Origin of the sequence: Wenzhouxiangella sp. AB-CW3, from assembly GCF_014725735.1 — a bacterium.
GTDB lineage: Bacteria > Pseudomonadota > Gammaproteobacteria > Xanthomonadales > Wenzhouxiangellaceae > Wenzhouxiangella.
Genome location: NZ_CP061368.1, coordinates 2,734,450 through 2,792,120, shown reverse-complemented (window position 1 = coordinate 2,792,120; position 57,671 = coordinate 2,734,450). Strand labels below are relative to the sequence as shown.

Annotated in this window: 44 protein-coding genes and 1 tRNA gene (2 of these 45 only partly in view); 28 read left to right on the top strand and 17 right to left on the bottom strand. The window is 61.6% G+C overall.

Annotated features, from left to right (window positions below):
• A protein-coding gene (locus IC757_RS12165; protein ID WP_190974575.1) for a CDP-6-deoxy-delta-3,4-glucoseen reductase crosses the window boundary here: on the bottom strand, positions 1 to 884 show its 5' portion. The gene continues 157 nt to the left of window position 1, outside the view; the window shows 884 of its 1,041 coding nt (coding positions 1-884); its start codon is at positions 882 to 884; the stop codon falls past the left edge of the window.
• Positions 885 to 1,033: 149 nt separating this feature from the next.
• Between IC757_RS12165 and IC757_RS12160 the strand changes: the two genes are divergently transcribed.
• The 13 genes from IC757_RS12160 to IC757_RS12100 all read left to right on the top strand — a co-directional run bounded on the left by IC757_RS12160 (position 1,034) and on the right by IC757_RS12100 (position 12,412).
• Entirely contained in the window at positions 1,034 to 1,360 is a 327-nt protein-coding gene (locus IC757_RS12160) for a DUF2007 domain-containing protein (protein WP_190974574.1), read from the top strand.
• Positions 1,353 to 2,132: a lysophospholipid acyltransferase family protein gene (locus tag IC757_RS12155; protein ID WP_190974573.1), complete on the top strand. Its 780-nt coding sequence runs from the start codon at positions 1,353 to 1,355 to the stop codon at positions 2,130 to 2,132. Before IC757_RS12160 ends, IC757_RS12155 begins: the two co-directional genes overlap by 8 nt.
• Positions 2,125 to 3,123, top strand: coding sequence for a YheT family hydrolase (locus tag IC757_RS12150; RefSeq protein ID WP_190974572.1), 999 nt, complete (start codon positions 2,125 to 2,127; stop codon positions 3,121 to 3,123). The genes IC757_RS12155 and IC757_RS12150 overlap by 8 nt, the downstream gene beginning before the upstream one ends.
• Positions 3,124 to 3,184: 61 nt before the next feature.
• Complete coding sequence (locus IC757_RS12145; protein WP_190974571.1) at positions 3,185 to 3,892, top strand: YdiY family protein; 708 nt, start codon at positions 3,185 to 3,187, stop codon at positions 3,890 to 3,892.
• Between the two features lie 14 nt (positions 3,893 to 3,906).
• The gene (locus tag IC757_RS12140) at positions 3,907 to 4,251 is read left to right on the top strand and encodes a (2Fe-2S) ferredoxin domain-containing protein (protein ID WP_190974570.1); all 345 of its coding nucleotides are present in this window, start codon (positions 3,907 to 3,909) and stop codon (positions 4,249 to 4,251) included.
• A gap of 94 nt (positions 4,252 to 4,345) precedes the next feature.
• A complete protein-coding gene (gene rplM / locus IC757_RS12135; RefSeq protein ID WP_190974569.1) occupies positions 4,346 to 4,774 on the top strand; it encodes a 50S ribosomal protein L13 in 429 nt (142 codons plus the stop codon).
• A gap of 23 nt (positions 4,775 to 4,797) precedes the next feature.
• Entirely contained in the window at positions 4,798 to 5,190 is a 393-nt protein-coding gene (gene rpsI / locus IC757_RS12130; protein WP_190974568.1) for a 30S ribosomal protein S9, read from the top strand.
• A 123-nt stretch (positions 5,191 to 5,313) separates the two neighbouring features.
• Positions 5,314 to 5,387, top strand: a tRNA-Gln gene (locus IC757_RS12125).
• Between the two features lie 695 nt (positions 5,388 to 6,082).
• The gene (locus IC757_RS12120; RefSeq protein ID WP_190974567.1) at positions 6,083 to 6,994 is read left to right on the top strand and encodes a hypothetical protein; all 912 of its coding nucleotides are present in this window, start codon (positions 6,083 to 6,085) and stop codon (positions 6,992 to 6,994) included.
• 31 nt (positions 6,995 to 7,025) lie between these two features.
• The gene (locus IC757_RS12115) at positions 7,026 to 8,678 is read left to right on the top strand and encodes an IPTL-CTERM sorting domain-containing protein (protein WP_190974566.1); all 1,653 of its coding nucleotides are present in this window, start codon (positions 7,026 to 7,028) and stop codon (positions 8,676 to 8,678) included.
• 130 nt (positions 8,679 to 8,808) lie between these two features.
• Complete coding sequence (locus tag IC757_RS12110; RefSeq protein ID WP_190974565.1) at positions 8,809 to 10,002, top strand: sensor histidine kinase; 1,194 nt, start codon at positions 8,809 to 8,811, stop codon at positions 10,000 to 10,002.
• Positions 9,999 to 10,640, top strand: coding sequence for a response regulator (locus tag IC757_RS12105; protein WP_190974564.1), 642 nt, complete (start codon positions 9,999 to 10,001; stop codon positions 10,638 to 10,640). Before IC757_RS12110 ends, IC757_RS12105 begins: the two co-directional genes overlap by 4 nt.
• Positions 10,641 to 10,702: 62 nt before the next feature.
• Positions 10,703 to 12,412, top strand: coding sequence for a M28 family metallopeptidase (locus tag IC757_RS12100; protein WP_190974563.1), 1,710 nt, complete (start codon positions 10,703 to 10,705; stop codon positions 12,410 to 12,412).
• A 79-nt stretch (positions 12,413 to 12,491) separates the two neighbouring features.
• Here IC757_RS12100 and IC757_RS12095 read toward each other — a convergent pair whose 3' ends face one another.
• From IC757_RS12095 to IC757_RS12040, 12 genes are all read right to left on the bottom strand, one after another.
• On the bottom strand, positions 12,492 to 12,788 hold the full coding sequence (locus IC757_RS12095) for a hypothetical protein (RefSeq protein ID WP_190974562.1): 297 nt from the start codon (positions 12,786 to 12,788) through the stop codon (positions 12,492 to 12,494).
• Entirely contained in the window at positions 12,778 to 13,719 is a 942-nt protein-coding gene (locus IC757_RS12090; protein ID WP_190974561.1) for a patatin-like phospholipase family protein, read from the bottom strand. Before IC757_RS12090 ends, IC757_RS12095 begins: the two co-directional genes overlap by 11 nt.
• Before the next feature lie 2,790 nt (positions 13,720 to 16,509).
• Positions 16,510 to 17,694, bottom strand: coding sequence for a nicotinate phosphoribosyltransferase (gene pncB, locus IC757_RS12085; RefSeq protein ID WP_190974560.1), 1,185 nt, complete (start codon positions 17,692 to 17,694; stop codon positions 16,510 to 16,512).
• Positions 17,691 to 18,338, bottom strand: coding sequence for a nicotinamidase (locus IC757_RS12080; RefSeq protein ID WP_190974559.1), 648 nt, complete (start codon positions 18,336 to 18,338; stop codon positions 17,691 to 17,693). Before IC757_RS12080 ends, pncB begins: the two co-directional genes overlap by 4 nt.
• A gap of 85 nt (positions 18,339 to 18,423) precedes the next feature.
• Positions 18,424 to 19,077, bottom strand: coding sequence for a bifunctional 4-hydroxy-2-oxoglutarate aldolase/2-dehydro-3-deoxy-phosphogluconate aldolase (gene eda / locus IC757_RS12075; RefSeq protein ID WP_190974558.1), 654 nt, complete (start codon positions 19,075 to 19,077; stop codon positions 18,424 to 18,426).
• Entirely contained in the window at positions 19,070 to 20,884 is a 1,815-nt protein-coding gene (edd, locus tag IC757_RS12070) for a phosphogluconate dehydratase (RefSeq protein ID WP_190974557.1), read from the bottom strand. Before edd ends, eda begins: the two co-directional genes overlap by 8 nt.
• Positions 20,885 to 20,895: 11 nt before the next feature.
• Positions 20,896 to 21,591, bottom strand: a complete 696-nt coding sequence (gene pgl, locus IC757_RS12065; protein WP_190974556.1) for a 6-phosphogluconolactonase — start codon at positions 21,589 to 21,591, stop codon at positions 20,896 to 20,898.
• Between the two features lie 8 nt (positions 21,592 to 21,599).
• Entirely contained in the window at positions 21,600 to 23,069 is a 1,470-nt protein-coding gene (zwf, locus tag IC757_RS12060) for a glucose-6-phosphate dehydrogenase (RefSeq protein WP_190974555.1), read from the bottom strand.
• Between the two features lie 40 nt (positions 23,070 to 23,109).
• Positions 23,110 to 23,937: a glucosamine-6-phosphate deaminase gene (gene nagB / locus IC757_RS12055; RefSeq protein WP_190974554.1), complete on the bottom strand. Its 828-nt coding sequence runs from the start codon at positions 23,935 to 23,937 to the stop codon at positions 23,110 to 23,112.
• Between the two features lie 203 nt (positions 23,938 to 24,140).
• A complete protein-coding gene (locus IC757_RS12050) occupies positions 24,141 to 25,943 on the bottom strand; it encodes a sodium:solute symporter family protein (RefSeq protein ID WP_223846111.1) in 1,803 nt (600 codons plus the stop codon).
• Positions 25,944 to 26,039: 96 nt separating this feature from the next.
• A complete protein-coding gene (locus IC757_RS12045) occupies positions 26,040 to 27,071 on the bottom strand; it encodes a LacI family DNA-binding transcriptional regulator (RefSeq protein ID WP_190974553.1) in 1,032 nt (343 codons plus the stop codon).
• Between the two features lie 230 nt (positions 27,072 to 27,301).
• Positions 27,302 to 29,875: a family 20 glycosylhydrolase gene (locus IC757_RS12040; RefSeq protein WP_190974552.1), complete on the bottom strand. Its 2,574-nt coding sequence runs from the start codon at positions 29,873 to 29,875 to the stop codon at positions 27,302 to 27,304.
• Between the two features lie 319 nt (positions 29,876 to 30,194).
• Here IC757_RS12040 and nagK point away from each other — a divergent pair, with 319 nt between their 5' ends.
• The 4 genes from nagK to IC757_RS12020 all read left to right on the top strand — a co-directional run bounded on the left by nagK (position 30,195) and on the right by IC757_RS12020 (position 36,488).
• Complete coding sequence (gene nagK, locus IC757_RS12035; RefSeq protein ID WP_190974551.1) at positions 30,195 to 31,121, top strand: N-acetylglucosamine kinase; 927 nt, start codon at positions 30,195 to 30,197, stop codon at positions 31,119 to 31,121.
• Positions 31,111 to 32,238 carry an N-acetylglucosamine-6-phosphate deacetylase gene (gene nagA, locus IC757_RS12030; protein WP_190974550.1) on the top strand — a complete coding sequence of 376 codons (1,128 nt, stop codon included), beginning with the start codon at positions 31,111 to 31,113 and terminating at the stop codon, positions 32,236 to 32,238. Before nagK ends, nagA begins: the two co-directional genes overlap by 11 nt.
• Before the next feature lie 111 nt (positions 32,239 to 32,349).
• Positions 32,350 to 33,450, top strand: coding sequence for an acyltransferase family protein (locus tag IC757_RS12025; protein ID WP_190974549.1), 1,101 nt, complete (start codon positions 32,350 to 32,352; stop codon positions 33,448 to 33,450).
• A 341-nt stretch (positions 33,451 to 33,791) separates the two neighbouring features.
• Positions 33,792 to 36,488 (top strand): TonB-dependent receptor, encoded by a 2,697-nt coding sequence (locus tag IC757_RS12020; RefSeq protein WP_223846110.1) that lies wholly within the window; start codon positions 33,792 to 33,794, stop codon positions 36,486 to 36,488.
• Between the two features lie 308 nt (positions 36,489 to 36,796).
• Here IC757_RS12020 and IC757_RS12015 read toward each other — a convergent pair whose 3' ends face one another.
• Together IC757_RS12015 and IC757_RS12010 are read right to left on the bottom strand one after the other, a co-directional pair.
• The gene (locus tag IC757_RS12015; RefSeq protein ID WP_223846109.1) at positions 36,797 to 39,955 is read right to left on the bottom strand and encodes an efflux RND transporter permease subunit; all 3,159 of its coding nucleotides are present in this window, start codon (positions 39,953 to 39,955) and stop codon (positions 36,797 to 36,799) included.
• Positions 39,952 to 41,178 (bottom strand): efflux RND transporter periplasmic adaptor subunit, encoded by a 1,227-nt coding sequence (locus IC757_RS12010; RefSeq protein ID WP_190974548.1) that lies wholly within the window; start codon positions 41,176 to 41,178, stop codon positions 39,952 to 39,954. The genes IC757_RS12015 and IC757_RS12010 overlap by 4 nt, the downstream gene beginning before the upstream one ends.
• Before the next feature lie 182 nt (positions 41,179 to 41,360).
• Here IC757_RS12010 and map point away from each other — a divergent pair, with 182 nt between their 5' ends.
• The 9 genes from map to IC757_RS11965 all read left to right on the top strand — a co-directional run bounded on the left by map (position 41,361) and on the right by IC757_RS11965 (position 51,693).
• On the top strand, positions 41,361 to 42,134 hold the full coding sequence (map, locus tag IC757_RS12005; RefSeq protein WP_190974547.1) for a type I methionyl aminopeptidase: 774 nt from the start codon (positions 41,361 to 41,363) through the stop codon (positions 42,132 to 42,134).
• The gene (gene glnD, locus IC757_RS12000; RefSeq protein ID WP_190974546.1) at positions 42,131 to 44,773 is read left to right on the top strand and encodes a [protein-PII] uridylyltransferase; all 2,643 of its coding nucleotides are present in this window, start codon (positions 42,131 to 42,133) and stop codon (positions 44,771 to 44,773) included. Before map ends, glnD begins: the two co-directional genes overlap by 4 nt.
• 220 nt (positions 44,774 to 44,993) lie before the next feature.
• Positions 44,994 to 45,812 (top strand): 2,3,4,5-tetrahydropyridine-2,6-dicarboxylate N-succinyltransferase, encoded by an 819-nt coding sequence (gene dapD, locus IC757_RS11995; protein ID WP_190974545.1) that lies wholly within the window; start codon positions 44,994 to 44,996, stop codon positions 45,810 to 45,812.
• A gap of 182 nt (positions 45,813 to 45,994) precedes the next feature.
• Complete coding sequence (locus IC757_RS11990) at positions 45,995 to 46,345, top strand: arsenate reductase (protein ID WP_190974544.1); 351 nt, start codon at positions 45,995 to 45,997, stop codon at positions 46,343 to 46,345.
• Between the two features lie 8 nt (positions 46,346 to 46,353).
• Positions 46,354 to 47,370 (top strand): HD domain-containing protein, encoded by a 1,017-nt coding sequence (locus IC757_RS11985; RefSeq protein WP_223846108.1) that lies wholly within the window; start codon positions 46,354 to 46,356, stop codon positions 47,368 to 47,370.
• On the top strand, positions 47,370 to 47,915 hold the full coding sequence (locus IC757_RS11980; RefSeq protein WP_190974543.1) for a gamma-glutamylcyclotransferase family protein: 546 nt from the start codon (positions 47,370 to 47,372) through the stop codon (positions 47,913 to 47,915). Before IC757_RS11985 ends, IC757_RS11980 begins: the two co-directional genes overlap by 1 nt.
• 203 nt (positions 47,916 to 48,118) lie before the next feature.
• Positions 48,119 to 49,420, top strand: a complete 1,302-nt coding sequence (locus tag IC757_RS11975; RefSeq protein WP_190974542.1) for a hypothetical protein — start codon at positions 48,119 to 48,121, stop codon at positions 49,418 to 49,420.
• A 99-nt stretch (positions 49,421 to 49,519) separates the two neighbouring features.
• Positions 49,520 to 51,157 carry a BCCT family transporter gene (locus IC757_RS11970; protein ID WP_190974541.1) on the top strand — a complete coding sequence of 546 codons (1,638 nt, stop codon included), beginning with the start codon at positions 49,520 to 49,522 and terminating at the stop codon, positions 51,155 to 51,157.
• Between the two features lie 104 nt (positions 51,158 to 51,261).
• Complete coding sequence (locus IC757_RS11965) at positions 51,262 to 51,693, top strand: universal stress protein (RefSeq protein ID WP_190974540.1); 432 nt, start codon at positions 51,262 to 51,264, stop codon at positions 51,691 to 51,693.
• A 144-nt stretch (positions 51,694 to 51,837) separates the two neighbouring features.
• Here the strand turns inward: IC757_RS11965 and IC757_RS11960 are convergent, their stop codons facing one another.
• Both IC757_RS11960 and IC757_RS11955 read right to left on the bottom strand, forming a co-directional pair.
• Positions 51,838 to 52,752, bottom strand: a complete 915-nt coding sequence (locus IC757_RS11960; RefSeq protein ID WP_190974539.1) for a histone deacetylase family protein — start codon at positions 52,750 to 52,752, stop codon at positions 51,838 to 51,840.
• Positions 52,749 to 53,300: a cob(I)yrinic acid a,c-diamide adenosyltransferase gene (locus tag IC757_RS11955; RefSeq protein WP_190974538.1), complete on the bottom strand. Its 552-nt coding sequence runs from the start codon at positions 53,298 to 53,300 to the stop codon at positions 52,749 to 52,751. The genes IC757_RS11960 and IC757_RS11955 overlap by 4 nt, the downstream gene beginning before the upstream one ends.
• 175 nt (positions 53,301 to 53,475) lie before the next feature.
• Here IC757_RS11955 and IC757_RS11950 point away from each other — a divergent pair, with 175 nt between their 5' ends.
• Together IC757_RS11950 and clpB are read left to right on the top strand one after the other, a co-directional pair.
• Positions 53,476 to 54,906, top strand: a complete 1,431-nt coding sequence (locus tag IC757_RS11950) for an aldehyde dehydrogenase family protein (protein ID WP_190974537.1) — start codon at positions 53,476 to 53,478, stop codon at positions 54,904 to 54,906.
• A gap of 309 nt (positions 54,907 to 55,215) precedes the next feature.
• Positions 55,216 to 57,671, top strand: partial view of an ATP-dependent chaperone ClpB gene (clpB, locus tag IC757_RS11945; RefSeq protein WP_411913458.1) — the 5' portion only. Its footprint extends 130 nt past the window's final position; the window shows 2,456 of its 2,586 coding nt (coding positions 1-2,456); the start codon lies at positions 55,216 to 55,218; its stop codon lies off the right edge, out of view.

Here is a 57,671-nt window from a genome sequence, read left to right as displayed (position 1 = left end):
TGCCGGACCACGGCTTCGTGCACGAAACCCCGTTCGCCGGTCCAGCCTTCATCCGGCTTGACAAGGACGGGCACGAAACGGAAGTTGGGCAGTTGCCTGTCCCAGCCTTCAATCAGTTCGCTGGCATAGAGATCGGATGCCCGGCTCACACCCCAGTACAGCGACAGTGGCCGATCATCGCCCGATTCGATCAGTTCCTCGATCATGGATTTGAGCGGCGCAAACCCGGTACCCCCGCCGACCATGATGATGGGCCGATCCGACGAACGCCGTATGAAAAAAGTGCCCAGCGGACCCTCGATACGCAGAATCTCCTTGAGTTGCATATCGTTGAAAACGTGACCGGTGAAGCCGCCGCCATCGACATGCTTGACGTGCAGTTCGATGAAGTCGGGCTCCGAGGGTGCCGAGGCAATGGAAAAAGCACGTCGCTTGCCGCCAGGTTGCAGGATATCGATGTACTGCCCGGCCAGGAACTGCAGCCTTGCCGCTTGCGGCAGCTTGAGCCGAAGGCACATGACTTCCGGCGTGAACTGTTCCATCAGTTCGACACGGGCCGGCAGCAGCCGCACGGGAATGTCGGCGACCTGCTCGATCTCGCGCGCCTCGACCACCAGGTCGCTGTGGGCCACCGCCTGACAGGTCAGGGCCTGGCCGCTGCAGAAATCATCATCTTCCAGGGCGGCCGGCGGATTGTAGGGGTATCCGATTCGCCCCTCGACCAGCCGGCACTTGCAGCTGGCACAGGTGCCGTTCTGGCAACTGTAAGGTAGAACGATGCCCTGGCGGAGCGCTGCGGCAAGAACGGTTTCGCCCGGCCGAGCGCTGAATTCCTTGCCGCTTGCAGCAATGCGGATCCTGTGGTTTCTTCTGGATGGATTCACGGGGTACGGACAATAGAGTGTGGGTCATGGGGCAGGGTCGTTTACCATACGCGATGGTACGCTGCCGGCGATCAATGCCGGGTAATGGTAATGTGTCGCATTTTCTTCTGCCAGCAAAAGGCGCAAATCCCCGATTGTGAAAGACGATCGTGAAGGACTGGACGCGAGTGTTCACCGCCGACAACCCGGTCGAAGTCGGCTTTGTGCGCGGCCTGCTCGAGGCCGAGGGCATCGAGACCCGGGTGCGCAGCATGGAACTGTGGACGGCAGCGGTGGAAATCTACTTTGCCGAAGGAGCGAGACCTTCGGTATGGGTGCGAAAGCATGAGCGCGAAAGAGCCGAAACCATCATCCGCGAGCGCGATCGCAGTCGCGAAGCGGGACAGTCCTGGCGTTGCCGGGGCTGTGGCGAACGACTGGAAGGCCAGTTCACGGCCTGCTGGCGCTGCGGCGCGCCGAGAGGCCGGGATGAGTGAACCCCCGCGCCGCTTTCGGCAACCCTGGCGCCTGATCTGGCGCCTGCCGCTATTTTTCCTGCATGTGCTGATCGGCATTCCGGTGACGCTGTTCTGCTTTTTGCCAGCCGTGGGCCGGGTTCCGGCCGGACCCATGACCATCCGGCAGCGCGCCCACCAGACCTGGCAATCGCTGCTGTTGCGCATTTTTGGTATTCGGTTGCGCATCAGCGGACGACTGCCCGACGGGCCCTGCCTGGTGGTGGCCAACCACATCACCTGGCTGGATATTGTCATACTGCATGCGCTGTGGCCGATGTGGCTGGTGGCCAAGGCTGAAATCGCCCGTTGGCCGCTGATTGGCGCGTTGGCGCGATTGGCCGGCACCCTGTTCATCACTCGCGGCAGCACGGAATCTCGCCGACGTGTGGCGCGGCGAATGAGTGCGCTGCTCAAGCGCGGAGAGCGAGTGGGGATTTTCCCGGAAGGCGGTATTCGGCGCGAGGCCGGCGTGAAGCTGTTTCATGCGCCGCTGTTCGGGCCGGCCATTCGAGTCGGTGTGCCCGTGGTGCCCGTGGCCATTCGTTTCGAGCGCGAAGGGCAAGGCAACCTGCACGACACCGTAGTGTTCGCGCCAGGCGAGAATTTCCTGCGCAACCTGTTGCGAGTCATGGCCGAGCCGCCCATGGTCGGTCGCCTGATGATCGGCCCGCCGCTGATCGATCAGGGCGATGGACGACGCCGGCTTGCCGCGCGCGCCAGAGAGATCGTCAAGAGGTATTACGATGACTGATCCGTCCATCCCCGCGTTCCGGCCGCGAGGCCTGCTGGCCCATCGGCACGTTCAGTCGGTGCTGACCTCCGGGCCATGGCGCCGGCGTAGCATCCGCCGTGCCGCCCGGGACTACCTGCGGCGCAGCCAGCCACGGGTCATCGAAGCCGCCGATGGCACCCGGTTGCTGGGGTTTGCCAATCGTGCCCTGGACAATCGCCGCGATGCCCTGGTCATCCTGCTGCATGGCTGGGAAGGCAGTGTCGATTCAAACTACCTCCTGGGTACAGCGAGGGTGCTGGATGCCGCCGGTTTCGACACTTTTCGGCTCAATTTCCGCGATCATGGCGACTCGCATCACCTGAATGTCGATCTGTTTCACTCCTGCCGCCTCGATGAGGTGCTGGATGCCGTCGCTCAAGTGCAGGCCGGGTACCAGGCAGGCCCGGTATTCCTGGCCGGGTTTTCTCTGGGCGGCAACTTCGCCCTGCGCATCGCCCGGCATGCTCCGGCCCGGGGTGTGGAACTGCACCGGGTCATGGCCGTCTGCCCGGTCATCCGCCCCCGGCACGTGCTGGATTCGCTGGAATCGGGCATGCCACTCTACCAGGGTTACTTTGTTCGCAAGTGGCGCCGCTCGTTGCGAATCAAGCAGGCGCTCTACCCTGAACGCTATGATCTGGCCGAGTGGTTTCGGCTGCGTGACCTGCGCAGCCAGACCGACTGGCTGGTCGAGCACCTGACCGAGTTCTCGAACCTGGACGCCTACCTTGAGGGGTACTCGGTGGCCGGCGACTATCTTCTGGGGCTGGATACGGAGACGCTGGTGGTGACCGCCGAAGACGACCCCATCATTCCCATCTCGGATTTTCATGCGCTGCCCGAAATCGATGCGATGGACCTGGAGGTGCTGCCGCATGGTGGCCATTGCGGCTTTCTGGCCAACTGGCGGCTGGAGAGCTGGATCGAGCTGCGGGTGGTTGAGGAGTTTCGTCGCTACATGGTCCGTTGATCGAGTGCTCCTGGCCAGCAGGTATAATCGCGCGCTGATATCAACCGACTCAGGAGGAGCAATGCTCCGCACAACCCTTTCCGCGCTGCTGATTCTGGGCGTGTCGGCGCCGGCCATGGCCGACTGGACCGGCCTGGGAGAGCTGGGCGTGGTGGCCGCGCGCGGCAACACCGAGACCGATACCGTCAATGGCCGCATCGAACTCGATTACACGCGCGAACGCTGGGCCAACGAGTCGGTGATCAGTGGTGTGTACTCACGCGATGCCGACCGAACCCGCGCCAGCCGCCTGGTGCTGGGCAACAAGACCGACTACAATCTGAGTGAGCGCAGCTACCTGCTGGGTGCGCTGCGTTACGATCGCGATCGCTTTACCGATTTCAGCTACCAGACCACCGCCTCCCTGGGTTACGGCCATCGCTTCTTTGATACCGACCGGCACAAGCTTCGTGGCGAGATCGGCCCGGGTGTGCGCTATGCCGAGTTCCGCGATAGTGGGGAGAACGACACCGATTTCATCGTCCGCGGGTTTCTCAACTACTCCTGGCAAATCTCCGAGACCGCCGAGCTGAAGAACCGCCTGCTGGTCGAGAGTTCCACCGACAACACGTTTACCGAAAATGAGCTGTCGGTGCAGGTGGCCATCAATGATCGTCTCGCCCTGAAAGCCGGCCTGGCGGTTCGCCACAATTCCGATGTCGAGCCGGGAACCCGCAACACCGACACCCTTACGACAGCCAACCTGGTCTACAACTTCCGGCGCAACTGAGGCATAGTCAGGCCATGGACTATTACCGGCATCATCTGTTCTTCTGCACCAACAAGCGTGCCGATGGCGCCGAACGCCCTTCCTGCGGCCATTGCGACTCGGCTCGACTGCGCGGCTACACCAAGGCGCGACTGAAAGAACTGGGGCTGGCCGGGCCGGGCGGTGCCCGGGCCAACACCACGAGCTGCCTGGACCGCTGCGAAGAGGGGCCGTGCCTGGTGGTCTACCCGGAAGGAGTGTGGTACACCTACATCGACGAGTCCGATCTTGACGAAATCATCGAGTCGCACCTTGTCGGTGGCCGGCCGGTGGCGCGCCTGCGCTTGGCCGAACCGGAAGAGGGTGCCGAGGGGCGTTGAATCGCCGCATCCGGTGCTGTTGCGGGCCGGACATTCTTCCTGTAGAATTCCCGCTCTTTGCTACAGCGACTTTATCTGCGAGCGGATTGAACCCATGAAAACCTACAGCGCCAGGGCGCAGGACGTGCGTCGTCAATGGCATCTCATCGATGCCGAGGGCAAGACGCTGGGCCGGCTGGCCACCGAAGTGGCCCGTCGCCTGCGCGGCAAGCACAAGCCCGAGTTCACGCCCCATGTGGATACCGGTGATTACGTCGTCATCATCAATGCCGAGAAGATTCACGTCACCGGCAAGAAGATGAGCGACAAGATCTATCACCATCACACCGGCTACATCGGCAATCTCAAGTCCATCAGCCTGGAAAAGCAGCTGGACAAGCGCCCCGAGAAGGTCATTCAGCTGGCCGTCAAGGGCATGATGCCGCGCGGACCGCTGGGTCGTGCCATGCTTTCCAAGCTCAAGGTCTATGCCGGCCCCGAGCATCCGCATGTCGCGCAGCAGCCGCAGCCGCTGGAACTGTGAATTTTTGAGGAAATTGTAAGAAGATGGCAACCGAACAGTATTACGGCACCGGCCGACGCAAGACCTCCAGCGCACGAGTTTTCCTGCGCCGGGGTAACGGCCAGATCACCGTCAACCGCAAGCCGCTTGACGAGTTCTTCGGCCGCAAGACCGCGCAGATGATCGTGCGCCAGCCGCTGGAACTGGTCGAAATGATCGACAACTTCGACGTCAACGTCTCCGTCTCCGGCGGCGGCACCACCGGCCAGGCCGGCGCTATTCGCTTGGGTCTGGCCCGAGCGCTGATGGAGTACGACGAAGAACTGCGCGGCCCGCTGCGCAAGGCCGGCTTCGTGACGCGTGACTCGCGTGCGGTTGAGCGGAAGAAGATTGGTCTGCATAAGGCCCGTAAAGCCACCCAGTACTCCAAGCGATAATCGGAAGCCAGCACACACTGTAGGCCGGGGCTGCGTCCCCGGCACGCGGAGCCTGCCGAGCTCTCGTCCGTCGGGGATGCAACCCCGACCTACGTGTCTTGAGACTGTCCGCAAACGATCTCTTGGGGGATCGTCTAGTGGTAGGACTACGGACTCTGACTCCGTCAGCGGGGGTTCGAATCCCTCTCCCCCAGCCAGATACGAAAAAGCCCGCCTTGCGCGGGTTTTTTCGTATCTGGCTGGGGGAGAGGGATCGATGCGCAGGCCGCGTAGCGGCCGGAGCTACCCGGAGCGAAGCGGAGGTAGTGGAGGTTTCGCGGTTTGCGCGCAGCGCAAGAAGCGAATCCGGAATGCCGTCGCGCGTGGAGGGCAAGCGGCCGCAGGCCGCGCAGTCAACCGAGCCATGCGCAGCATGGCGAGCTCGCTGAAGCGCGAAGCGCTTCAGTCCGAAGGACAAGCCCGCCGCAGGCGGGCGCAGCAATCCCGTCCGGCGCAGCGTTTCTGCACGGCATGCAACGAAGCCACCGGCGAGCCCCAATTGAGATCCTCGTACTTGGCTGGAGCAACGCGTCAATACCCCTCCCGACCCGAAAACTTCGAAATCCGATGACCCGTTTTCCCGACGAATTGCGTATAGAGGTAGTGAGAGGCAACAACGGGCCGGAAGAATCGGCGTGCGGTATCGCCGAAATGCCCACGGGTATTGAATTTTCCGTGATGGCCGTTGTCTTTACGTGCTTGCGACCAGGCCGTGCCTGATATACACTCGCAATGTCATGCCTCGATGGGAGTCGTGGTCGGAGGGTCATGCCAGCTTTTTGGCAACCAGCCGGTCACCAGAATGAAATTCCATGGAGTGCTCAATCAAATGAGGTCAGGAATGAAAATGAACATGAATCGCACCCGGCGGCTGGCCCGCTGCTTGCTGATCGGCAGCGCCGCAGCTGCCTTCCTTGGTTTGTCCCTGCAGGCCCATGCATTGCCAACCTGCACGGTTGAAAGGTGGACCAACAGCCTTACTGAGGGTCTGGATGACAGCAACACGGGTTACCAGGGCAGCGGCAATCGTCGTTACGGCGGGCCGTGTGGACTCCGTGTGCCGGTAGATGGGTCAGAACGATATGTGGGCACCGACTCGCCGAATAATGAGACGACTTATAAGGCCCGCTTCTATGTCTTTCTTGACTATGCTGGAGACGAGGATGTCCTGATCTTCGCGGCTCAAGATCAGAACGACGAGGATGTTATTCAGGTCTGGTTCCAGCCCGGTAATGATCATGGAGACCTGGTGTTGCAGGTCTACGATGATGGCGGTAGCGCCGTTTCCCTTTCGGCTGATGGGATTGGCGGTGGCTGGCATTCAGTCCAGCTTGTCTGGGCATCCGATGACAACGCCGAGATTCGTTTTGCTGTCAATCATGACGATGAAACGCAGGACCTCGTCACAACCCATGACACCAGCGGCGTGCCCCTGGTTCGAACCTTCCTGGGCAACATCAATGGTGCGGATGGCGGTACCAATGCCCACATCGACTTTGACGACTTCGACTCACGTCGCGACACACGTCCCGGCCGTCTGTGTCGTGGATTGACAGATCCTGATCGTGCGCCGGCCAGCGATGGCTGGCAAGAAGTGAACTCCGATGACCGTCAAGCCATTTTCGTGGAAATGGCCACTGGAGGGGGTACTCCCGCGGGAGGGCAACCCGACTTCAACGAGGATGGAGTGGTCAACTCCGACGACAGATTCGCCATCTTCGCTGCAATGGCTACGGGTCAAAATTCCTGCGAAGTCTTGCGCTGAGTTGGGCCAAATAAACTAGAATTCACAAATCATGTTAGGCGAGGTAAGAGTGATGTTAGAACGTCTTTTTGTTTCAACGGTCTTTGCGGCGAGTTGCCTCCTTATGACAAGCCAGGCCATCGGTGCGACGGTCACGGTTTCGGAGGCAAATATTGCCGAAGGTACAGCCGAAGCGACCGTTGAATGGTCCTTCGAGAACTCGGCGGAAGATGTTACGGAAATCTTCTTTGATATAACTTTTTCAACCGATCACATTGATCCTCAGGTCACCGAGGAAGAGGTGTTCCCGGGTGTCTTTGAGGATGTCCCCGATGGTTGTTTGGACAACGTGAGTGGCATTAGCAACGCAGCTTGTATTGTCATTGACGATGGCAATCCGTCGGTCATTCGAGTGAGCTTGGATAATTCCCCAAATAATCTGCCGGATTTCGTTCCTGGTGGCACGATTACTTTCGATGTTGATGGTTCGGCCGAGGTTGGTGATGACACACCGCTTGAACTGTCGATCAGTTCAGTTTTCCCGGGTGATGCTGACGTAACATTGAACGACGGTGCAGTGAATGTCGTAGATATTAGCGCTGTCCTGAACGTACAACCAACCAGCCTGGACTTCCAGACCCAGGAAGTGGGTGAGGGCCCCGCTGGTGCGCAACCCTTCACCATCAGCAATGAAGGCACTGACGATATCGATCTTGAAGTGAGTGACATCATCATCGGCGGCACTCATGCAGGAGACTTCTCTCTGGTCTCTGGTGGGAATTGCCCAACGACCTTCCCGTTCTCGCTTGCCGATGGTGAAGATTGCCAGCAGTACGTTGATTTCGAGCCAGGTGATCTCGGTAACCGTGAAGGCACTATCACCGTTCAGAGCGATGCCGGTCAGACCACGAATGATTCGGTTGCTCTCAGCGGCGAAGGTACCCCCGGCCCCGCAGGCGACATCACGATTTCCGCCGATCATGACTTTGGCGAGTTGCTGACCAACGAGGACTCCGAGCAGCACACCTTCACGGTGTCCAACAATGAAAGCGGCGGATCGGCCGTGGCCATTGATACTGTCTCGCTGTCAGGTGATGGACAGTTCAGCATCGATACCGAAGACTGCGATGGCACGTCGCTTGCGCCGGGAGACACCTGCTCGGTTACGGTCGAGTTCACGCCGACCAGCGATGGTGCGGTTTCGGCCACGCTGACGGTCAGCGGTGAAGATGGCAATGGCGATACCCGTTCCGATACCGCGGAGGCCACGGGCGAAGGCGTCACCGAAGCCCGCTTCTCGACCAACCCGGGCCCGAATGTCAATCTGGGCATGAGCCAGCCTGGTGCCGTCCTTAGCCAGAATGTCACTGTCAGCAACAATGGCAATGCCGATCTGGACCTGAGCTGTGGCTCCCTGGATGACCCGGATGGCGTGTTTGACCTATCTCCGGCCAGTATTGACGAATCGATTGGCGGCGGCGAAGACTTCGGGTTCCAGATTGCTTGTGAACTTCCGGACGTTGCGAGCTATTCGGCCACGCTGTCGTGCACCACGAATGACCCCAACAACGAGACCGTGGAATACAGCTTCTCCTGCTCCGGTCAGCCTCTGGTGGTTCCGACCATGCAGAAGTGGGGTCTGATCCTGTTCGCGCTGATGATGCTGATTGCCGGTGGTATCGGTATCCGCTTCTTCCGCGCCTGATACAGGGCCGATTACAGGGAACTGAGTTTCCCGAAATGATCCGAAACCGCCGGGCTCTGCCCGGCGGTTTTCGTTTGGGCCATGACCACTGGCTCATCCTGTATGGCGAGGGCCGGGTTAAAATAGCATCATGTGGATCAACTGGGTCAACGGCTTTTTCGGTCGCCTGCAGCAACTCGGTGAGCTCAAGCCCATCGAATGGCTGCGGTACGTGGGCACGCTGCTGTGGGTGCTGACGGCACTGCCCTTGCTGATTCTTCCCCTGCTCATGCCGGAAGGGGCCCAGACGGTGCGAATTGCCGGCTGGTGGGCGGGCGCACTGCTGTTTCTGGTCGCGCTTTGGCACCCGGTCATTCCGCGCCAGCGCCAGGGCGCTTTCTGGAAGCGGGTGTTCGTGCTGGTGTTGCTATCGCTGGGGGCCTGCGCGGTTAGCTATTTCACCCGGTCCGGCTTGGGCAGCCTGCTGGCCATGCTGGTAGCCGCCCTGTTACCCTGGTTGCTTCCACTGGTCATTGGCGTGGCCTGGGCGGCGGTGCTGGCGGTCGTGATCAGCGTCTGGGTGCTGGTGGTGCCTGACGGCAACTGGCAGGTGGTGTTGGTGTACCTGCTGATGAACCTGGCCATGACCTCGGTGCCGTTCGTGGCCTCATTGCTGGCCCTCAGGCAGGTCAAGGCCCGCGCCGAGCTGCGTCGGGTCAACTCTGAACTGCTCGCCACCCAGTCCCTGCTGACCGAAAACACACGTATTGCCGAGCGGGTGAGAATCTCGCGCGACCTGCATGATCTCGTGGGACATCACTTGACCGCGTTGACCTTGAATCTGGAGGTTGCCAGTCACCTGTCGGAAGGCAAGGCGCGCGACCACGTGGACAAGGCCGGCTCGATTGCCCGCCTGCTGTTGTCGGACGTTCGAGAGGTGGTCAGCGACATGCGCCGGGATGACCAGGTTGATTTGCGTGAGGCCCTGACAACCCTGGCCGAGGGTGTGCCGGATCTCGAAATTACGCTGGACATACCCGATGGCGTGGCGGCAACCGACCCTCGTCGGGCGCAAATCCTGTTGCGGTGCGCTCAGGAGGTGATTACCAACACGGTGCGCCACGCCCAGGCCACGCGGTTGTGGATCAGCTTGATCATGGGCGAGGATGGTCTGGTGTTGCGGGCACGTGACAATGGCCGGGGGGCGCCTGATATTCTTCCCGGCAATGGCATCAATGGTATGCGGGAACGACTCAGGGAGATCGGTGGCCGGCTGGATATTGCCACCCGGCCGGGCGCCGGGTTTCAGGTTAAGGCCTGGCTTCCACAGGAGAATGCATCATGATCAGGGTAATGGTGGTCGACGACCAGACGCTGGTACGGCAGGGCGTGCGTTCGCTACTGGAATTGGCCGACGATATAGAGGTGGTCGGCGAGGCAATTGATGGGGAGAGTGCGATCGAGCGTGTGCCCGAGCTGGCGCCCGATGTGCTGCTGCTCGATATCCGGATGCCGGGGAAAAACGGAATCGACGTGCTGACGGAGCTCGGCGAAAGCGATCAGTTGCCGCCGACCATTATTCTGACGACTTTTGATGATGAAGAGCTGGTGCTGGCCGGGATTCGCGCCGGTGCTCGTGGCTACCTGCTCAAGGATGTGGCTCTGGAGGAGCTACTGACGGCCGTACGAACCGTGGCCAGCGGGGGAACGCTTGTCAAGCCCGCTGTGACCGAGCGCCTGATGAAGGGCCTGGGCCAGATGCGAACCGAGTTTTCCAGCCTGCCCACGCCGGATCCACTGACCGGGCGCGAAACCGAGATTCTGCGCCTGATGGCCGGCGGCTACTCGAACAAGGAGATCGCGAATGCGCTCAATGTGGCCGAAGGCACGATCAAGAACCACGTTTCAAGCATCCTGTCGAAGTTCGGAGTGCGGGATCGTACCCGGGCGGTCCTCAAGGCCCTGGAGTCCGGCCTGATCTAACTCGCACTGGGCCGCGCTCGGGGCTACAATGCGATCTGGTCAATAGTCTTGCTGGATTTCCGATGAACCGAATCTTTTTCTGCCTGTGCGCCAGCCTGGCACTGATCGCCTGCCAGCCTGCCGAGGAGCCGGCCGAACCCGCCGAGCCGGCACCTGAGGTCACCGAAGCCGAGCAGCCCGAAGTCATGGACCCGTCCATGCCGGAGGTGCCCGCCGGTGCGATGCTGATGGATCGTTACGACGAGAACCTCCAGATCCTGGCTTCCGACGAGTTCGAGGGCCGCGCACCCGGTACCCGGGGAGAGCGTCTGACCGTCGACTTTCTCGTGCGCGAGTTCGCGGAGCTGGGCCTGAAGCCCGGCTACGGGGACAGCTACCTGCAGCCCGTGCCCAACCTGGAGCTGACCAATCGGCATCGATCCTCCCTCGATATTGCATTCGATGATGAGCTTGTTGAGCTGGTCTACCCGGGTGACATGATCATCAACACGCGCCTGCTTGGCGAGGAGGAGCACGGCGTGTCAGACAGCGACGTCGTCTTTGTCGGCTACGGCATCGTGGCCCCGGAATACGACTGGAACGACTATGCCGGTCTGGACGTGGAAGGCAAGACGGTGGTCATTCTGGTCAACGACCCCGGTTATGACGCTGGCGACGAGGACGTGTTCAGTGGTCGGGCCATGACCTATTACGGTCGCTGGACCTACAAGTACGAGGAAGCCGCCCGACAGGGAGCGGCTGCCGCCATCATCGTCCACGAGACCGAGCCGGCTTCCTATCCCTGGGAAGTCGTCACGGGTTCCTGGTCAACGCCTCAGTTCGTGCTCGCCGAAGAAGGTGACGAGCCCAGATCGGTGATCGAGGGATGGATCACCGTGGATGCCGCACAGGAACTGTTTGCCAATGCCGGGCTGGATTTCTACGAGGAACGGGAGCGGGCCGGTGCCGGCGGTTTCACGCCAGTCAACCTGGGTGCCACGGCGACTGCCAGTGTGCGCAACGACATACGCGAGGGCTTGTCCTACAACGTGCTGGGACTGCTGCCGGGCACGGAGCGGCCCGATGAGGCCATCGTCTACATGGCGCATTGGGATCATCTCGGACGCGACGAGGACATTCCGGGTTCGGAAGGAATCTACAACGGGGCCATCGACAATGCCTCGGGCACGGCGGGACTGATCGAAATCGCCAGTGCCTTCCAGGAAGCCGGCACGCCGGAGCGTTCGGTCCTGTTCATGGCCGTGACCCTGGAAGAGTCCGGTTTGCTCGGTTCTGCCCACTACGTGCACGATCCGGTCTTTTCGCACGAAAACACCGTGGCCGCGATCAACATGGATGCCATGACCCTGGCCGGTCCCATGCGTGACGTGGTGGTCGTTGGCTATGGTTCCTCCGAACTGGAGGACATCCTGGCCGTGGCGGCCGAGGCGCAGGACCGCTACATCGAGCCCGAGCCCAGTCCCGAGGCCGGGTTCTACTACCGCTCCGATCACTTCAACTTTGCCCGGGCCGGCATTCCGGCGCTCTACGCCAAGGGTGGAGAGGATCACCGTGAGCACGGCCGCGAGTACGGCGAGGCCTGGGCGCGGGACTACCGCGACAACCGCTATCACAAGCCCGCGGATGAATATGATCCCGACTGGGACCTGCGTGGCGTCATGGAAGACTTCGAGCTGCTCTACAAGGTAGGCCGCCATCTCGCCGACAGCGAAGAATGGCCGGAGTGGTACGAAGGCAACGAGTTCAAGGCCATCCGCGACGCACAGCGGTAAGGGGCAGGTTCGAGGTTCGAGGAGACTAGGTTCGAGGAGCTAGGTTCGAGGTTCTAGGTCTTTGCCTCGAACCTGCCCTTCAAGCTCGTCCGACGTCGTTGTCCAGGGGGGAGTGCAGGTATTCGCTGTCTTCGGCGGACTGCATGATGAGGTCGACCAGTTCCTGTACCCGCTCTCGGGCCGTGAGCAGGTCATCGTCGGACGGCACGGGCCGCTCGGGCTGATGGGCGTAAAGCCAGAAATGGACAGCGCCGGCAATCAGTCCGTCGGCCAGCGCCCAGGGATCGGCCCCGGGGTTGCTTTCTGCGATCCGGTTGCCCAGATCAACCACTGAGTCGGCCGCTTCGTCGAACAGCATCTGGTCGTCATTCACCATCGGTCTCATTCTCCGCCTTGTCGTAGGGTGCGGGCTGAACAGTATACCGATCCCTGGACCTGAAACTCTGTTCAGCCAGGTCCCGACCCAGATCGATCATTGCGCGTGCCTGGTAGAACTCATGCACCATGCAGGCATTCTTGGGAATCAGCACGGCCAGGTCGGGCTGGAATACGGCCAGATGTTGGCGCGCGATTACAGACTGCATGGTGTCGAGCGACCGCATCAGCACGGCCAGCAGGCCCGGCCGGGTTTCCTCCGGCTGCCGATCGGAGCGGAATCCGTCGACGAACTCCCGCAGGCGGTTCATGACGCCTTCGGATTCGTTGTCGGATGGGGGGCCTTCTTCCAGCGGAGCCGGATCGGATTCAGGCCCGTTAACGTCGACCACGATGGTCAGGTCGGTCATGTTTCTCAACGTGGGTGCTACCGGCACGGGATTGAGAATGCCGCCGTCGACGAACGTGCGGCCCCGGTAGCGGTGGGGCGTGAAAATACCCGGAATGGCGATCGAAGCCCGTATGGCGTCGAACAGCGAGCCACGGCTCAGCCACACTTCGCGGCCATGGTCGATATCGACCGCCACGGCGGTAAAATCGATCTCCAGCTCCTCGATGTTGGTTTTTCCGACCAGCTCCTCAAGCTTGTTGATGATCTTGCGGCCCTGCATCAGTCCGCCGCCAGCAAACGACCAGTCGACAAACGAGAGTACGTCGGAGCGCTCCAGCCCGCAGACCCAGTCCTCGTAGGCCTGCAGCTTGCCGGTGGCGTAAATGCCGCCCACCAGCGCGCCCATGGAACTGCCGGACACCGCCTCGATCCTGGCCCCGGCAGCCTCGAGCGCCCGAATCACACCGATATGTGCCAACCCTCGCGCCCCACCGGACCCGAGGACCAGCGACACCGTCTTGCCCGAAAGCCAGTCACTCATCGCTACAAGATTCTACGCCGATTCCAGCCATCCGCCTACACCCAACGCCGTGCAGCTCCGCCACGCCCGGGGTCCCGGATATCGCCTGCGGCGATTCCGGGACGACCGGTGGAGTTGGGCGCCACGTTTCCCTCACAACCTCGTCGCCCCGGACAGCGCAAAGCGATGATCCGGGGCCTCGCACCCATGAGCGGGCACAGGGTTGAACCCGGTCGTCGAGCCGTGCCGATTTCCAATGTGCGGGGTCCCGGATATCGCCTGCGGCGATTCCGGGACGACCGGTGGAGTTGGGCGCCACGTTTCCCTCACAACCTCGTCGCCCCGGACAGCGCAAAGCGATGATCCGGGGCCTCGCACACATGAGCGGGCCCAGGGTTGAACCCGGCGTCGAGCCGTGCCGATTTCCAATGTGCGGGGTCCCGGATATCGCCTGCGGCGATTCCGGGACGACCGATGGGGTTGGGCGCCACGTTTCCCTCACAACCTCGTCGCCCCGGACAGCGCAAAGCGATGATCCGGGGCCTCGCACACATGAGCGGGCACAGGGTTGAACCCGGCGTCGAGCCGTGCCGATTTCCAATGTGCGGGGTCCCGGATATCGCCTGCGGCGATTCCGGGACGACCGATGGGGTTGGGCGCCACGTTTCCCTCACAACCTCGTCGCCCCGGACAGCGCGCAGCGATGATCCGGGGCCTCGCACCCATGAGCGGGCACAGGGTTGAACCCGGTCGTCGAGCCGTGCCGATTTCCAATGTGCGGGGTCCCGGATATCGCCTGCGGCGATTCCGGGACGACCGGTGGAGTTGGGCGCCACGTTTCCCTCACAACCTCGTCGCCCCGGACAGCGCAAAGCGATGATCCGGGGCCTCGCACACATGAGCGGGCCCAGGGTTGAACCCGGCGTCGAGCCGTGCCGATTTCCAATGTGCGGGGTCCCGGATATCGCCTGCGGCGATTCCGGGACGACCGATGGGGTTGGGCGCCACGTTTCCCTCACAACCTCGTCGCCCCGGACAGCGCAAAGCGATGATCCGGGGCCTCGCACCCATGAGCGGGCACAGGGTTGAACCCGGTCGTCGAGCCGTGCCGATTTCCAATGTGCGGGGTCCCGGATATCGCCTGCGGCGATTCCGGGACGACCGATGGGGTTGGGCGCCACGTTTCCCTCACAACCTCGTCGCCCCGGACAGCGCAAAGCGATGATCCGGGGCCTCGCACACATGAGCGGGCCCAGGGTTGAACCCGGCGTCGAGCCGTGCCGATTTCCAATGTGCGGGGTCCCGGATATCGCCTGCGGCGATTCCGGGACGACCGATGGGGTTGGGCGCCACGTTTCCCTCACAACCTCGTCGCCCCGGACAGCGCAAAGCGATGATCCGGGGCCTCGCACCCATGAGCGGGCACAGGGTTGAACCCGGTCGTCGAGCCGTGCCGATTTCCAATGTGCGGGGTCCCGGATATCGCCTGCGGCGATTCCGGGACGACCGATGGGGTTGGGCGCCACGTTTCCCTCACAACCTCGTCGCCCCGGACAGCGCGCAGCGATGATCCGGGGCCTCGCACCCATGAGCGGGCTCAGGGTTGAACCCGGCGTCGAGCCGTGCCGATTTCCAATGTGCGGGGTCCCGGATATCGCCTGCGGCGATTCCGGGACGACCGATGGGGTTGGGCGCCACGTTTCCCTCACAACCTCGTCGCCCCGGACAGCGCGCAGCGATGATCCGGGGCCTCGCACACATGAGCGGGCACAGGGTTGAACCCGGTCGTCGAGCCGTGCCGATTTCCAATGTGCGGGGTCCCGGATATCGCCTGCGGCGATTCCGGGACGACCGATGGGGTTCGGCGCCACGTTTCCCTCACAACCTCGTCGCCCCGGACAGCGCGCAGCGATGATCCGGGGCCTCGCACACATGAGCGGGCCCAGGGTTGAACCCGGCGTCGAGCCGTGCCGATTTCCAATGTGCGGGGTCCCGGATATCGCCTGCGGCGATTCCGGGACGACCGGTGGAGTTGGGCGCCACGTTTCCCTCACAACCTCGTCGCCCCGGACAGCGCAAAGCGATGATCCGGGGCCTCGCACACATGAGCGGGCACAGGGTTGAACCCGGCGTCGAGCCGTGCCGATTTCCAATGTGCGGGGTCCCGGATATCGCCTGCGGCGATTCCGGGACGACCGATGGGGTTGGGCGCCACGTTTCCCTCACAACCTCGTCGCCCCGGACAGCGCGCAGCGATGATCCGGGGCCTCGCACACATGAGCGGGCACAGGGTTGAACCCGGTCGTCGAGCCGTGCCGATTTCCAATGTGCGGGGTCCCGGATATCGCCTGCGGCGATTCCGGGACGACCGGTGGAGTTGGGCGCCACGTTTCCCTCACAACCTCGTCGCCCCGGACAGCGCAAAGCGATGATCCGGGGCCTCGCACACATGAGCGGGCACAGGGTTGAACCCGGCGTCGAGCCGTGCCGATTTCCAATGTGCGGGGTCCCGGATATCGCCTGCGGCGATTCCGGGACGACCGATGGGGTTGGGCGCCACGTTTCCCTCACAACCTCGTCGCCCCGGACAGCGCAAAGCGATGATCCGGGGCCTCGCACACATGAGCGGGCACAGGGTTGAACCCGGCGTCGAGCCGTGCCGATTTCCAATGTGCGGGGTCCCGGATATCGCCTGCGGCGATTCCGGGACGACGGTTCCTGGCCGCCTCCCCAATGCTTCCCACCATCTCCCATCTCCCATCTCCCGTCTCCCGTCTCCCCCTCTTCCCACCTTTCACCTTTCACCCCCCGTCACCCATCCCCTTCCGACGCCTCTCCCACATCAAAAGCCTGCCGAACCCAGGCCAGGTAGTGGCGGTCAGTGGAGATCACCTTGCCGGGCGAGTCGGAGAGTTTGACCACGGGCTGGCTGTTGCACTCAGTCATCTTGATGACGATATTGATCGGGTCGACGCCGGTGTCGTTGGTGAGGTTGGTGCCAATGCCGAACGACACATTGGTCTCATCTCGAAACCGGCGCCAGATATCCGCGGCCTTGGGGATGTCCAGCGAGTCCGAGAAGATCAGGTTGCGGGTCTTGGGGTCCACCCGGTTCTTGCGGTAGTGCTCGATCATGGCTTCGGCCCAGTGGAACGGGTCGCCCGAGTCCTGGCGGGCGCCGTCGAACAGTTTGCAGAAGTACATGTCGAAGTCGCGCAGAAAGGCCGGCAGGCTGTATGTGTCCGACAGTGCGATACCCAGATCGCCGCGATACTCCCGTGCCCAGGCTTCGAAGGCAAAGCGCTGGGTCTCGGCCAGCCGGGGTCCCAGCGCCTGGCAGGCCTGGATGAATTCGTGGGCCATGGTGCCGATGGGGACGAGCCCGTGTTCGCGGGCCAGTCTGACGTTGGAGGTGCCCCGCAGGCTGCCGGGAATCTCGCGGGCCAGCTCACCGACAACTTCGTCGTGCCACTCTCTGGAGAACCGGCGTCGTGTGCCGAAATCGGCAAAGATGAATTCATCGGGGCGATCCAGCGCCTTGACCTGGCCGATCTTTTCATGCAACCGCCGGCGACCTTCGCCGAAGTCGTGCTCCGGATAAGTCTGGCGGCAATAAAGTTCGCTGATGATGGCCAGCAGCGGTACTTCGAACAGGATAGTGTGCAGCCACGGCCCGCGAATGGTGAGGGTGAGTTGTTCATCCTCCTCGTCCAGCTCGACAAAGCGCGACTGCAGGTGAAACAGCCGCAGGAACTCGATGAAGTCGTCTGTCAGGTAGCGCAGGCTCTTGAGATAGTTCAGCTCCTCGGGGTCCAGGCGTAGCGAACACAGGTGTTCGATCTCTCGCTCGATGTCTTTCGCCAGCGGTCTGAGATCAACGCCTTTGGTTCGGCACTTGAAACGGTACTCGACTTCCGCACCGGGAAACTGGTGCAGTACGGCCTGCATCATCGAGTACTTGTAGATGTCGGTATCGAGCAGCGACTGGATGATCATGCGGCCGGTTCCAGTTGGTCCAGGCTGTCAATCACGACGATGCCGGACTCGCGCATCTCGGCCAGTGCCTTGGTCACGCTGTCACTGGCAATTCCGCGACAGGCAGCCAGGTTGAGAATGGTGGAAAACCCGGCACGCCTGAGCTGCAGGGCCGTGGCCTTGACGCAGAAGTCGGTGGCCAGCCCGCCGACCAGTACATGGCTGACTTCGCGCTCCTTCAGCCATTCGATCACGCCGGTACTCATGCGCTCGGCGATGTCGTGGTAGCAGGCGCCATAGGGATGCATGTCCAGCTCCACACCCTTCCATACGAAAAAGTCGTAGTCGGCGGGGCGGGGCAGTTCGGGTAGCAGTTCGAACCCCTCGGTGCCGGGTACGGCGTGAACCGGCCAGTGTTCCTCGACGTTGTCGCCTTCAACACCCGGTTGGCCGATACGGTCGGGGTTATTGGTGACCCACACGGCTTGTGGGCTGTGCGCATCCTTTGATCCGAGCCGCCAGCCGGCCAGCTCGGACTGGCGATTGAGCTCGGGCCCAATGCACTCGCCCCCGGCAACGGGCAGTTCGTCGGGGCATAGCGGCGTGAAAGTGCGTTGCGCATCCACATCGAAGCTGGCGATACGACCCTTGTCGGGCAACTGCATGTCGGTTACTCCCACGTTCTGGTGTGCTCACAACTATACCTGTGGGCGAAACACCGGCGTGAGAAGGGGGGATTTGCCGGCCGTTTCAGGAAACAGACGCCGCCATCTGTCGGGCGCTGGTGGCTTGCTCGCTGATGGCCAGCCAGTCACGATTGGCCAGCGCTTGTTTGGGTACCATCCATGAGCCACCGATGGCCAGTACGTTGTCCAGGGCCAGGTAATCGGCGGCATTGCCGGCGTCGATGCCCCCGGTGGGGCAGAAGCGTGCCTTTGCCAAGGGCCCCTGCCATGCTTTGAGCATGGCCGCGCCGCCGGCGGCCCGGGCCGGGAAGAACTTGAATCGGGTGAAGCCATGCTCGATACCCAGCATGACTTCGCTGGCACTGGCCACGCCGGGCAGCAGCGGCAGTCGGCTGCCGGCAGCCATCCGGTAGAGGTCCGGAGTGCAACCCGGGGAAACGGCGAATGCGGCGCCGGCCTGTGCGGCGAGCTTCAGGTCTGCCCGGTTCAGAATGGTGCCGGCGCCGACGGTGACCCCTGCGATGGCCGACATCACGCCAATGGCTTCCAGCGCCACTGGCGTGCGCAGCGTGACCTCCAGCACCGTCAGCCCGCCATCCAGCAATGCTTCGGCCAGGGGTGCGGCGGTATCCAGCTGTTCGATGGTCAGCACCGGCACAATGCCTGCTCCGCCGAGGATGGCATCGATGCGAGCCGAGTGTGTGCATGGATCAGGCATTTTCGCTCCAGGGGCTGGCACCGGATTCCGCATCGCCGACGCCGGCTCGCATGGGAGCGAAAAGCTCGCGGCCGCAGCCACGATGTTCGCTGGCCAGCTCCGGCGGATTCAGGGGGCGTCGGCGCAGGGTATCGCTGTCCACGGCACAGCCCAGGCGACCTGCATCGGCATCGATGATCAGCGTATCGCCGTCGACCAGTCGGGCGATCATGCCTTCCGCGGCGGCTTCGGGGACCAGGTGGATGGCGGCCAGTACACTGCCGGATGCACCGGACATGCGGCCGTCGGTAAGCAGCGCCACGCGCTGGCCACGATCCTGTAACACCTGTAGCGTGGGCGTGAGCTTGTGCAGCTCGGGCATGCCGTTTGCGCGCGGGCCCTGCCCACGCAGCACGGCGACGAAGTCGCCTTCCAGTTCATTGTCGCGGAAGGCTTGCAGCAGGGCCTCCTGCTTGTCGAAGATGCGCGCTGGCGCTTCGATGCGGCGGTGTTCCGGCCGAACGGCCGATATCTTGACGATGGCACGGCCGAGATTTCCGCTAACCAGACGGATGCCGCCTTCGGGTGCAAAAGGCCGGCTGCAACCACGGACGATGCTCTCGTCGGCCGATTGCCTGCGCGGTGATCGCCAGGTCAGCCGGTCGTTATCGAGTACGGGTTCTCGCGCCTGGGCGCGCAGGTCGCCGCCATGCACGGTACGGATATCCGGATGCAGCAGGCCGGCGCTCAGCAGCTCCCTGATGACCAGTCCCATCCCGCCGGCGGCATGGAAGTGATTGACGTCGGCGCTGCCGTTGGGATAGAGACGGGTCAACAAGGGTGTGGCGCGCGACACCTCGTCGAGGTCATTCCAGTCGATGATCAGTCCGGCGGCACGGGCGATGGCGACCAGGTGTATGGCATGATTGGTCGAACCGCCGGTGGCGGCCAGTCCGACCAGGGCATTGACGATGGCTTTCTCGTCGATGGTTTCGCCCAGCGGGGTGTATTCGCGACCCTGGGCGGTGATCTGGCAGGCGCGCGCGCCCGCGGCCAGGGTCAGCTGTTCGCGCAGCGGCGTGTTGGGGTTGACAAAGGCACTGCCGGGCAGATGCAGCCCCATGACCTCCATCAGCATCTGATTGGAGTTCGCCGTGCCGTAGAACGTGCAGGTGCCGGGCGCGTGGTAGGACTGCGCTTCGGCCTCCAGCAGCGCTTCACGGCTGGCCTTGCCCTCGGCATGGGCACGACGGACCCGCGCCTTTTCTTCGTTGGGCAGTCCGGAGGGCATGGGGCCGGCCGGTACCATGATGACCGGCAGATGGCCGAACGACAGGGCTCCGATCAGCAAGCCAGGGACAATCTTGTCGCAAACGCCCAGCAGCAGTGCGGCGTCGAACACATTGTGGGACAGGGCGATGGCGGTGGCCTGGGCAATCACGTCACGCGAGAACAGCGACAACTGCATTCCGGGCTGGCCCTGCGTGACACCGTCGCACATGGCCGGGACACCGCCGGCCACCTGGGCGGTGCAGCCTTGCGAGCGGGCGGCAAGTTTGATCAGCGCCGGGAACTTCTCCAGTGGCTGATGGGCCGACAGCATGTCGTTGTAAGCGGTGACAATGCCGAGGTTGGGACGGCGCAGCGCCTTGAGCGCCGGCTTGTCCTCGCCGGCTGCGGCAAAGGCGTGAGCGAGATTGCCGCAGCTGATACGGCCCCGGGTCGGATTCCTGTCGGCAACGCGACGAATGCGACCCAGATAGTCCTGACGTGTCTCCCGGCTTCGCCTGGCGATGCGTTCGGTCACCTTGGTAATGGTCGGATGCATGATGAGGGTTCCTATGGGCTCCAGTGGATGTCCAGCCGTGCACCGGCGTGCTGCAACAGGGCGGCGACCGGGTAGCGGCTTGCCTCGTCGTGTTCGGCGGCCTGTTCGAGCACTTCACGCTTGTCGTTGCCACGCAGGGCCAGAATCAGCATCCGGCACTCCAGGATGGCACTGAGCGTGAGGGAGATTCGGGCAAAAGGCGCTTCCAGGGGCAGGGTGCCGGGGTGAATGACCGCCACGGCTTCTTTCCCGGCCGGATCCAGTGCCTGCTGCAGCCCCGGTGCACCGGGGAACAATGAGGCGAAATGGCCGTCACTGCCCATGCCCAGCAGGCACACGTCGGGGCGGCCCCTGATCGACCTGAGCGAGTGTTGCGCCGTGGTCAGGTCGGGCTCCTGTTGGGGGGCAACGGGTGTCAGCGGCAGATATCGGGCCGGTTGGTCGATGGCGTTGCGCAGCGAACTCAGATTGCAGGCTGGGTGGCTGTGGGGGACCCAGCGCTCGTCGCCGGGCAGGATGTTCATCCGCGACCAATCCAGGTCGTGCTGTGCCAGCCGCCTGTAGGCCGGTACCGGTGTGGTGCCGCCGGCGAGTACCAGAGTCGCTTCTCCCCGGCGTCGGATGGCGCTGCCGGCCAGGCCTGCCAGGTGTTCGGTCAACACTTGTGCCAGCGTATCGGGGTTGCGATGTTGGTGTAGTTCAAGCATGTTCGTGTTCAGTCCCGCCAGCTGTGTCCGTGACGTTCGGTCAGTGCGATGGCCGCCGCCGGCCCCCAGGTGCCTGCCGGATAGGTTCTGGGCCTCAATGCCAGGCGCTGGCGCCCGTCGATGATGGCGTCGACCCATTGCCAGGCCGCTTCCACCTCGTCCCGGCCCACGAACAGGGTGCCGTTGCCGTTGATGGCGTCAAAGTACAGCCGCTCGTAGGCGATGCGTCGACGAGTCTGCTCAAAGGCCGAGTGACGGTCGAGGTCCAGGGTGACCGGTGAAAGCCTTGCCCCTTGATGGTCCAGCCCGGGCTCCTTGTTCATCAGGCTCAGCGAAATGTGTTCTTCGGGCTGAAGCTGGATGATCAGGGCATTGGGTCTGACCGGAGTGGCGCCAAAGATGGAATGCGGGACCGGGCGAAAGCGAATGAAGATTTCCGTGAGCCGGCGCGGCAGGCGCTTGCCGGTTCGTAGGTAGAACGGCACCCCGGACCAGCGCCAATTGTCGATGTGGGCGCGCAGGGCCACAAAGGTCTCTGAATGGCTTTCCCGGCCGAGTTCATCCTGGTAGCCCGGCACCACGCTGCCGTTGATCGCGCCTGAGGTGTACTGGCCGGTGACGCTGCAAGACTCCAGGTATTCGCTGTCAATGGGTCGCAACGAGTTGAGCACCTTGAGTTTCTCGTTGCGAACCGCGGTGGGGTCGAAGCATGCCGGCGGCTCCATGGCCGTGAGGCAGACCAGTTGCAGCAGGTGGTTCTGGACCATGTCGCGCAAGGCGCCATACTGGTCATAGTAGCCGGCCCGATCCTCCAGGCCCACGGTCTCGGCCACGGTGATCTGCACCTGCTCAATATGACGCGAGTTCCACAGGGGCTCGAACATCGCGTTGCCGAAACGCAGGGCCAGCAGATTCTGAACTCCTTCCTTGCCCAGGTAGTGATCAACGCGGAAGATCTGCCACTCGCGAAATGCCTGGCCGATACGACGGTTGATCTGCCTGGAACTGTCCAGGCTGTCGCCGATGGGCTTTTCGAGCATGATGCGGCAGCGGCTGTCATTGAGGCCGGCGTCGGCCAGTGCCTCGCAGGCCGTGGTGTACCAGTCCGGCGCCGTGGACAGGTGGAAGAGTACGTTGCCGTCCCCGCGCCGTTCGGCAATCGTGGCGGTGAACTCGTTCAGGGATTGCTCCGAGGAAAGATCCACCGGGTGATAGTCCAGACGTTGCAGCAAGCTGTGCAGGGCTTTCGACCATTGCCCGCTGTCGGGTAGTCCTTCCAGCTCGGCTTCCACGGACTGGCTGATGCTGTCGCGAAAGGACTCCGACGACATCTCGCTGCGTGCCCCACCCAGTATTCGTAGCCTCTCGGGCAGCAGGCCATCGCGCTCAAGGCCGACCAGCGCGGGCAGCAGCATGCGCCGCGACAAATCGCCCGTGGCACCAAAAATCACCAGCAGGGAGGCTGGTTGCATCGTCATGATCTCGTCCTTGCGAAGATGTGAAAGGGTTGCGCTGCTTTCATTGCTTCGTGGTGGGCAATGACAGCGGGGCTGAGTGGCGGCCGGTTCTCCCAAGCAACTGCTGATGCTCTTTCTCGACATGCTGGTAGAAATCGCCATGGACCAGGTTCGAGGCCGCGGCCTGATCGATGGCGACGATGGTGTCGGGATGCAGTTGCAGGGCGGAAGCGGGGCAGAAGGCGCCGAGTGGTCCCTCGATCATGCGTGATACGGCTTTGGCCTTGGCCGGGCCGGTGGCCAGCAACAGGATGCGCCGGGCCTCCAGAATGGTACCGATCCCCATAGTGATTGCCATGTGCGGCTGGCATTCGTCGTCCTTGTAGAAGCGCGCGTTGTCGTCGATTGTGGCCTGAGTCAGCGTCTTGATTCGGGTGCGTGATCCCAGGCTGGAGGTCGGTTCGTTGAAGCCGATGTGACCATTGCGTCCGATGCCCAGAAGTTGCAGGTCGATGCCGCCACTGGCGCGAATCCTGCGCTCGTAGTCCTCGCAGGCGGCAAACGCATCCTCGGTATCTCCGGCCGGCAGGGCCGTGTGTTCCGGCGGGATGTCGATATGGGCAAACAGGTGGTGGCGCATGTACTGGTGGTAGCTTTGCGGGTGGCAGCGCTCCAGGCCCAGGTACTCGTCCAGGTTGAACGTGCGGGCTCGAGAAAAACTGACCCTGCCGGTGCGGCAGGCCTGCACCAGCCGTTTGTACAGGGCTACGGGTGTCGATCCCGTTGCCAGGCCCAGAACACTGTCGGGCCGGGTATGCAGTTGCTCGACGACCAGGTCGGCACCAAACCGGGCGACGGCTTCGGCATTGGGCAGGATGACCACTCGCATAAGCGCTGTTCCATTGATTTCCGGGACTTGGACGGGACTGACTTTAGCAGAACCGACAGGAAATGACAACGATGTCATTTCCTGTCGGGGCAGGGGGTCTTACCATCCGGCTCCAGCCCTATTCCCGGTTGCGTCAGCAGAGCCGGTGCCGGTGTGAGACCTGATCGAGTACAGTCAGGCTGAGCGGGGCAGCGCCGCAAGCGCTACTCGAAGACCTTGACCTGAGAGGAGAAATGGCGCATGCACAGAAATGCGAGAATGCAGACGGCGCCATACACCAGAGCTTCACCCCAGTGCCTGAATAGAACGCTGCCGGATGTGAACAGGATGGTATAGGCCATGATGACCGCGCTGATCCAGGCCGCCGCGAGCTTCCACAGCTTCCGGACACTGCTGCTTTCACGAAACGGTCCCCAGGCGCCGGCCGGTTGTACGCGCTTGTAGAACGCCTCGAGTGTCTTGCGGTCGGTGGGCTTGGTCAGAAACGTGACTGTCAGCCAGGTCACCATCGTGAACGAGATAGTGAATAGGAATCCCCTGGGGTCGCTGATGATGGGTTCGCCCCAGACGGGATCGACATGCCGTGCCAGAACGAACTGGACAAACCCGTAGCCGATGAACGGCGCCACGGTTGCCGAAATCTCGCTCCAGGCACTGACACGCCACCAATACCAGCGCAGGATCAGAACCAGCCCAAGACCCGCGCCGGCCTGGATCAGGAAATTCCATACCGCGGCAATGGTGGTCAGTTGCGAGGTGACGATGAACGCCACGATGATCATGCAGAATACCGCAATGCGGGAAGCGAGCACCAGCTGTTGCTCGCTGGCATCGGGCTTGATGAACGCCCTGAAGAAATCGTTGATGAGATAACTCGTACCCCAGTTGAGCTGGGAGGCCACGGTGCTCATGTAGGCGGCAAAAAATGCAGCCAGCAGCATCCCCTTGAGCCCGGTCGGCAGATACTCCTTCATCGCCAGAACATAGCCCATGCGGGCTTCTTCGCCGGAAAGCTCGGGATACAGGACAATGGCTGAAAGTGCCACCAGGATCCAGGGCCAGGGCCTGACCGTGTAGTGCAGGATCTGAAAGAGGAGGTTGGCATAGACCGCATTCTTCTCATCCTTCGCGCTCATCATGCGTTGCGCGACGTAGCCGCCGCCACCGGGTTCAGCACCGGGATACCAGCTGTTCCACCACGGCAGACAGACCAGTGCCAGAAAGCTGCCCAGGCCCAGGCTGAGCACGCTGACCGTGGATACAGCGTTGCCGGTGGATTCGGCCTCTTCACCCACCCTGGGGAAAAAGCTGAACGCAGAGTCGGGAAGGCTGGCCTTGAGGCCTTCAATACCGCCAATGTCGCTGCTGTTAACCACCAGTACTGCGAGAATGATCGAACCGGACATGGCGGCAATAAACTGGACGAAGTCCGTGTATACGACACCCAGCAGTCCGGAAAGCCCGGAGTAGATGTAGACCACGACCATGGCTGCCAGTGTCCACCACAGTGCTTCTGTCGCGGAAAGGCCGAAGAACACCTGCAACAGCGTAATCAGAGCCAGGTTGACCCAACCGATGATGGCGGCGTTCAGGAACACACCCATGTAGACGGCCTTGAAGCCACGAAGAAACCGGGCCTCCTTTCCGGAGTAGCGAAGCTGCACGAGCTCCACGTCAGTGAGAATGCCGGCACGGCGCCAATAGCGGGCGAAGAAGAATGTGGTCAGCATGCCACCGGCGAGCATGTTCCACCACAGCCAATTGCCGGCGATGCCGCCTTCCCGCACCAGCTCGGTAACGGCCAGGGGCGTGTCGGCCGCGAAAGTGGTGGCCACCATGGAGGTGCCGGCCAGGTACCAGGGCAGGCTGCGCCCGCCAAGGAAGAAGTTGCTGGTGCTCTTGCCGCCGCGCTTGCTGAACAACAGCCCGATGGACACGATCAGCAGGATGAAGCTGACAATGATGGCGTAGTCGAGCGGTTTCAGTGCGATGGTTACTTCAGTCATGGTCGGTTAGCCTTGGTCGTCATTTGTCTTGTCACCGAAGCGTCCGTATGCTTCGATATGGCAAGGTTCTCCCCGGCACCCGTCCATGCGCACTTCTCAAGGTCGCGGTGGCGGACACGTCGAGTCACGCACGACCAGGTGGGGCAGAAAGCCCTCGCTGGGTGCGGGTCCTTCCAGTCTGTCCTTGCGCTTTATGGTGTCGATCAGCAGGGCTGCTGCCCTGGAGGCGATCGTGCTCGTTGGTTGTCGGGCGGTGGTCAGGTTGGGCCAGGACTGCCGGGAAAACGGACTGTCTTCGAATCCGACGATAGACAGGTCGCGTGGCACATCGACGCCCTGGATGCGCGCAGCGAAAAGGGCCCCGGCGGCAATTTCGTCGTTACAGGCAAAGATCGCGGTCGGAGGCTTGTTGCCTGGGCGCAGGAGTCGACGTGTTCTTTCGACGCCGGATTCGAAAGAGTACTGTCCTGGCAGTATGCGCTCCGGCTCGACCGAAAGCCCGTATTCCTGCATGGCCAATTGAAAGCCCTTGAGACGTTCACCACTCGAAGCGTGCTCTTCATCACCACCCAGGAATGCGATATCGCTATGTCCCAGGTCAATCAGGTGTCGGGTCTCCTCGAAGGCCGCCTGTCGGTCATCGATGAAAATGCACGATGATCGATCGTCAGGCGGCTGAGAGCCCGATACAATTCGCACGAACCGGATGCCGTGTTCGACAAAAGCATCGACCACTTCATCGTTTTCGGAGATCGGAGGAGTGAGTACCAGGCCGCCAACCTGGCTGCGTTCGATCATCTCCAGCGCCTCCTCGACCAGATCCTTTCGTGATGAATCACATGGATGAATCACCAGTTCATAGCCCTGTTTGCGGCATTCACCGAGAATGCCGTGCTGCATGGCGATGACGTAGTTGCTGTTCGGGTTGTCGTAGATGAAGGCGATGGAAGAGGTGGTGCCTCGCAGCCCGCGAGCCGCACGATTCGGGCTGTAGTTCAGCTCCCGTATGGCTGCCCAGACCTTGTCCCTGGTCTTCTTGCCGACCGCGCTTTCCTCGTTGATGACGCGCGATACGGTCTTGAAGGAGACATTGGCCAGTTTTGCAACATCCTTGATTGTAGGTTTCATAATCTGCTGTCCATGAAGAAGCATCTTTTCAGGGAGCTTCTGAACAACTCCGTACCGGTGTACGCGAGGGGCCCACTCCAGATCATCCGGGCTGGTAAACAGGCTGGCCCCGTGCATTTGCCGGCGCTGCTGAACCCGAACTGAGTTGTGCAGAGGCTCCCGATGGGGCCAGCAGCGGATTCTACCTTCTATGAACCCGGCAGGCATCCAGGCCACAGTCATCGCTGCCATCACGGATGGCGCTGCACCGTGGTCGTGCGGCTGGTCACCCCGCTCGCCGTTCGTGTCCGCAACAGCGCGTTGACAGGTGGGTCGGGCACGGGCTCGGTGTACGGACTCCAGGTTTCACCCGCATCCAGGCTGAACTCGACCTGTAATCCCGGCCAGGCAGCACTGGCATGAAGGGCGTCGTTCTTGTGCAGCCCGCCGGGTACCGGGAGATAGGGGGCGATACCGGCCCCTACCAGTCTGGGTATTTCCACCTGTGCAAGGCGTTGGGCGAAACCGAGCCAGTCCCGGTGCGCCGAACTGCTTTGCCGGTCGGGTTCCCAGGAAGCCCGATGCCAGGCACGTTCGGCCAGGGCCAGCAGACGTGGATAGACCATCTGTTCAAGCTGGTCGGCGGTGCGAATCGTTTCGCTCCAGACCTGTCCCTGTATTCCAAGGATATTGTCGGGTTCCTTCAGTGGCGTCATGGCGCGACCCAGCATCGCCTCAAGATCGACGATTGAACGACCATCCCGGGTTCGTTCGGCGTTGCTGAAGTAATGGTCTGGGCGATAGAAGAATACATCTCCCGTGTCGGTGTAGCGAGTGGCCCAGTAGTACCCACGCTCGGCCGGGTGAGCTTCCTGTGGGTGGTCAAAGTACAGATGAGTCGCTGCCGACTGAACCACTTCGTAGCCGTCGTTGGCAAACTGATGGGCTCGGTCTCCGTGCCCGAACTCCCAGATGTTGTTCCATGGATTGACGATCACCCGGTCGTGATCAAAGCGTTGTCGCGGATAGGCATGATGCTCGTCGTACATCAGGCCGTCTTCCCAGATGGCCAGTGCAAGACCGCGCTGGTTGGTGATGGAGGCGACACGGTCGATGAAGTACGGCATGAGATCGTCGATGCCGGATAGACCGTTGACCGGATCGGCGATCAGCTGCTGGCAGGCGGGTGCCTTTTCCCATGAGCCAGATGCGACCTCGTCGCCGCCCATGTGAAACACGTCAAGCTGTAGTCCAGCCTCCCGATACATGGCCTGGAGTTCGTACAGCACCTTGTCGACAAAGGCGTAAGTTGAATCCAGGCACACGTTGATTGAATTGTCATCGTAGTGCTGTATTGAACGGTACACCGAGTCATCACCGGGCTCGGACAACAGGAAGCGGCGCGCTTCGCCAGTCTTGCCTTGCGCTTCCAGCCGATGCTGGCGCGCTTCCATGGCCTTGATTGCGGCACGTGCATGCCCGGGCATGTCAATTTCCGGAATCACCTCGATATGGTGAGCTGCGGCATGACGCAGTATGCGTATGAAGTCGTCACGGGAATAGTAGCCATTTCCCGTGCCGGAGGGATGCGGCCCGGTTCCCAGCTGGGTCAAGAGGCATTCCCGTTCCTGCAGGTCGTGACAACGCCGGGCTCCAACATCGGTGAGTTCAGGCAGGCCTGGAATCTCGAGTCGCCAGCCTTCATCATCTGTCAGGTGCAGGTGCAGGCGGTTGAGTTTGTAACGTCCCATCTGCTCAATCAGTCGCAACGTGACATCCAGCCCATGAAAATTGCGCGCCATGTCGTAGTGCATGCCGCGCCATTGAAAACGTGGCTTGTCGATGACTTCGAGCGTGGGAATTTCGACTACATTCTGTGGTGCTGCGGGCAGCAGTGCCAACAGGGTCTGTATGCCGTAGTAAGTGCCGGCTTCATCGTGGCCGGTGATCACGATTCGGTCGGTTTCGACAACCAGCCGATAGCCTTCAGGACCCGGTCCGTCCAGGTGCGGGTCCATTTCGACAACGATACTGTTGGCGCTGTCGCTGCCGGTGAGCGGATGGCCAAGCAGATCTTCCAATTGTGCCGCCAGGTAGTCGCCCTCCCGGGAAACAGCGCCCTGGACGTCCATCCTCCAGTCTGGTCCTAGCACGGCCTGATCCTGACCCAGGATTGTCTCAGCCGGCGAGGGGATGATGCGCTGACTGACCTCGGTGTCGGTCAGGAGGGGCGCTTCGCCAGTATGGGCTTCGAAGCGGCGCGCCGCAGTCGCGATGGGTTCATGGTCGCCGCCCTCGAAGTTGCGCAGTTGCTGCTCCGGGCTTTTCAGCGGATGGACAAAGTCCTCGAAGCGTTCGCTGTCCGTGTTGGCGAAGATCGCAGGCTCCGAGCCGCCCTGAACCATGTAGGCCCTGGGCATCCAGTCGGAGTAGCTGACGATCCACGGGGCGGCCTCGAAGTCGATGCGCAATTGATCACCCGGTGCAAGTCCGGGAAAGTCCGACGTCGGGGTGATGCGGTGCAGGTCACCCTGGACATGCTCCAGGGTGATTCCATGGTCTTGAACTGTGTCGATGCGCCGGATCGAATGGAAGTACCATGCCCAATCCCCTTTTCCCGAAGGCAAGTCGTGAGCTGAATGATTGTCGACCTCGATATAGGCGCGAAAACGCTCCGGGACGTCCAGGCGGTTGGACTGCACGCCGAAATGCCAACTGGCTTCCCGGGTGAAGCGTGTTGGATCGTCATTGCGATCCGGCTGTGCAGTCGGACTGCATGCCCACAGCGCACAGGCTAGAATCGGTATCAGAATACGCTCAGGCATGGAACGCCCTCCGCCCACTAGTGCGCTGTCCCGGAATTCGCGTGGCAGTTGCCGTGGTGGCTTGTGCAGTCATCTTGTCTGGTCGCCTTGGAGGTCTGCAAAACATTGAATGTAAAAGAAAGCTTCAGGTCGTCCGGCATTCTTGCAGCAGGCAGCGTTCCAGGGTTTCGGCCAGCTTCGGCTTGCTGCGGGTATTGCCATTTGCATTGAATCATATATGCTATGAGCCAGAATGACAACGCTGTCAATCAGGGTTGCCCCGGAACCAGGTGCTTCTTGCAGACCGTGTCATCAATGAATTGAATCCAGAGGTTGGTGAATGAGTAAAACGTCAGAGGAAACCGGGGAGGCGTCCTATATCCTGGGAATAGATGGTGGTGGCAGCAAGTGCCGCGCCATTCTGGTTTCCGCGGATGGAAAGGAGCTGCTTGGTCAGGGCATTGCCGGGCCGGGTAACCCGGTGCGTGGCATGGATGCCGCGATCAGTTCGATCCTGGATGCCACGCGTCAGGCCTTGCAGAGCGCGGGTCTGGCGGAGTCTGCCATGGCCGACCTGGTGGTCGGCGCAGGCCTGGCGGGGGTCAATCTGCCCCAGTTCTACACCCTGTTCAGGCAGTGGGATCATCCCTTTGCCGAGTTTCACCTGACCAGTGACCTGCACATTGCCTGCCTGGGGGCCCACAGTGGTTTGGACGGGGGAGTCATCATCATCGGCACGGGATCCTGCGGCCAGGTTCGTAGCGGCGACAGGGTGGCCGAGGTGGGCGGGCACGGGTTTCCGCATGGCGACAACGGCAGTGGGGCCTGGATGGGGCTGCAGATGCTTCGTGAGGTGTTGCTGAGCATGGACCGTATCACACCCGATACCCGGTTGACGCAGGCCCTGCTGGAAAGCTGCCAGTGCCAGGATCAGGTTGGTCTGGCTCAGTACTTCACCGATGCCACGCCGGCGCTGTACGCCCGCCATGCTCCGCTGGTGTTCGAGTGGGCCGAGCGCGGTGATGCCTGTGCACAGGCCATTGTCGACGAGGCGGCCATGCACATCAGCAACATGACCTATCGCCTGCTCGAATATGACCCGGCCCGTATCGCCCTGTCCGGGGGGCTGGCCGGCAATATCCGTCCGTTTCTGGCCGACGACGTTCAGCCTCGATTGTGCGAACCGCAAGCTGCGCCGGAGTGGGGCGCGGTATGGTTTGCGCATCAATCCACCAGCGAAGGGGCCAGGGCCTGCGATGCCCTCTGAACTTTCTGTTGGGCGGCTGTTCGACGGTGATACCTGGCACAGCAATGTCCGGGTCGCCTGGCACCTGGGCCGAATTACGGCTGTGACCCCGTGTGATGCTGGCGAGAGCCCGCTCCCGGGTGTACTGGCCCCCGGCTTTGTCGACATCCAGGTCAACGGTGGCGGTGGCGTACTGTTCAATACCGCCCGGGAGCCAGACGATCTGGCCCGCATGGTGTCGGCCCACGCCCGTCTCGGCACCACCAGCCTGTTGCCAACGCTGATCACCGATTCCCTCGAGGCTATGACAAGAGGGATTGAGCTGGCCATCGAGGCGCGCCGCCGCGGCATTCCAGGCATTGCGGGCGTCCACTTCGAGGGCCCCCATATTTCCACCGTCAAGCGCGGCGCGCATCCTGAGCGTCATATCCGCCCGCTGGCCGACCGTGAGCTGGATCTCTATTCCCGCGAGGAGGTGGGTGTACGGCTCTTGACGGTCGCTCCGGAGGTGGTGCCGCCGACCCGAATTCGGGAACTGGTGGATTCTGGTGTGGTGGTGTTTCTGGGGCACTCCAATGCCGATACCGACACTGTCAGTGCCGCCCTGGAGGCTGGTGCCAGCGGTTTTACGCATCTTTTCAATGCCATGTCGCCCCTGACGGCGCGCGACCCCGGCATGGTCGGGACGGCTCTTTCGCATCCCGACAGCTGGTGCGGTCTAATTCTTGATGGCCATCACCTGCATCCGCTGACAGCACGCCTGGCGCTGGATTGTGCCGGCCGCCGGCGCATGGTTCTTGTCAGCGACGCCATGCCGCCTGTCGGAACGCAGCAGCAGGAGTTTACGCTGCTGGGTGATCGCGTCCGTCGCGATTCTGATCGCCTGGTCAATGAAGAAGGGCGCCTTGCCGGGTCGGTGCTGGACCTGGGTGCGGCCGTACGCTACGCAACCGACAGGCTGGGGGTCGAGCCGGAACAGGCCTTGCGCATGGCCTCTTTGCAACCGGCGCGGGCGGTCGGGCTGGACGGCGACCAGGGTCGAATCAGGCCGGGTGGGCCGGCCGACCTGGTATTGCTGGATGATTCCCTGCGGGTCTGCCGGACCTGGATGGCCGGTCAGGAAGTCGGCCATGATTGATCCTGGAAGGGGTCGTGACGGTACGAAAATCGACCTGAGCCACATTATCAACGCAGGGGGGCTTGTCAATGCCGGTCCCGATGCCGCGACCGGGTTGCTGATCACCACGGCATGACTGTGCTTCCACGGCAACGATTTCTGGCGCTGGATGCGCTGCGCGGGTTGGCCATCGCCCTGATGATCCTGGTCAATACCCCGGGCTCCTGGCAACACGTCTATCCGCCATTGCTGCATGCCGCCTGGGATGGGTTCACGCTGGCCGATCTCGTCTTTCCCATGTTTCTGTTCGCCGTGGGGGCGGCCATGTATTTTTCCATGGGCTCTGCCAGGGTCTCGACGCACCGGCTGGCGCGTATCGGTCGGCGCGCGGCCCTGCTCTTTGCCTGCGGCCTGTTGCTGCATGTCTACCCGTTCAATCAGCCATTGACCGAGTTGCGCATCCCGGGGGTGCTGCAGCGCATTGCATTGTGCTTCGGTATTGCCGCGGTGCTGGTCCTTCACCTGCGTACGCGGGGGCTGGTGGTGGCGGCAGTGGTGTTGCCGCTGGCCTACTGGGGCATGCTACACCTGTTTTCCGAAGGGCATGGTCATGCGCTGGAGGGTAATGCGATACAGCGTCTGGACATCTGGCTGCTGGGTGAGCGCCATCTGTTCCAGGGGTTCGGGGTGCCATTCGATCCCGAGGGGTTGCTGAGTACGCTTCCGGCGGTCAGTTCGGTGCTCCTGGGTTACCTGGTGGTCAGTCGGCTGATACGGCTCAAGGAGCGTCGGCAGGTTCCCGAGCTGGCCATCATGGGCTTTTCACTGGCCGGGCTGGGCGCGCTGTGGCACCTCGCGTGGCCAATCAACAAGCCGTTGTGGAGCGGCAGCTATGTCGCCTTTTCCGGTGGGCTGACGGTGCTCCTGCTGGCCCTGCTGGTCGGATTGTTCCAGCACGCACGTGGCCGACAGTGGCTGCAGCCACTGGTGACCTACGGCACAAATCCGCTGTTTGTCTACATGCTGGCATGGATGTGGGCCGTCACTGCCGCCGAGCTGATCCGCTGGGGCGAGGGTGATCAGGCCATGAGCCTTTACCAGTGGGGGTTCGAAATGCTGGCTCAGGGCCTGCCCGACAAGACCGCGTCCCTGATCTTTGCCCTGATGCATGTGCTGATTTTCTGGCTGGTATCTGCTTGTCTGCACCGTCGGGGGATCTACATCCGCCTGTGAGGGCGGGGGTGATTTTCTGGCAACTGAGACAACGTTGGCTGTCCATGGCGCCCACCGCCGAAATCCGCTGCGGACGGAAATCGCTGCTGATTTTATCAGTAAAGCACTGAAATCACACCAAAAAAACACACAACTGAGGGAGGGGCGACTGGCGACGCGGGAAAAATCCTGCCCTTCACTTTGCAATTAACAAGAAGTTTCTGTATAACGGGCTGAAAATGACAGCGTTGTCACGAAGCGGCGCGGAAAGCCCCGACGCGAAAAGCTCCGGCTGAAAGTCTCGTGAACGTGCCGATTCTGGCGGCGCCGAACCACTCAACTGAAAGCATGGGAGAGTGCTCATGATTGACCTGAAACTGACTCGATGCGCCCTTGCAGTCAAGTTCGGCTTGCTGCTTGGCGGTGCCGCACTGGCCATGCCTGGCACAGTCATGGCTGGTGGTGAAGAAACCGAGCGCGACGACATGTCACTGGACGACCTGGACGTCATCGAGGTCCGGGGCATTCGTGCCGCCCAGGAAGCGGCCCTGTCGGTCAAGCGTCATTCCGATGCGGTGGTGGATGTGGTCACCGCCGAGGACATCGGCCAGTTTCCCGACCACAATGTCGCCGAATCACTGTCTCGTGTGACCGGGATTGGCGTGACCCGCGAGTTCGGGGAAGGGGAAAAGATCACGGTCAGGGGCGCCGGGCCGGCACATAACCGCACCCTGCTCAATGGCCAGACCATTGCCACGGCCGACTGGTTCATACTTGACGATCCGGTGCGCAGCTTCAATTACACCATGCTCCCCTCGGCCCTGGTTTCGGCGCTGGAAGTCTACAAGTCGCCCATGGCCAGTCTTGACGAGGGTTCGATTGGCGGCGCCGTTTACATGCGAACCCACCGGCCACTCAACCTGGATGCGCATACCACGCACCTGGGTGCCGAGTTGCAGTACTCGGAAGCTTCCTCCAGCCTGGACCCGCAGGCTTATGCGATGTATTCCTGGAAGAACGACAACGAGGATTTCGGGGTGCTGGTATCCGCCATTCGTCAGGATCGCGAGGTGGTTCGGGAAGGCATCGAGATACTTGGCTGGCCACACAACGAAGAGCATCTGGACGGCCAGCGGGTGCCCAGTCATGTGGGTGCCCCCCGCTTTGAACAGCAGCGCGAACGCCAGACTTTCTTTGGATCCATGCAGTGGGAGCCTACCGACCGCTTGACCTTTACCCTCAACAGTCTGCATTCAGAGGTCAACGCGGACAATCAGAACTCGAACTGGCTGATCTTTGTCAACAACGACGCAGAAGCGTTGACCGATATCTCAAGCGTGGACAACAGCGTGGTGGCGGGTCGTGTTCCCGACACTGGAATGGCGGCCTACAACTTCATCAACCGAAAGGGAGAGACCAAGACCCGCTCGACCCAGCTGCAGGCGGACTATCACGGCGATCAATACAATCTGGAATTCCAGATCGGTTCGACCCGGGCCTCCGGCGGCACGCTCCGGGAAACCTCGTGGGAATACGGAATGGATACCGGGTATGACTTCGACCTGACCGGGTCGGTGCCGTACGCCAGCACCGAGGGCGATGCCTCCAATCCGGCCAACCTGAACGCAGGCTGGATCTGGGGCGGGGAAAGGCCCACGACCGATGCAGAAGACTATCTGCAACTCGACGTGGATATGCCCCTTCACTACGGCATCATTACCGACCTCCATTTTGGCGCCAAGTATCGCGATGCCGAGCGTACCCAGGACCGGACCGCGTATAGCTGGCACGGCCCCGGCACCATGGCCGACGAAGACCTGGCACCCAACTACCTGGACTATATCTTTGCAACCTGCCCGACCATGGCCGACTGCGGACTGGCAACCGGGCCGCTGACCGTCGATGCAGTGATGCGCGGCAACCTGACCGAACAGTTTGCTCATGACCGTCGCCGCATGGAGGAGATTGCCTTTGAGGGCCTCGACGGTGTGCCCGCCGATTTCGCACGTTCCCTGATCCTGGCCGAAAACTGGGCGGTTGAGGAAGAGATCACCGCCGTGTACCTGCAGGCCGATTTCGCCAGCCTCAACTATCGCGGCAACATCGGTGTCCGCTACGTGGATACTCGCCAGACTTCCGGTGGCTATGAGTTCTCCGAGGACAGCTTCGGTCTCTGGACCATTGACCGTGAATGGTTGACACCGGAAACCCTGGAGTGGCGGACCGAGCGCAACAATTACCAGGAAGTGCTTCCTTCCTTCAACTTTGCCTACGACTTGCGGGATGACACAGTGCTGCGGTTTTCCCTGGCACGCGTCATGGCACGACAGAACTGGAACGACATTTCCACCTCGATCTCTCATGGTTCGCTGAATGTGGCGCAACCGACTGGAACGGCCAGCAATCCGCACCTCGAACCCATTATTGCCGATCAATTGGATCTGGCCTACGAATGGTACTTCGCCCCCCAGTCATTGCTGGCCGCCACCTTCTTCTACAAGGATGTCGACAGCTATCGCAGTTTCTCGACCTTTGTCGACGAGCGATTCTGGGAGGAGGAAGAAGAGTTTGTTGATGTCACCTTCACGCGTCCTGAAAATGGACCTGGTGGCGTGACCCGCGGGCTGGAGCTAAGCTATCAGCAGGCGATTACCGACAACATCGGCGTGATCGCCAACTATACCTATACCTCGGCAAGTCGCCGCGAGGAACGCGATCCCAGTGTGCCCGGCTCCGGCCTGATCGAGGGTCCATCGGATCACATGTACAACCTGACGGCGTACTACGAAACCGACCAGTTCTCCGCCCGGGCCATGTACAACTACCGTACCGAATGGTACAAGGGCCTGCACTTCAACGGTGACGAGCTCTGGAACGACTCTTTCGGTCAGCTTGACCTGAGCCTGAGCTACAACCTCAATGAAAACGTGAGCTTTGTGTTCGATGCCATCAACCTGACCGACGAAAAAGTAGTCGAGTACAACACCGACCGCTCCCGTCTGTTCTCCATCTACCAGAACGGCCGGCGCTTCGTGCTAGGAGTACGGTCAGTGTTCTGACCGCACTTGCGATAGGAAGCGCAACGCTACCCAAAACAATACTTCAACAGTCCTCCATACTGTTTTCAAGGGCCGGGCAGCCCAACCTGCCGGCCCTTCTTTTTCCCAAACCCCAGACCCTTAACACCTAACCCCTAACACCTAACACCTAACCCCTAACCCCTAACACCTAACACCTAACACCTAACACCTAACACCTAGCTCCCAGCACCACCCCTCCCCAAAGCCCCGGAGCTGCAAGCCCACAACAACCCAACCACAAGCCCGCCCCTTCACACTTCACACTTCACACTTCAAACCTTCCCCCTTCAAACCACCTCCGACGCCACCATACCGTTACGTTCACGCCCGGTCAGTCGCTGCACCAGGCGCGTGAAGTCATCGCCGATCAGGTACAGAATGGGAATAAGCCCCAGCGTGATGATGGTGGCAAAGACGATGCCGAAGGCCAGCGAAGTAGCCATGGGGATGACGATCTGCGCCTGCAGGCTGGTCTCGAAGAACACGATGGGTGCCAGGCCCAGGAACGTGGTCAGCGAGGTCAGCACGATGGCGCGGAAGCGTGCCCGGGTGGCTTTAATCGCTGCCTCGATGCGCGATTCACCCATGCGTCTGTGGCGATTGACGAAATCCACCAGGATCAGGCTGTCGTTGACCACGACACCGGCCAGGGCGATGATGCCGAACAGGCTGAGCATGCTGATCGGCAGGCCCAGAACCATGTGGCCGATGACCGCCCCGATCATGCCGAAGGGGATCACCGACATGATCAGCAGTGGCTGCAGGTAGGACCTCAGCGGTATGGCAATCAGCGCGTAAATCAGGAACAGTGCGAAGAATGTGCCCCATATCAGGTCGGTACGCACCTCCTGCTGGCTGCGGGTCTGGCCGGCCAGACGATAGCGCACGCCCGGGTAGCTATCCAGTACCTGCGGCAGGTAGGTTTCGCGCAGTTCCGAGGAGATGCGGCCCGGTTCGGCCACATCGGTATCGACACGACCGCTCACGCTAATCGAGCGTTCTCTGTCGAAGCGGCGGATGGTGGAGGGGCTGCTGCCTTCAACCACATCGGCCACCGCATCGAATGGCACTTCCTGACCGTCGGCGGTGCGGATGCGCATGGCTTCGAGATAGCCTTCCGAACTGCGCTGCTCGCGTGGGTAGCGCACCATGACGCGCACGTCGTCCTGACCGCGCTGGATGCGCTGCACTTCCTCGCCGAAAAAGGCCTGACGGACCTGGCGAGCAAGATCCTGCTGGCTAAGCCCGAGAATCTCGGCCTCGGGGCGAATCTTGAGCTGAAGTTCGCGCATGCCCCCCTCGAAGGAGTTGCGAATATCGTAGGTGCCCTCGTAGGTGCGGATGCGCGATTCCAGTTCGGCCGCGGCTGCCTCAAGCTGATTCAAATCGCGGCCCACCAGCTGGAAAGACAGGTCGGGTCCGTCGCCACCAGGACCGCCGGCGCTGCCGATGCGTAGGCCGCGGACGCCGGGCATGTCACCCACTTCCTCGCGCCAGCGTCGTTCGATCTCGCGCGTCGTGATGCGCTGGTCGTCGGTGCGTGTAAGCTCGACCAGCATGCCGCCGGACACTTCAGAGCCCGACCAGGAGAAGGTGGTACGGATGACCGGATGATCCAGCCCCAGCGTGTCCTGCATGTCCTCGTCGACCACGCGTAGCGCCTGCTCCAGCCGGTCCATGTTGCCATGCGTGACATAGGCCGGTGTGCCTTCATTCATTTCCAGGTCGACGCGCATGAAATCGCCGGCGATATCGGGAAAGAACACGACGCGCAGGAATCCGCCGACGATCAGCCCCAGCGACAGGATCAGCAGAGAAATGAAGCCGGCCAGGGCCAGGTAGCGGTTTTTCAGCATGACCCGCAGCGACGGCAGGTAGTAGTTGTCCACCAGCTTGTAGAGGTTGTCGGAAAAACCACGCTGGAACCGAACGAAACGATTGGGGGTGTCGCTTTCGTACTTCTTGACGCGCATGTGTGCCAGGTGAGCCGGCAAAATGAGCTTCGACTCGACAATCGACATCACCAGACACAGCACCACCACCCAGCCGATGGCGGCAAAGAACTGACCTTCAACACCCGAAACCAGCAGTATGGGCAGGAAGGCGGCGATGGTTGTCAGTACGCCGAAGGTGGCCGGAATGGCAACCTTGTATACCCCATTGACCACATTCTCCACCGAGTGGCCACGGGCGCGTATCTCCGTGTAGGCCGATTCTCCCATGATGATGGCGTCGTCGACCACGATACCCAGCACCACCAGAAAGCCGAACAGGCTGATCAGGTTGATGGTCACCCCGACCACCGGCAACATCCACAATGCACCGAGAAAGGCCACCAGCAGTCCGACCATGACCCAAAAAGCGAGCTTCAGGCGTAGAAACAGGGTCAGAATGAGGAACACCAGCGCGGCACCGGCGAACAGGTTCTTGCCCATCATCTGTAGCCGGTCGCTCAGGTAGTAGGACACGTCCGCCCACCAGTCCACGCCAATTCCGGAAGGTAGCGAGTCCTTTTTTTCGTCGATGTATTCGCGCACTTCGCGCGAGATGGCCAGGGCATTTTGCTCGCCGATGGAAGACACCCGGATGGCAATGGCCGGGTCGCCGTTGTGACGGGAGTAGAAATCACGGTCTACAAAGCCATCACGAATTTCAGCAATGTCGCGCACCCGCACCCGACTGCCATCGGGGTTGGTGCGCACGACGATTTCCTCGAAATCCTGCCCCACGTAGGCCTGGCCAATGGCGCGCACCAGTACGTCGCCCCCGGTGGCCTGAATGCGACCGCCGGGCAGATCCAGGGAGGAGCGTCGAATGGCATCGGCTACATCGCCCAGGGTGAGGTTGTAGCCCCTGAGCGTTTCCTCCTGAACCTCGATCGAGATCTCGTAGGGTCGCGCTCCGATCAGCTCGGCCTGGGTGACCGAGGGCAGGGCGGTGATGTCGTCGCGAATCTGGCGCGAGAACTCCTTTAGGGTGCGTTCGGGTACATCGCCATGGACCGACACCCAGATGACCTCCTGGGTCCAGGTGTTGCGCCGATAGGTCGGGCGCTCGGTTTCGGCCGGGAATGTCGGTATGGAATCGACCCGCATCTTGACGTTGTCGAGCACTTCCAGCACATCGTATTCCGGTTCGACCTCCACGGTGACCGTGCCCGAGCCCTCGCGGGCCGTGGCGATGATTTCGCGTACCCCCTCAAGATCCTGAATGGCTTCCTCGATCTTGATCAGCACGCCTTCCTCGACATCGCGGGGTGTGCCGCCCCGGTAGGCCACGCTGACCGTGATGAAGTTGGTTTCGATCCGGGGCTGGACTTCCTTGGTGATGGTGATGGCCGAGTAGAGCCCGCCGGCAATCAGGCAGACCATCAGCAGGTTGGCCGCCACATTGTTGTGAGCGAACCAGGCAATGATGTTTCCGTACCAGTTGCGCTCAGGATTCACGATTCGTCCTCCCGGGCGTCTGCCAGTTCGGGCGGCAGCAGGCGCAGTTCGGGTTGTTCGTCAGTAGCTTCGCGCGGCTGCAGGGACATGCCGGGCAGGGGGGCGGGGATGGCTGTGGTCACCACGCGCTCGCCAGGGCGGATGTTGTTGTGCAGGTAGACCCGGTGCGGGGTGCGGCGAACCACCTGGACCGGGCGAACGTCCAGCCGGTCGGATTCATCGGCCAGAAACAGGGTGTCGCCCTCGCGCAGGGCCGAGCGCGGCAGCTCGATGAGCCCATCGGACGAACGCCCGCGTATTTCGGCACGGACGAAAGTCCCCATCTGCAGAGGAACGGCGCGAATCTGGCCCAGCAGACCGTAGGGATCTTCAATTTCAACCACCGCGTAGCTCAGCCGGGTTCCTTCATCGATGACGCCCTCTGTGCGCACCACGCGTCCGCTCCAGAGGCCACGCTGTCCGCCCACTGTTCCCGACAGGGTGACGGGGGTGAAGTAGCTGTCGGCGTGCCCCGGTCCGGGCAGGTCCAGAAAGGCGAGATCCTGATCGGAAAGTGGCAGGCGGATCTCGGCGACGTCAACGGCAAATGCCCGACCCAGGGTGGTGCCGGAACTCACAAACTGGCCAAGATCGATATCACGCGCCCGGACCAGGCCTTCGTAGGGCAGACTGATGCGGGTGCGTTCGAGATTGCGCTCGGCGCGCATGACAGAGGCTTCCGCCGCCTTGACGGCGGCCTCGGCCCCGGCCAGTTGCGGCAGGCGCAAGACCAGGTCGCTGGGTTGACGGGCATCGCCATGCATGCGTTCCCAGTCCTTGCGTGCCTGCTCCGATCGCGCGCGCTCGTCGGCCAGTTGGGCTTCGGCCGATGCCAGCTCGGCACGGGCCTGAACCAGGGCGGCTTCATAATCGCTTGGGTCGATACGCGCCAGCACCTCGTCGGCGCGGAAGAAGCCCCCGGCGGCAAAACGCTCGGAAACCTCCACCACTCGGCCACTAACCTCGTTGACGATGGTTGTTTCCGTGCGGGGGCGGGCCGTGCCCTGTGCGCTGATCATGAAATGGCCGTCTGATTCGCGTGCTTCGATGACATCGACCAGCATGGCAGCACTTGTGGCCTCGCGTTCCGGCGGGGTTGGCCGATTCATTGCCATCATGACCACGACGACGATCGACAGCAGGATCAGCACCGGAGGCAGCACAAACTTCAATACTTTTTTCACTTACCGGCTCCCTGGAAACGGTGATTTCAAACGGTGTGCATAGCTTGCCAGACTGCATCCGGTCTGACACGTGCCAGAAGGCATAGGCAGGTTGTCATGGCTGTCCGCTGGAAATCTCCCGTCGCGGCCCCCAAATTGACGTGCTTGCGTTAGACTTCTGAATGGCCTGAAAGATCAATACCATGGACAACCGGATTCACATCAAGACGCCCGACCAGATCGAGGCCATGCGCGTGGCAGGACAGCAGGCCGCCAGTGTATTGCGCATGATTCGCGAGCACGTGAAGGTTGGGGTCACCACCGCGGAGCTCGACCGGATCTGTCACGAATTCATCGTCGACGAACTCGGGGCCGTGCCGGCGCCGCTCAATTATCGCGGGTTTCCGAAATCGATCTGCACCTCGCTCAATCACGTGGTCTGTCACGGCATTCCGGGTGATCGCAAGCTAAAGAGCGGCGATATTCTCAATATTGACATCACCGTTATTCAGGATGGCTGGCATGGCGATACCTCGAAGATGTTCTACGTCGGCGAGCCCTCGGTAAAAGCGCGTCGGGTCTGCGAGGTGGCTCATCGCGCCCTGCTGACCGGCATAGAAATGGTGCGGCCCGGCGTGACCCTGGGTGATATCGGGCATGCCATACAGACCTATGCCGAAGGGGAACGCTGCTCGGTGGTGCGCGAATACTGCGGACACGGCATCGGTCGCGGCTTCCACGAAGCTCCCCAGGTGCTGCACTACGGCCGCCCCGGCGAAGGCGTGGTGCTTGAGCCGGGCATGACCTTCACCATCGAGCCCATGGTCAACCTGGGCAAACGCCATACACGCCTGCTGCCCGATGAATGGACGGTGATCACGCGGGATCGCAGCCTGTCGGCGCAGTGGGAACACACCATGGCCGTGACCGACGATGGTGTCGATGTGCTGACCCGGTTGCCCGACGACGAGCTGTGACCGAACGACTGAGCGCAGTTCCGGCCACCCGCGACTGCCTCGACATGGCAGCGCTGGCCGAATTGGCAGCCGACCCGAGTGTGCTGGCCGGCGCACTGGGTGCCATGCGTCGCGATGCCGATCGGGAGCTCGAGCGGGCGTTCGCCGCCGAAACCGACATCCGCGAACTTGTCCATGCACGGGCCTGGGTCATGGAGCAGCTGATCCTGGCTGCCTGGGAGCGACTGGCACCGGTCAATGGCGACCTCGAGCTCTGTGCTGTCGGTGGTTTTGGTCGTGGTGAGCTGCACCCGCACTCGGATGTCGATTTGCTTATTCTCAGGCCCGACAGCAACGATCTCGACGAATCGGCCCTTGAGCGCTTTATCCAGGTGCTGTGGGATGCCGGCCTGCATCCGGGCCAGAGCGTGAGAACGGTACCCGAATGCGTGGCCGAGGCGGCCGGGGATGTCGGCGTGGCCACCAATCTCATGGAATCGCGCCTTCTGGCCGGTAACGGCGTGCTGTTCGAAGCCATGCGCAAGGCCACCGATGCGCCGGCATTGTGGCCGGCCGCGGAATTCTTCAGTGCCAAAAGCCAGGAACAGGAAGAGCGCCATGCCCAGTTCGAGGACACCATCTACAACCTCGAGCCCAACCTGAAGGAAGGCCCGGGCGGGTTGCGCGACATGCAGATGATTGCCTGGGTGACCCGACGCCATTTCGGTACCTCCACCCTGCACGGGCTGGTCGAGCACGAGTTTCTGAGTGAGCGCGAGCACGAAGACCTGGTGGCCGGGCGCGACTATCTCTGGCGCCTGCGCTGGGCGCTGCACGAGCAGGCCGGCCGCGCCGAGGAACGCCTGCTGTTCGAGCATCAACGCCGCCTGGCCGAGCGCTTCGGATACGGCGATTGCACCGAGTCCAACCAGCCGGTCGAGCAGTTCATGCAGGGCTATTACCGGCACGTGATGCAGTTGGCCCGACTGAATGAACGCCTGCTGCAGGCCTTCGAGGAAGAACTGCTGGTGGGTCGGCGCCATCTGCCCTCGGCCGATATCGACGAGCACTTTCGCCTGCAACACGGCTACCTGGAGTTGAAGGACCCGCACGCCTTCGTGCTCGAGCCTCGCCTGATCATGCGCATGTTCCTGGTGCTGTCCGATCACCCCGAGCTGCGCGGGGTGCGGGCGAATACCATCCGGCTGGTACGTGACCATCTCTACCTGATCGACGAGAATTACCGCAACGATCCCGAAGTGCTGGACATGTTCCTGACCCTGTTGCGCAAACCGCGCAAGGTCTACAGCCAGCTGGCCAGAATGAACCGCTACGGGGTACTGGCCGCGCTCCTGCCCGAGTACGCGCAGATCACCGGGCGCATGCAGTTCGATCTGTTCCATGTCTACACGGTCGATCAGCACACGTTGTTCGTCATCCGCAACCTGCGTCGCTTTGCCTACGCCAAGCACCCCGATCGCTTCGCTCACGCCATCGAGATTTTCCAGCGCATCGAGTGGCCGGAAGTGCTGTACCTGGCCGCACTGTTTCACGACATTGCCAAGGGCCGGGGCGGTGATCACTCCGAGCTGGGAGCCGAAGACGCAAGCCGCTTCGTCGCTCGCCTGGACATGCCGGACGAGGACCGCGAACTGGTCGTGTGGCTGGTGCGCGAACACCTGCTGATGTCGCGTACCAGCCAGCGCGAAGACATCTCTGATCCGGAAGTGGTCAATCGTTTTGCCGACACGGTGGCCAGCCGGCGCCGACTTGATCACCTGTTCGTGCTGACCGTGGCCGATATCGCCGCCACCAGCCCCAAGCTCTGGAACTCATGGAAGGACAGCCTGCTGTGGGAGCTCTACGTGGGTGCCGTCGAAGCCCTGGAGCGAGATCAGCCGGTCGACCGACAGACCAGTCTGGATGAAACCCGTGCCGAGGCCGAGTCGATGCTGCTCGAGCGTGGTGCCGCCCGGCCGGGTATCGATGACTGCTGGAAACAACTGCCCGACCGCGCATTTCTCCGGCTGGATCCGGAGCAACTGGTCTGGACCACCGAGCGGGTGCTGGCAACCACGGCACTGCCTCAGGTGGCCTGTCGGCGTCACCAGGACAAGGGTATCAGCGAGGTCTTTGTCCATGCCGAGGACTTCCCCGGCCTGTTCGCCGTGGTCGCCCGCGAGCTCGACCGCATGCAGCTCAACGTACTGGCCGCCCGGGTGATCACCACTCGCGACGGCAAGAGCTGGGACCTGTTTCAGGTCATGGATGCAAACGGTCAGCCGCTCAACGATTCCGATGCCGGCCGGCTTGAGCATTCGCTGATCGAGCAGTTGGCCGCCAAGCGGGTGCGCCCGCTGCCGCCACGGCCCGTGCCGCGCCGTCTGCAGCCGTTCATGGGCAAGGCCGAAATCGACCTGCGAAAAAGCGATGGCATGACCGAACTGGAAATTGCCGCCACCGACCGCCCAGGATTGCTGTCGGCCATCGCCGAAGCCCTGGTCGCCTGCGGCGCCCGCCTGCACGACGCCCGCATCGCCACCTTCGGCCAGCGCGTGGAAGACATGTTCACCATCAGCGACGCCGACGGCGCCGCACTGAACAATGAAGCTTGTCAGACACTGGAAAAGGAGCTGAGGCAGCGGTTGGATGTGGGATGAGGGGGCGTAGTGGTAGGAGGTGGAGGATTTGGGTGTGAAGTGTTAAGAAGCAAGGAGTTGGCACCAAACCTAACACCCAACACCCAACACCCAACACCTAACACCACCCCTACCCGGAAGCCCCGGAGCCGCAGCTCGGAACAAACCAACCACAAGCCCGCCCCTTCACACTTCACACTTCACACTTCACACTTTAAACTTCCAACCCATGAAAAACGAAATGAGCAAACTGAAAACCGCCATCGAGGACGCCTGGGATCAGCGTGATCAGCTTCGGCCTGACACGGCACCGGACGCACTGCGGGACACGATCGATACCTGCCTTCAGGGGCTGGAAAGCGGCCAGTTGCGCGTGGCTGAGCCGACTGATGAGGGTTGGCGGGTCAATCAGTGGCTCAAGCAGGCCATTCTGCTGCATTTTCGCATCACCGCCAATCGCGAGATGAAGGGTGGGGTTAGCAACTTTTTCGACAAGGTTGACCTCCGATTTGCCGATACGTTGGATTCGCCGGCTGACTGCGGTGCCCGGGTGGTGCCGACAGCCACGGTCAGACGCGGTGCGCATATCGGCAACGATGTCGTCCTGATGCCCAGCTACGTCAATATCGGTGCGTTTGTGGGCGGCGGCAGCATGGTTGATACCTGGGCCACGGTTGGCTCCTGTGCCCAGATCGGGGCCGGTGTGCATATTTCCGGTGGTGCCGGCATTGGGGGCGTGCTCGAACCCCTGCAGGCCAACCCCACCATCATCGAGGACGGCTGCTTCATCGGTGCTCGCTCGGAAGTGGTCGAGGGCGTCATCGTCGAGAAGGGGGCCGTGATCGGGATGGGTGTTTATCTGGGTCAGTCGACCCGCATCTACAACCGTGCGACCGGCGAGATCACCACCGGCCGGGTCCCGGCCGGTTCAGTCGTGGTCGCCGGCAACCTCCCGGCCGCCGACGGCAGTCACAGCCTGTATGCGGCGATTATCGTGAAGCAGGTGGATGAGCGGACCCGGGCGAAGACCTCGGTGAACGAGTTGTTGCGTAGTGTTTGAGGGAAAAGGTGAAAGGTGAAAGGATGGGGCGCGCTGGAATCAGTGTCGCGCCAGAGCCGCCTACGGAGAGCTCTTCCCCTCTCACCTTTTACCCCTTGCCTCTTACCTTTTACCTCTTACCTTTTGCCGCCTCCAACCGCCCTTTCGTCCCGATGTAACCCGGCCTGCGTTATCCTTACCGGATGAATCTCTACGGCATCAAGACCTGCGATACCTGCCGCAAGGCTCGAAAGTGGCTCGACGCGGCGGGTGTGAGTTACCGCTGGCATGACCTGCGCGAGGAAGTGCCGAATGAAGACACTCTGCGGCACTGGCTGGACGAGGTGGGCGTCGACAATCTGGTCAATCGGCGTTCAACGACCTGGCGCGGGCTGGATGACCCGGACCGTGAACAGGTCCGGACCGCCGAAGGGGCGCTGCCGCTGTTGCGGGAGCACCCGGCGCTGATCAAGCGCCCGGTCATCGATACCGGCCAGGTCGTGCTGGTGGGCTTTACTGACCAGACCGGCACCACCCTGCTGGAACTGCCGTGAGCCGGGCGGTGACCGACCGATCTGCATCACTGGCGCCGGTCACCCGCCAGATGCGCGAAGCCCGGGAGGATCACCTTTCTGCCCTGGCCACCCGTTCGGCCGACAGTCGCGGACGGGAGCAGGAGGAGGCGCCGGATCCGTACCGGACCGAGTTCGAGCGCGATCGCGACCGGGTGCTGCATTCCAAGGCCTTCCGGCGCCTCAAGCACAAGACCCAGGTCTTCATCAATCCCGAGGGTGATCACATCGTCACCCGCATGAGTCATACCCTTCAGGTCACCCAGGTGGCGCGTGCCATTGCCGTTGCCCTGGGGCTCAACGAAACCCTGACCGAGGCCATCTGTTTGGCCCATGACTGCGGACACACACCGTTTGGCCATTCCGGTGAAGCCGTTTTGTCAGAGTACGTGGAAGACGGTGAGTGGCTGCACTCGGACCAGGGTGTGCGCATCTTCAGCGTGCTCGAGCCGCGCAACCTGACCTGGGAAGTGCTCGATGGCATCCGCGCTCACACCTGGCGGGTCAAGCCGCCGCCGCACACGGCCGAAGGCTGGGTTTGCCGGTTTGCCGATCGCATCGCCTATCTCAATCACGATCTCCAGGATGCGATACGGGCCGGTGTGATTGCGCCGCGCGATGTGCCCGGTGACGTCGTCAAGGTACTCGGTGCGCTCAATGGTCGCAGCTGGATCAACGTCATGATCGAGGCTGTGATCGACGAGTCGGTCAGCCGCGGCAAGGTCACGATGTCATCCGAAGTTCTGCTGGCCATGCGTCACTTCCGTGAATTCATGTTTGAAACTGTCTATCAGCGACCTGAAGCCGAGGCCCAGGCAGCACGTGCCAGGGGCGTGATCCGTCAGCTCGTCGATCACCTGCTCAAACATCCTGACCAGATCCCCGATTCCTATCGCATCGACGAGGCCGATGCGCTGACACAGGTTCTCGACTATGTCAGCGGCATGACCGATCGCTATGCCCTGAACCTGCATGACGCATTGTTTCGACCCCGCGGTCTGGTGTAATGCCGGATGCATCGCCCCTGATCTACCTGGCCTACGGATCCAATCTGCATCCGCACCGCCTGCGCGAACGTATCGGCGATATCGAACTGGCCGGAGTCGTGGGGCTGCCCGGATGGCGACTGTGTTTTGACAAGCGCGGCGCTGATGGGTCGGCGAAGGCCAATCTCAGGCCGATGCCCGGCAGCGACCATTGTGCCTGGGCTGCTGCATACCGGGTGCATGAATACCAGCTACCCGTTCTTGATCAGTTCGAGGGCTGCGGCGGAGGCTATGAAACGTTCCGGTTCGATGTCTGTATTGGCAAGCAGTGGGTTCCGGCGTTGGCGTATTTGACGCCTTCACATTGGACAACGCAAATCATGCATCCGTATGATTGGTATTGCGCATTGGTTGCAGCAGGTGCGCGCTATCATTCTTTGCCTCAAGCCTATATCGACATGGTCGAGGCACAGCCAGCAGTGGCCGATTCAGACCTGGCGCGTCGCCGACATCACATGCGCACAGTCCAACAGTGCCGGGCGACTACACCGTCGCCATTGCCATGATCGTTGCCGATCTGTTACCGTGCTGTTAATTGGAAGCTGATTCCGTGGCAGGGTCGGTACGGAATGTCGAACTTGCCGAGGGGCGGTCTGTCCGTCCCCAGCATGCTCTGGCTGGGCGCTCACGCTGGAAGAGGGAGCCTGCCGAGCGGTGTGCCGATCTGGTCGCGGATGATTATTCACTGCGCAACAGGGGAGTACTACGCATGAAACGCCAGCTATCCACAGCCCTGGTCGCCGCCGTTCTGGTTGGTGCCGCAACCATTTCATCTGCATCGGAAGGCGAAGACGAGGCCGAGATTCTCAAGCGGCAGATCGAAGCCATGCAACAGCAGTTGCTGGAAATGCAACAGCAACTCGGTGAGCTGCGTGACGAACGCGATCGCGAACGCGAAGAGCGCGAGGAGATCGAGACGCGTATCGTGCAGGTTGAAGAGTCCGTGGTCGAAGAGGAGGATCCCGATGGCATCGACGTCGGTGGCGCCGTTCGACTGAATGTCTGGTGGCAGGACTACAACGACCAGCTCAAGGATCGCTATAGCGATTTCGAACTGGAACTGTTCCGAGTCAATTTCAGTGGTTCGGTCGGTAACGTGATTCTTGATGCCGAATGGCGTCGCTACAATGACTTTCAGGCCATTCACCATGCCTGGGTCGGCTATGACTTCTCCGATGAGTTGCAGATGCAACTGGGGATCAACCGCGTCCCATTCGGGATTCAGCCGTACATGAGCCATAGTTTCTGGTTTACCGGTAACTATTACCTGGGCTACGAGGACGATTACGACACCGGCATCAAGTTCGTTCACACGCCGAGTGATGACTGGACCCTGTACTACGGCTTCTACAAGAATCCGGAGTATGCCAACGATGCCCGTGCCGATAGATACTCCTTTGATCTGGTCACTGGCGGCGATCAAGGCAATACGGAAACCAACCAGTTCAATTTCCGTGCAGAGCGTCATCTTGCACTCGATGGTGGCGACAGTGTCAACCTGGGCCTGAGTCTGCAGGCCGGCCAGATGTACAACCGCATCACTGAGCGCAACGGTGATCGCTGGGCTGCTGGTGTCGACTTCGACGGTTACTTCGGCGACTGGAACGTGCGGGCGATGGCCCTGCGCTATGAGTACAATCCAGAGAACCCGGCTGGCGTCTCGGACGACTTCGTGCAGAAAGGCGCGTTCGCCTTCCCGTTCATGATTGCCGCCAAGGCCAATACCTACACTTACAGCATCTCTCGCTCCTTTGATCTGGACTGGGGTCCGATCACCTGGGCCAACTGCTATAACGAAGGGACTTACGTTGACCCCGACGTGGACAGCAGCTCCAACTCGGTGCAGAGCGTCACTGGTTGCTCTGTTGCCGCTGGTGGTGTGTTTGCCTATTTCGACTGGATTACCGGCCGCAACATGTGGTTTGCCGGAGGCGATGGCATCGGCCTGGATGCGACCACGGCCGGGCGCTGGGATTCCCGCTTCAATATCAATATTGGCTACTACTTCTAATTGCCAATGTGCTCAGCAAGCTCGATCGAAAGCCGGAATAACAACAATAACCGGCTTTTGATCGAGCGTTTAAGCTGCAGTCAATGAGGAGAATCGACCATGTCAGAATCGAACCAGAATGAAGAACAGAAACTCGTAGAAGAGATCGAGGACTTATACGATACCGACTATGAAATCGGGCAGGACAATATCCAGACCATGGGGCTGGATTTACATGCTCCCGTGTTCCCGGTTAGCGCGGCGCTGATTCTTGTCTTTGTCATACTTTCGCTGGTTTTCCCTGACCAGGCCAACTCAGTGCTGGAAAGCACCCGTGTCTGGGTCGGAGAGACTTTCGACTGGCTGTTCCTGTCGGCCGGAAATATCTTTGTATTGTTCTGCCTGGCACTGATTGTTCTGCCAGTCGGCAAGATCAAGATCGGTGGCACAGAGGCCACGCCCGATTTTTCTCTGCCGTCCTGGTTTGCCATGCTGTTTGCCGCAGGTATGGGCATCGGGTTGATGTTCTGGGCGGTGGCCGAGCCGGTGGGATACTTCACTGAATGGTTCGGTACCCCGCTGAACGTGGATGGCGGAGATGCCACCGCCTCATTGGGTGCGACCATGTACCACTGGGGTCTGCATCCCTGGGCGATTTATGGCGTGGTGGCTTTGTCACTGGCCTTCTTTGCCTACAACAAGGGCCTGCCGTTGACCATCCGCTCCACCTTCTACCCCTTGATCGGCGATCGATGCTGGGGGCCCATCGGGCATGTCATCGATACGCTCGCCGTGCTGGCAACACTATTCGGCCTGGCGACATCTCTCGGGCTGGGCGCCCAACAGGCTGCCGGCGGCATGAGCTTCCTGTTTGGTATCGATGGCGGTCTGACCACGCAGATTGCCATTATTGTGGGCGTGACTGCCATTGCACTGATTTCGGTGCTGCGCGGCATCCATGGCGGTGTACGGATACTTAGTAACATCAACATGATCGCTGCCATTGCCCTGCTGGGTTTTGTCATGGTGGCAGGCGGTTTGATTGCCTTCGTCCAGAACACCGGAACCACGGTGGCCGGTTACTTCCAGTATCTCCTGCCTCTGAGCAACCCCGTGGGACGTGAGGACGACACCTTCTACCATGGCTGGACCATTTTCTTCTGGGCCTGGTGGATTTCGTGGTCGCCGTTTGTGGGCATGTTTATCGCTCGCGTTTCACGCGGGCGAACGGTTCGAGAGTTCATGACTGCGGTACTGATCGTGCCGACGGTCGTCACCGTTTTCTGGATGAGTGCATTTGGTGGCAATGGCATCAATCAGGTGGTTCAGGATGTCGGCGCTCTGGCCTCCGATGGCATTACAGACTCCTCGCTGGCACTGTTCCAGATGCTGGAGAATCTGCCATTTACGGCAATCACTTCGTTCCTGGCCATCTGCCTGGTGCTGGTGTTCTTCATTACCTCGTCGGACTCGGGCTCCCTGGTACTTGATTCCATCACCGCCGGCGGAAAGACCGATGCGCCGACCGGCCAGCGTGTGTTCTGGGTCGTCATCGAAGGGCTGATCGCCGGTGTCCTGCTGGCCGTCGGCGGAGATGCCGCACTGAGCGCCCTGCAGGCCGGCTCCGTCAGTACGGGGCTGCCATTTGTCGTCGTGCTGCTGGTCATGTGTGTCAGCCTGGCCATAGGCCTGCGCCACGAGCTGTACTTGCTGAAGTACGGTTCGAGTCAGGCGGCTGGTTCATCAGCACACGACTAGCCTGTTCGCTCCAGGCAGGTACGTTCTGACGTGCCTGCCTGGGGCATATGAACTAACGGGTGTGAAAACTCCATCCACTCAACCCACTCGGTGAGGAAATGACGATGTTTGAGAAAATCATGGTTCCTGTCGACCTGCAGCATGTCGACAAGCTGGAACGGTCCCTTGAGATTGCTGCAACCCTGGCAAAAAAATGGCATGCAACCTTGCATTTCGTGACCGTTGCCGGTCGTGTTCCCAATCGGGCAGCCAAGACACCTGAGGAGCACGCGCGAAACCTTGCGAAGTTTGCCGAGGAACAGGGTGAAAAGCACGGTGTGCCGACCGCGTCGCTGACCAAGGACAGTACTGACGTAACGGTGGAGCTGGAAAAGAAACTGCTGGAGGCCGCCGATGACATCGGTGCCGACCTTATCGTGACTGCATCACATGTTCCGGGTGTGGCGGACAAGCTGCACTTGATTCCGTCTCACTCCGGTGAACTGGCCAGCAAGGCCAAATGTTCGGTGTTCGTGCTGCGCGGAGATGTGATGTAATTCATCGGGAGACTGCGGGGTTAATAGTCGTGCCTCTCAGTGCGCTTCAGATGGGCCTGCCTTCGGCAGGTGGGGAGAGGGAGAGAAGAAGAGGGGGTTGGCCTTCCGTCTCCCGTCTCCCGTCTCCCGTCCATCCATTTTTCGTCACTCAATCCCCTCCCCAAACGCCAGCACACTTTCTTTAAGTCCTTTCAGGTCGTAACCGCCTTCCAGCGAGGCGACCAGGCGGCCGTTGGCGGACTTCCGGGCCAGCGCCTTGAGTTGGTCGCCAATCCAGTAGTAGTCCTCATCCTTGAGTTCGAGCTGGGCCAGCGGATCGCGCCAGTGGGCATCGAAGCCGGCTGAAACCAGAATCAGTTGCGGGCGGTATTGCTCCAGTTCCGGCAGCAGGTGCTCAAGCCAGAGTTCGCGGAACTCGTTGCTGCCGGAGCCGGTCGGGAGGGTATGGTTGCGGACGTTATCGGCATGCGGTGCATCGGGTTGTCCGGTTCCGGGGTACAGCGGTGACTGGTGACTGGACAGGAACAGGGTCTTGCTGTTGCCGGCCAGAATGGCCTCGGTCCCGTTGCCGTGGTGAACATCGAAATCGCACACTGCAACACGATCAAGGCCATGAGTCTCGACCGCGTGCAGGGCGGCGATGGCGATACTGTTATAAAAACAGAAGCCCATGGCGCGTGCCGATTCGGCGTGATGGCCCGGTGGCCGCACAATGGCAAATGCACTCTGGCCTGCATCGCGCATGACTTCGTCTACGCCTTGGCAGGCCGCGCCGGCCGCCAGACTGGCTGCCCTGAGACTTCCCGGACCGAGATGGGTGTCGCTGTCCAGTGAGACCCGGTTGCCCGCTGCGGCGAGGTTCTCGAGCGAGTTCAGGTAGTTCGGCCCGTGGGCCAGCAGCAGTTGGCTGTGTTGAGCGGGTTCGGCAGGCCTTTGCCGATGGGACTTGATCTCATCAATGCCCCTCAGGGCCGCATCAAGTCGTTCCGGGCGCTCCGGATGACCCTCGGGTGGGGTGTGACGACGACAGTCGGCGTGAGTCAGGACCAGCAGGCTCATCGGTCGCGCTCGTGGTCCCACAGCACTTCGCCGGCGCCGTCGGCGCGCGCCAGAACACGGGCAACAACGAACAACAGGTCGGACAGACGGTTGAGATATCGAATGGCCGGCTCGTTGACCGGCTCCTGGCGGGCCAAAGAAATCAGACGACGTTCCGCACGTCGACAGATGGTGCGGGCCAGATGCGCCTGGGCCGCACTCTTGCTGCCGCCGGGCAGGATGAAGTCCTTGAGTGCCGGCAGGTCGTCGTTGAGGTTGTCCAACTCGTTCTCGAGCCGGCTGGTGTGACGGTCGGCAATGATTTCGGAACCGGGGATGCAGAGTTCGCCACCGAGATCGAACAGGTCATGCTGTACATCGAGCAGCATGCTGGCCATCTCCTGGTGGTCGATATGAGCAATCAGCATGCCGATGGCACTGTTGAGCTCGTCAATCGTCCCGAAAGTCTCGACGCGCAGGCTGTCTTTCTGCGTACGGCTGCCATCGCCCAGCCCCGTGGTGCCGTCATCGCCGGTGCGGGTGTAGATTTTTGAGAGTCGGTGGCCCATGGGTCGGATCTTGAGTGTTAAATGTGAGGTGTTAGGTGTTAAGTGTAAAGTGTGACGTTGTTGGATGTATACCGAATATCTCGGGTCTGCCTTACTTCACACTTCACACTTCACACTCCAAACCTTACACTCAAAGTTCGCCCTCAGGCAGTTGCTCTGCAATGGATCGGTCGTAATGGCAAAGTCCTTCCCCTACTATCTGGCCAACCGCGCCGTGCAGGCCAACGAGGATCTGGAGGTGCTCGATAAGCACACGGGCGAGGTGGCCTACCGGGTGGCTCAGGCCGGTGATGCGGAAGTCGACCACGCCATTACTGCAGCGGTCGAGGCGCGTGATGGCATGGCCGAGCTGCCCTCGTATCGACGGCGGGACGTGCTCAGGCACTGTGTCCGGCGATTTCGCGAGCGCCAGGATGAACTGGTCGAGGTGTTGATTGTCGAGGGCGGAAAGGTCATTCGCGACGCCAAGGGCGAGGTCGGCCGGCTGATCGAGACCTTCGAGATCGCTGCGGAGGAAGCGACCCGCATTGGTGGCGAAGTGATGCCGATGGATATCGCCGAGCGCGCCGAGGCCTTCTGGGGCCTGTGGAAGCGCGTGCCGGTCGGCCCGGTGTCGTTCATCACCCCGTTCAATTTTCCCTACAACCTGGCGGCCCACAAGATTGCGCCAGCTATTGCTGCCGGTTGTCCGTTCATTCTGAAACCTGCCGAGAAAACGCCGGTCGGCGCGCTGCTGATTGGCGAAATCCTTGCCGAGTGCGACCTGCCGGAAGGGGCCTTCTCCATTCTGCCTGTCGACCGCGACGAGGCTGCCCGCTTTACTGATGACGATCGCCTGAAACTGTTGAGTTTTACCGGCTCGGACAAGGTCGGCTGGATGCTCAAGGAGAGGGCCGGCAAGAAGCCGGTGGTCATGGAGCTGGGCGGCAATGCCGCCTGCCTGGTCGATGCCGATGCCGACATTGACGACGCCGTCGACCGGCTGGTGTTCGGTGCCTTTTATCAATCTGGCCAGAGCTGCATTTCCGTGCAGCGAGTGCAGGTGCACGAGGCCATCTATGACCAGCTCAAGGACCGGCTGGTCGAGAAAGTCGGAGCGCTGAAGAAGGGGGATCCGCGCGACCCCGAAACTTTCGTCGGGCCGCTGATCACTGAAGACGATGCCCGGCGCGTGGTCGAATGGATAGGCGAGGCGGTCGAGCAGGGCGCACGCTGCCTGGTCGGCGGTGAACGCGACGGTCCGGTCGTCACCCCGGCCGTGCTCGAAGGCGTCGACCATGACTGCCGGGTCTACGATGAAGAAGTCTTCGGCCCGGTCCTGGTGCTTGAACCGTTCAGCGACTTCGAGGCCGCACTCGATGTCATCAATGCCTCGCGCTACGGCCTGCAGGCCGGCCTGTTCCTGCGCGATATCGGCAAGATTCACAGGGCCTGGAACCGGCTGGATGTCGGTGGCGTGATCATCAACGACATCCCCGCCTTCCGTGTCGACCACATGCCCTACGGCGGGGTCAAGGACTCCGGCCTGGGCCGTGAAGGGATACGGTTTGCGATCGAGGATATGACGGAGATCCGGATGCTGGCGGTGAAGGATGTTGGAATTTAGCGTTCAGGGTTCAGGGAAAAGACGGGTTCCGGTTTCCGGAACTGCCAGTCGTTGTCGCCCCGGACCTGATCCGGGGCCTCGCACGGGTGAATTGGCACTGCGTGGAACAAAGCCGTATGGGGGTGCAGATGCCGTGCGTGCGAGATCCCGGCTCTACGGCCGGGACGACAAGATCTGGCATTTTTCCTGAAACCTGAACCCTGAACGCTGAAACCTTTTCCGGAAACCGTTACCCGTTGCCTTGAAGCCCCCGCCCCGCGCCCCCACCCCTGTGGATAACTCGAACATCAGCAGGGGAGTCAACCCGTTATGCGTATGGACAAATTGACGGCACGTTTTCAGCAGGCGCTGGCCGAGGCGCAGAGTCTGGCCGTGGGCATGGATCACGCCATGCTTGAACCCGAGCACGTGATGGTGGCGCTGCTCGACCAGGAGGGCGGGGGCATTCGTGGCCTGCTGGCACGTGCCGGCGCCCAGGTCAACACCCTGCGCTCGGCGCTGGGCGAGAAGCTCGACGGGCTGCCGAAGGTCAGCGGCCAGGCCGGGCAGATCAATCTGTCCAATGATCTTGGTCGTGTGCTCAACGTGACCGACAAGATCGCGCAGAAGCGTGGCGACGCCTACATCGCTTCCGAGCTGTTCGTGCTGGCCGCGCTGGAGGCGCGCACGGGCTTGAGTGAGTTGCTGCACCAGGCCGGGGTAACCAGGCAGGGCGTTGAAGAGTCCATCGAGTCGGTGCGCGGGGGCGAGGCGGTGGATGATCCCAATGCCGAGGATCAGCGCGAGGCGCTGAAGAAGTACACCATCGACCTGACCGAAAAGGCCGAGCAGTCGCGCCTGGATCCGGTTGTTGGTCGTGACGAGGAAATCCGCCGCACCGTGCAGGTGCTGCAGCGCCGGACCAAGAACAACCCGGTGCTGATTGGCGAGCCTGGTGTGGGCAAGACCGCCATTGTCGAGGGTCTGGCCCAGCGCATTGTCAACGGCGAGGTGCCCGAAGGCCTGAAGAGCAAGCGCGTGTTGTCGCTGGACATGGGCGCGCTGATTGCCGGGGCCAAGTACCGCGGCGAGTTCGAGGAACGTCTGAAAGCCGTGCTCAACGATCTCAAGAAGCAGGAAGGCCAGATCATCCTGTTCATCGACGAAATCCACACCATGGTCGGTGCCGGCAAGGCCGAGGGTGCCATGGATGCGGGCAATATGCTCAAGCCCGCACTGGCGCGCGGCGAGCTGCATTGCGTGGGCGCGACTACGCTGAACGAGTATCGAGAAAACATCGAAAAGGATGCCGCACTGGAGCGGCGTTTTCAGAAGGTGCTGGTCGAAGAACCCACCGTCGAGGACACCATCGCCATTCTGCGAGGACTCCAGGAACGCTACGAGGTGCATCACGGTGTCGATATCACCGACCCGGCACTGGTCGCCTCGGCCACACTGTCGCATCGCTACATCACCGATCGCAAGTTGCCAGACAAGGCCATCGACCTGATGGACGAGGCGGCCAGCCGCATCCGCATGGAAATCGACTCCAAGCCCGAGGCCATGGACCGGCTGGAGCGTCGGCTCATCCAGCTCAAGATCCAGCGTGAAGCACTCAAGAAGGAAACCGACGAGGCCTCGAAGAAGCGCCTGGCCGATCTGGAGGAGGAAATCAGCGAGCTCGAGCGCGAGTTTGCCGACCTGGACGAGATCTGGAAGACCGAGAAGGCCTCGGTTCAGGATGCCACCCACATCAAGGAGGAGCTGGAGCGCGCCCGGGCCGAACTCGACAATGCCCGTCGGGCCCAGGACCTTTCGCGCATGGCCGAGCTGCAGCACGGCCGCATCCCGGAGCTGGAGCGCCAGCTTGAGCAGGCCGAGTCCAGCGACACCACCGACCACTTCCAGTTGCTGAGAAACAAGGTCACCGAGGAGGAGATCGCCGAGGTGGTCAGCCGCTGGACCGGTATTCCCGTGTCTAAGATGCTCGAAAGCGAGCGCGAAAAGCTGATCAAGATGGAAGAGGCGCTGCACGAGCGGGTGATCGGCCAGGACGAGGCGGTCAAGGCCGTGGCCGATGCCATCCGCCGTTCACGTGCAGGCCTGGCCGATCCCAATCGACCCAATGGTTCGTTTCTGTTCCTCGGCCCCACCGGCGTGGGCAAGACCGAACTGTGCAAGTCGCTGGCCAGCTTCCTGTTCGATACCGAAGAGGCCATGGTGCGCATCGACATGTCGGAATTCATGGAAAAGCACGCCGTGGCCCGCCTGATCGGTGCGCCGCCGGGTTATGTCGGTTACGAGGAAGGCGGTTATCTCACCGAGACGGTGCGCCGCCGGCCTTACTCGGTGATTTTACTCGACGAGGTCGAAAAGGCCCACCCGGAAGTGTTCAATATCCTGCTGCAGGTGCTCGATGATGGCCGGCTGACCGATGGTCATGGCCGCACCGTGGACTTCCGCAATACCGTCATCGTCATGACCTCCAACCTCGGATCCGATCGCATCCAGGAACTGGCCGGGCAGGGCTACGACACCATGAAGGATGCCGTGATGGAGGTCGTGGCCACTCACTTCCGCCCCGAGTTCATCAACCGGGTCGACGAGATCGTGGTCTTCCATCCGCTCGACCGCAATCAGATCCGCGCCATTGCATCGATTCAGATCGAGGGGCTGAGGCAACGACTGGCCGACCGCGAGATGGCACTGGAGATCTCCGAACAGGCGCTGGACCTGCTCGGTAATGTCGGCTTCGATCCGGTCTACGGCGCCAGGCCGCTGAAACG

Bases quoted from the DNA above. Each gene is read 5' to 3' on its own strand.
- rplM (WP_190974569.1), top strand. From the start codon at position 4,346: ATGAAAACCTACAGCGCCAGGGCGCAGGACGTGCGTCGTCAATGGCAT.
- eda (WP_190974558.1), bottom strand. From the start codon at position 19,077: ATGCCTGATCCATGCACACACTCGGCTCGCATCGATGCCATCCTCGGC.
- IC757_RS12115 (WP_190974566.1), top strand. From the start codon at position 7,026: ATGTTAGGCGAGGTAAGAGTGATGTTAGAACGTCTTTTTGTTTCAACG.
- IC757_RS12090 (WP_190974561.1), bottom strand. From the start codon at position 13,719: ATGAGTGACTGGCTTTCGGGCAAGACGGTGTCGCTGGTCCTCGGGTCC.
- pgl (WP_190974556.1), bottom strand. From the start codon at position 21,591: ATGCTTGAACTACACCAACATCGCAACCCCGATACGCTGGCACAAGTG.
- IC757_RS11970 (WP_190974541.1), top strand. From the start codon at position 49,520: ATGTCAGAATCGAACCAGAATGAAGAACAGAAACTCGTAGAAGAGATC.
- edd (WP_190974557.1), bottom strand. From the start codon at position 20,884: ATGCATCCGACCATTACCAAGGTGACCGAACGCATCGCCAGGCGAAGC.
- IC757_RS11955 (WP_190974538.1), bottom strand. From the start codon at position 53,300: ATGGGCCACCGACTCTCAAAAATCTACACCCGCACCGGCGATGACGGC.
- IC757_RS12025 (WP_190974549.1), top strand. From the start codon at position 32,350: ATGACTGTGCTTCCACGGCAACGATTTCTGGCGCTGGATGCGCTGCGC.
- pncB (WP_190974560.1), bottom strand. From the start codon at position 17,694: ATGATCATCCAGTCGCTGCTCGATACCGACATCTACAAGTACTCGATG.
- IC757_RS12120 (WP_190974567.1), top strand. From the start codon at position 6,083: ATGAATCGCACCCGGCGGCTGGCCCGCTGCTTGCTGATCGGCAGCGCC.
- IC757_RS11980 (WP_190974543.1), top strand. From the start codon at position 47,370: ATGCCGGATGCATCGCCCCTGATCTACCTGGCCTACGGATCCAATCTG.
- IC757_RS11975 (WP_190974542.1), top strand. From the start codon at position 48,119: ATGAAACGCCAGCTATCCACAGCCCTGGTCGCCGCCGTTCTGGTTGGT.
- IC757_RS12140 (WP_190974570.1), top strand. From the start codon at position 3,907: ATGGACTATTACCGGCATCATCTGTTCTTCTGCACCAACAAGCGTGCC.
- IC757_RS12045 (WP_190974553.1), bottom strand. From the start codon at position 27,071: ATGAAACCTACAATCAAGGATGTTGCAAAACTGGCCAATGTCTCCTTC.
- IC757_RS12040 (WP_190974552.1), bottom strand. From the start codon at position 29,875: ATGCCTGAGCGTATTCTGATACCGATTCTAGCCTGTGCGCTGTGGGCA.
- IC757_RS11965 (WP_190974540.1), top strand. From the start codon at position 51,262: ATGTTTGAGAAAATCATGGTTCCTGTCGACCTGCAGCATGTCGACAAG.
- IC757_RS12155 (WP_190974573.1), top strand. From the start codon at position 1,353: ATGAGTGAACCCCCGCGCCGCTTTCGGCAACCCTGGCGCCTGATCTGG.
- map (WP_190974547.1), top strand. From the start codon at position 41,361: ATGGACAACCGGATTCACATCAAGACGCCCGACCAGATCGAGGCCATG.
- IC757_RS12110 (WP_190974565.1), top strand. From the start codon at position 8,809: ATGTGGATCAACTGGGTCAACGGCTTTTTCGGTCGCCTGCAGCAACTC.
- IC757_RS12050 (WP_223846111.1), bottom strand. From the start codon at position 25,943: ATGACTGAAGTAACCATCGCACTGAAACCGCTCGACTACGCCATCATT.
- nagA (WP_190974550.1), top strand. From the start codon at position 31,111: ATGCCCTCTGAACTTTCTGTTGGGCGGCTGTTCGACGGTGATACCTGG.
- IC757_RS12095 (WP_190974562.1), bottom strand. From the start codon at position 12,788: ATGGTGAATGACGACCAGATGCTGTTCGACGAAGCGGCCGACTCAGTG.
- IC757_RS12080 (WP_190974559.1), bottom strand. From the start codon at position 18,338: ATGCAGTTGCCCGACAAGGGTCGTATCGCCAGCTTCGATGTGGATGCG.
- rpsI (WP_190974568.1), top strand. From the start codon at position 4,798: ATGGCAACCGAACAGTATTACGGCACCGGCCGACGCAAGACCTCCAGC.
- IC757_RS11990 (WP_190974544.1), top strand. From the start codon at position 45,995: ATGAATCTCTACGGCATCAAGACCTGCGATACCTGCCGCAAGGCTCGA.
- IC757_RS12100 (WP_190974563.1), top strand. From the start codon at position 10,703: ATGAACCGAATCTTTTTCTGCCTGTGCGCCAGCCTGGCACTGATCGCC.
- IC757_RS12150 (WP_190974572.1), top strand. From the start codon at position 2,125: ATGACTGATCCGTCCATCCCCGCGTTCCGGCCGCGAGGCCTGCTGGCC.
- nagB (WP_190974554.1), bottom strand. From the start codon at position 23,937: ATGCGAGTGGTCATCCTGCCCAATGCCGAAGCCGTCGCCCGGTTTGGT.
- IC757_RS12105 (WP_190974564.1), top strand. From the start codon at position 9,999: ATGATCAGGGTAATGGTGGTCGACGACCAGACGCTGGTACGGCAGGGC.
- IC757_RS12020 (WP_223846110.1), top strand. From the start codon at position 33,792: ATGATTGACCTGAAACTGACTCGATGCGCCCTTGCAGTCAAGTTCGGC.
- IC757_RS11950 (WP_190974537.1), top strand. From the start codon at position 53,476: ATGGCAAAGTCCTTCCCCTACTATCTGGCCAACCGCGCCGTGCAGGCC.
- nagK (WP_190974551.1), top strand. From the start codon at position 30,195: ATGAGTAAAACGTCAGAGGAAACCGGGGAGGCGTCCTATATCCTGGGA.
- IC757_RS11960 (WP_190974539.1), bottom strand. From the start codon at position 52,752: ATGAGCCTGCTGGTCCTGACTCACGCCGACTGTCGTCGTCACACCCCA.
- zwf (WP_190974555.1), bottom strand. From the start codon at position 23,069: ATGACGATGCAACCAGCCTCCCTGCTGGTGATTTTTGGTGCCACGGGC.
- IC757_RS12145 (WP_190974571.1), top strand. From the start codon at position 3,185: ATGCTCCGCACAACCCTTTCCGCGCTGCTGATTCTGGGCGTGTCGGCG.
- dapD (WP_190974545.1), top strand. From the start codon at position 44,994: ATGAGCAAACTGAAAACCGCCATCGAGGACGCCTGGGATCAGCGTGAT.